The following is a 57376-nucleotide window of genomic DNA, read 5'->3' as shown; positions in this document are numbered from 1 at the left end:
TGTTCGGCGCGGTCATCGCGCAGGGGCGTGACTACCGCGAGACGTTCCAGGAGTTCCGGCCCGGTTTCGACCTGGCCGAGGAGCGGGAGAGGCGCGCGGCGGCCGGGAAGGCGGAGTGGGTCGGCGAGGACGACCTCTATCCGGATGTGCGGCCGACGCTGGCGGCGCTGCGGGAGTCCGGCTTCTGGGTGGGTATCGCGGGGAATCAGACGGTACGGGCCGGCGGTCTGCTGCGCGGGTTGGACCTGCCCACAGAGCTGATCGCAACCAGCGACGACTGGGGTGCTTCGAAGCCCGACGTTGCGTTCTTCGAGCGGGTCATTGAGGCAACGCCGGCCGAGCCGAGCGAGATCCTTTACGTCGGCGACCGCCTCGACAACGACATCCGCCCGGCTGTGCAGGCTGGGCTCCTGACCGCTCTGATCCGACGCGGCCCCTGGGGCACCATCCAGCAGCGCGACCTGGACGCGGACGCGATCACGACGATGCGCATCGACTCACTGGCGGAGCTGCCTGAGAAGATCGCCAAGTTCAACGCTGAAGGGCGCTGACGGTCGTGCCTCAGTCATAGAGGCGGTCATCCACAGGTCCCGCACGCACTGTTCGTTCTGCCAGGGGGCGAGCGTGCGGCGAACCTAGCGGACGTGATCCATACCAGTGGCGTACCAGGTGATCGCCAGCTGGTCGAGCGCCTGGGCGGCGTACCTGCATGCCTCCTCCGGCCTTCCGTCGGCAGCCTCGACCGCGGCGAGATCGCCGAGGATGACGGTGCGCTGTTTGTCCGACTCGGGCGGTAGGTCGTCGAGTACTTCCTGGAGTGTCTGCCGGGCTTGCGGCAGGTGGCCGGCCTTCAGCTGCGTGTTGTCTTTGAACGCTGCCAGGCGGACCGGGCTGAACCAGTCGCTGACAGCTCGAATTCTTCTTAGCTGGCTGTTGCCGAACGAGCGGCGGCGGTTACGGCTGCTGCTCCACTGCGTTCCGGAAGTCTGGCGCGCCATGGTCGTCGAGTAGACGCTGCTCACGGCCCGCCCCAGCCACGGGCGTGTGGGACCTTGTCGCAGAGGCCCTACTCCTCTGCTGCGGCTCCACTCAGCCTCACTTCCTGTTGGATTCCGATCGTCCATGGATACGCATCGACCTTCTTTTGGCAATGGCGGGGCGCTGGGAGGAACAGACCTGGCTGAATAGACACATGGAGATTGGTGAGCACTGGGCCTACCGCGCCAGGCCGAAGGAGCTGGGCGCCGCGGTTCGCCGCGTCGAGATCGTTCGGGTGGGTGGGAGCGGCAGGTCTGGATGGCTCCACGTGCGGTTTCTGGAAGGTGATGACGCGGAACTGCAGGAGTGGGTCAACCCGAATTCTCTCGTGGCGCGTTGGGAGGACGTCGAGGCGTTCCGCGCGGACGATGCGCGCGAGCTCGCACTGGCCGAAGCGTCGCGGAGCGTTCGAGGAAGCGCCGAATTCGAGGCGGCGCGGTTCGTACTTGGATTTGTCCGCCCGAAGAGCAAGCTGCGTCTGCGGCGCGGCGCTGCTGACGCCGGGATCTTGGAGATGAGCTGCCTCGACGAAGGCGCCAGGCTTGTCGGGATGGAACCCGCAGAGCTTCGGGGCGATCCGATGGTCCACGAGAATCGCGAGGGGCAGTGTCTGGCTGGATGGGCGGTCACTGAGCGGCTCGCGCGTCACGTGGCCGGCCGTCTTGCCGACGGCATCCTCCCCGAGGTAGACCGCAGGCAGCAGGCCGTCGATCAGGAGCGTACCCAGTCCTCCTGGTACTCCTACAGCTGCCGGGACGACCGCAAGCTGGACGAGGAAGCGGCCGTCCTGCGGACCGTCCGGGAGTGGTGCGGCCAGGACAAGGCGGATCGCTACGACGAGCTGGTCGCCCTGCGCGACGAGGTCGTCCGGCTCGGGAAGCTCGTGGAGAAGTCGGTGAAGGCCCTACGCGACCGCGGGCACGGTGTCATCGCCTCCACCATTGAGCGCGACCTCGGGATCCATATCGCCAGCCTTGATCCAGACGTTCGTCGGTGAAGCTGTGCCACCGCTCCGGCTCCGGCTTGGGCTGAGCGGCTTCCACCTTGGGTTCCTCCTCCTTCGGAGGCTTCTCTTTCTCCGGCCGCTGGGGATGCCATCCACGGAGGAAGGGCCGTAGCTGGTCGCCCGTGGGGTCCGCGTGGAGGCTGTGGGCGGTGAGACCCCTTCCGGCCACGGTCGGGTCCAGCCGGTCGGCTTCCGCGTTCCCCCACGCTGACCACTCGCGTAGCCGCCCGGCTTCGTGGGGGTCGTCCGAGACGGAGGCGGCCTCATCGAGCGTGGCGCAGAAGGCCCGCATCTCCCCTGCAGCCCGCCACTGCGCCAGGGCGGTGCCGAACCGGTCGACCCGTACAGCATCCATTGCCTTGATCGTCGCGACGCTGACCGCCGCTTCCCACTCCCGCCGCGTACGCTTCTCCGCCTCAGCCTCCCGCCGACGGCGCTCCTCCTGCTCCTCGGCCTCTCGCAGGCGGCGTTCCTCCTCCTGCCACTCGCGCTCCTCGTGCAGACGCTGCTGCTCCGCCTCCCGCGCCAGCCGAGCCTGCTCCTCTTCCTCCGCGCGGGCCTTCAGTGCCCGGAAGATCGAGCCGATCTGGTCCTCCAACGGCTTCTTGGCTGTGTCGCCCCACTCCTTCTTCCAGCCGTAGTGGTAGCCGCTGCTGTAGCTCGATCCCTGGCTCACGACCAGTTCCAGTTCGCCGGACGGGACGAACCGCTGCGCCGGGGTGACCCGCTGCCAGTCGTACGTTCGTTTCCCCGGCTGCTTGGGCACGTACCGGACCTGCTGCTGCCGCTCACTGAAACTGATCTCGTACGTCCTGCCATGGACCGTGAGCAGCGGCCTCGGCTGCCTGCGCTTCTTCGACACCGCGATCTCGCCATGCCGTGCGAGGGCCTGCTCGGCGAGGAGCCGAAGGAGGGAGATCACTCGTGGGAGTACCTCATCCGAGATCTCGAAGGCGCTGTGGTCCGCGGTGACCGCCGCGATCACGTCCTCGACGTCGATGATCACTCGGCTCCGTGCCAGGCGGATCCGGTTCCACTCGGTGTCGTCCTCGCCCGTCACTCGGAGGAGGCCGAGGAAGAAGTCTCCCTTCGCCCGTCCGCTGTACTTCAGGTGGTAGCCCTCCGGCGCATACTGCCGCGCTGCGTCGAACGCCCGGCGATAGCGAGCCCGCTCCTCGGCGCTCGGGTCCGGGACCCGAAGGAATCGACCGGCCTCCTGCACCTGAGCGATTAAGGCCGCGCCGACCTCCGCCGGCGACTGCCGTGGCGGCCTCGCGGTACGCGTTGCTGTCGGCTTCGGCTCATGTGGGGGTGCCGTCCGCCGACGGGGAGGTGCCGCACCCTTCGGCTTCGGCTCGGCGGCTGCCGGTCGTTGCTTGCTCGGGTCGGGCTGTTCTGGGTGGTGGCCGTGTTCCAGGTAGAAGTGCCCGTCATCGGTGATCTCCGCCTGCCACTTCCCACCATGCTTGGGCATGGTGATGAGGCCCCGGTTCTTGAGGGCACGGGCGGTGAGGGCGGGTTCCGGGCTCCCAGAGGTAACAGGATCTGTTCCCTCTCCGATGCGGGTGAGTAAGGCCAGCTGTCGATCGTTGAGCGGCGACCATCGGTACATGGTGACCGTCGTACCGGTCCCGTCGAGCGCCTACAAGCAGAATGGTGATGTTCTCGCATTCTGTTGTCCGAGCGTCGCCACGACCGGACAGGCAGACCCGGCGCCCCGTGCTCGCGACAACACTGGAGGGGCTTGCCCCGCGTCTCCCATTTCAGCTCAGTCGGCAGAGCGCATCCAAGTGTGCTGAGAAGTTCGATCGCAGCCCTTCCAAGATTGCCTTCCCCCTCTCTGGGGCGGCGAGTGGTTACGGTGACCTTGTGACCTTGTTCAGTTACGCCAGCGACCTTCGCACTGCATCAACCAGCGACGATGCACGCACGTCGTCAGGGCCCCCGATGATGTGGTTCATCGCGTAGCCGAACGCGATGCCGTGCTCCCGGTCGGCAAATCCGAGTGATCCGCCGCGGCCGGTGTGGCCAAAGGAGTTAGGGCCGATCATGGGGTTGGTCTCAGTGGACAGCATGTATCCGGAGCTGAACCGGCTCGGTGCCACCAACACCTTGTCCGTGCCGCTGGCCTGCTCCCTGGTCGCTGATGCGAGGGTCTCTGGAGTGAGCAGCCGTACGCTGCCCACCGTGCCGATCACAGAGGCGTACATGCGCGCCAGGCTGCGTGCGGTGCTGACCCCGTTGGAGGCCGGGAGTTCCGCGGCCAGCACTTCGGGGGAGTTGAAGTCGATGGCGGCTGGCTCGGTGACCTGATACGCCCTGTTACTGAAGGAGTTCGGGTCGCGCCAGGCCGTGACCTGTTCGCGGAGCTCCTCCGGGATCGACTCCATGGGCACGGTGGTGAGGTCGACCTCGGGCTGCTGGTACACCATCTGGGTGACACGGTCGAGTTCACTCGTCGGCAACCCGATGAAGAAGTCCAGGCCCAGAGGGGCAGCGATCTCGTCGGCGAAGAAGCGGCCCGGCGTACGGCCAGATACTCGGTGGATAACCTCGCCGACCAACCAGCCCCAGGTCCGACCGTGATACCCGTGAGCCGTGCCTGGGGTCCACAGGGGACGTTGAACGGCCAGCGCGTCCGCCATCGGCTGCCAGGCCAGCGCATCGTTCAGCGGCACTGGTTGGTCCAGTGCAACCAGGCCAGCCTGGTGGGACAGCAGCCATCGCACCGGAATTTCCGCTTTGCCGTTCGCCGCGAACTCCGGCCAATACTTGGCCACCGGGGCGTCCAAGTCGAGCGCGCCTCGCTGGGCGAGCAGATGAACTGCGGTGGCGGTCGCGCCCTTCGTAGCCGAGTAGACCAGCTGCAGGGTGTCGCGCTGCCACGGGCGACCGGCGTCGGGGCCCGCTATCCCACCCCACAGGTCCACCACCGGCCGGCCATCTTGGTACACGCATACGGCAGCGCCGATGTCCCCGCGTTGATCGAAGTTCGCCGCGAACGCTTCGCGTACTGGCTCGAACCCGGCTGCGACCTCACCGTTGATCGTTGTCATGCGATCCATCCTGGCATTTCAGCCGCCTGCGCCGAGAGGGCTCTTTCGGAGCGCGCAACCCGAAACCAATCAAGCTGCACCGGGCAGTGACTGGAGACGCTCGCGGAATTCACGGACGGCCGGGACGGACTTGTGGGGTAGGAGCTGCTCGGTGAACTCCTTCAGACGATCCATGGCTCGCACGGAGCTGACTGTGTCTTCGAGGAGCTCGGCGCCGTAGTTGGCGGCGTCGAGGGCTCCGTCCAGGTCGTTGCCAGCGAGGCGAGCTTCGGCCAAACGGGCGGACCGTACAGCCTTGTCGCGAGGCGCGGCCTCCTTGACGGAGGTCTCTAGGGAGACCGTCGCGCGATCCAACTGACCGGAGCGCAACAGGACTTTTCCCTCGGTCGACTTCAGTTGTGCCTCGCCGAACCAGTCGAGCCAGTCCGGGTTGTCCTCCACTGTGTGGCGCTCCCATAGGGAAGCAGCGCGGTTGAGCGCCGTACCTGCCCTCTGGTGATCGCCGTCGCGAGAATGCGCCTCTGCTTTGTGCAGGTAGAGGAAGGACTGGGTGTCGGGCGACAACGTTCGCGGTGCGTTGTCGATGGCCGTCGAGATGAGATCGACTCGCTCGGCGGTCAGTCCGGCCTCAGAGACGTGGACCCCCATCTCCGCCAGGACGAAGGCACCGAAGGCGTCGTCGCCGGCAGTGCGGGCGCTGCGCATGGCCCCGATGTAGTACCGCTGCCCTGCGGAGCGCAGCCCTGCGTCATAGGCCATCCAGCCGGTCAGATGCGATACCCGAGCAGCCAGCGCGTATAGACGGGTGCGGATCTTGTCCGTGTATCGGCCGGCACTCAGGAGACTGGTGATCAGGGCGAGGTCGCCTCGTGCCTGTTCCAGGAGTCGGGCGCCTCCGAGTTGGTCGTCGAGTGTGCGGAGCGTGCTGATGCGCTGCTCGATCGTAGAGACCATCGTGTCGGTGACTTGATCTCCGTTGAGGGCGGACGCGAAGGCGGAGGGCGCCTCGGCCCAGCTCGCTGCCAGCCCCGTCAGGGCGGCGCCGGTGATGGTGAGGAAACCTCGACGGTCCATGCGGCCACTCCCCACCAGGTCAGCCAGTGCCTCGACGGTACCGGCCTCTGTCCAGGGAGCAGTGAGCCCGGTGACTTCCCATACGGGAAGCCATCGTGGCCATCCCTCCGTCTGGGCCCGCTCGTAAGGAACGCACAGCAGGTCAGCGAGGACGCGCTGAGCGTCGGCGTCCGGTTCCTGGCCCTGCTCCCACTTCCACACGGTGGTGCGGTTGGTCGCCAGAGGGATGCCCAGCTCCTCCCCCCGCGCCTGCATGAGTCGGGCGAGCTCGGCCTTCCCCCATCCGCTCGACTGGCGGACGAAGGTCAGTGGGTGCATTGCTAACGACTCACCAGCCACGACATGCCTCCCGTCAACTCCGTGCAGTAGTGGGGAGATTACCCACACCGAGTGAGCAAGGGAGCCCTCGGCGCCGAGAGAAACCCCCTAGAAACGTTCCAGCCCGATCTCCAGACGGCTTCACTCGTCATCAGCCGCTCAGCCGTCGACCTTGAGATGGGAGCACGTTCATGCCCCGTACGAGCACGACCTTCGGCAACAGCCACTTGGTGATCGAAACCGGTGCAGCCCGACCGGAAGCGACCACGATCGTCGAGCGCAAGGGCCTCGGTCACCCCGACACCCTCGCCGACCACCTGGCCGAGAGACTGTCCCGGGCCTACAGCCGGTACACCGTCCGCCACTTCGGCGCTGTCCTCCACCACAACTTCGACAAGCTCGCCCTGCTCGGCGGCGCCAGCGAGGTCCGGTACGGCGGTGGGGGTATGACTGCGCCCGTCCGGGTTCTGGTCAACGGCAGGGCCGCGCCGATGTGTGGCGATGTGCGCATCCCCGTCACCGAGATCGTCGAGACCGAGATCCGGGCGTTCTTCGCCGAGCGGCTCCCCGAGGTCTCGGACCACCTCGACATCGTCTTCAACATCACCAGCAACTCCAGCCCCGGAGCCGTACTCACCGGCGACGCAGTCCCCGACCGCACGCGGTGGTTCAACCCGCGCTCGATCGAAGACCTGCGCGAGCGGCGGATACGGCTGTCGAACGACACGTCGCTGGGGACGGGCTGGGCACCCGAGAACTCCTTCGAGTCGTTCGTACGGGAGGTCGTGGACCACTTCTCCGGCAGCAGCGACTTCACCCGCGCCCACTCATGGTGCGGCTCCGATGTCAAACTCATGGGCTACTGGGACGGTGAGCAGGCCGACGTCGTGCTGTGCGTCCCCCAGAAGTCCAGTCATGTTGCAAGCCGGGCGGAATACGTCCGCAACGCCGAGACCGTGCTCGACGAGTGCCACCGCATGGCCGCGCTCCGGCTGCCTGGTGTCACGGTCGGCTTTCGGCTCAACGCCCGTGACGTCCCTGAGAAGGACGAGCTGTACCTCACCTACACCGGCAGCTCGATCGAATCCGGGGACGAGGGAGTCGTCGGCCGGGGGAACCGGGTCAACGGTCTGATCACGCCCCTGCGCCCCATGAACCTGGAGGGCGCCAACGGCAAGAACCCCGTCTACCACGTCGGCAAGCTCTACAACATCGCGGCGCAGCGGCTTGCGCACCGACTGCACGAGGCCACGGGCCAGCACGCCGAGGTCCATCTCGTCAGTACGACCGGGCAGCGGCTCGACCAGCCGTGGCGCATTCTGGTGCGGCTCTCGTCGGCTGATGTGGAGGTCGACAAGGTGCGGGCCCTCGTCAACGAGGCCCTGGACGAGTTCCCTGCTCTGACCGACGAGCTCGTCTCGGACGGGATGGTGCTGAGCTGATGACGGCACGCTCGCTCGGCAGCGTCCTTCCAGGGGCACGGGACCGACTTCTGGCTCACTACGGGCCCGGTGCCGGCAAGTGGCTTGATACCGCCCCGCAGCTCCTGGAGGAGGCTGCCGAGCGGTGGAAGCTGACTCCACGGGGCTACTACGACGCGGGGCACTCCTCGGTCGTCGCCGTGGCCAGAGATATCCACGACACCCCCGTCCTGCTCAAAGCCTGGTACGAGTCCGCCCGCTACCGCGACGAGGTCACCGCGCTACGACTATGGGGCAGCGGCCCGACTGCGGACGTCATCGAGACTGCGGACGACCTGTCGGTTGCCTCGATGGAACTGGTGGGTGGCCGGCCGGGCGGCACGGCCAGGCCCGAGCGGGAAGTCCAGTTGGTGGCAGCAGCGATCCAGGGGCTCCATGCGATTGGCGCGAAGCAGGGCCGACCAGTGCTCCCTCGGCTGGGAGACCATCTCCAGCACACGGTGCTGCCACGCGTGGCGCGACGGGCGGTGACCCTCGATCTCGGGCGGCGAGAGTGTCTCGTACGTGAGGCAATGCCCGAACTTCAGGAGCTCAGGGAGTCGCCCGTCCGTACGACGGTCCTTCATGCCGACCTCTATCGGGAGAACGTGACCTTCGATGGCCGGCGGAACGCTCGGCTCATCGATCCGCATCCGATGGTCGGCGACGCGGCCTACGACTGGGCGTTCTGGAGCGTCTATTACGACTTCGGTCAGGCGACGTTCCAGCGTTTGGCGATCGCGTCGCGGATATCCCGGATCCCAGTTCCGGAGATCTCGGTCTGGTGCCGGGCCGTCGCCTTGGACGGGCTCCTCTACTACATGGAGGTCGGCGATCAGGCTCAGGAACCGGCCGCGGACGTTCTGGCCGCGCTGATGGCATCAGGCTTGGAGGGGTGAGGGGTAGGAATGACGACGCACATCCTGCGCCATGGGGAGACTCACTACAGCCGTCAGTACCTCGTGAACGGGGATCCGACGCGTCCGATCCTGCTCAGCCAGGACGGCGGCCTGTCCTGCGGCCTGGTCTGGCACACGTTGCCCTTGTGGCAGGTGTCCACGTGGCTCTGCAGCGAGTTTCCGCGGGCCCGTCAGACGGCTTCGAGGCTGATGGGCATCCCGGAGCCGCGCCCGGTGGTCGACCCTCGACTCAATGAGCTGGACTACGGCGACTTCGAAGGGGGCCCGTTCTTGAAGTACGCCTCCTGGTTGCAACAGCACGGCGGGCGGCGTCGGCCGCCGGGAGCGCGCGAGTCCCAGCGAGAAGGCATCAAGCGCATGCTCGAAGGGCTTCAGGCAGCTGTGGAGCACCCCAGCCCACGGATGATCGTCTGCCACGGGCTGCTGGTCTCGGTTCTCCACTGGCACCGGGAACGGTCAGCTGGCGATCCCATGCCGCTGTTCTTCCCGGAGGCGCCGTACGTCCAGCCGATCTCGTTCGAAGATGAGGACCTGCTGAGTCGTGTGAGTAGCCTCCTCGCCCACATTGCCGCAGAACCCGAAAGTGATTCGGGGTCGCGAGGTGATGCGGAGAAATCCCGGGCGGTTTCGGAACTGGATGTTGCTACCTTCGATCGGGTAAACCATCCGCACGCACAGAGGGATCTTCCCGATGCATGATGCTCGCGTTCTGATCGACATGGGCGAGGACGCCGTACGCCGCCTGGCCCGCCGTGGCTACACGCTGGACCTCTCCTCTCTGGAGAGCCTCCAGTCCCGTCGGAACAAGAGCATCCAGTCCGGTGGCGAGCTGCGCTCCGAGTCGAAGCGCATCGCGCAGGAGGTCCAGCAGACGGCGAAGGCGGGCGGCGACATCTCCGCCCTCAAGGAGACAGCGCGCAAGCTGAAGGAACAGATTCGGGAGACCGAGGCTGAGCAGGAGCGTATCCAGCAGGAGCTGACCGAACTGCTGCTCACCATCCCCAACCTGCCCGCCGACGAGGCACCCGACGGCGACTCGGAGGAATTCGCCGTCGAGCAGCGTCGTGTCGGCACCCCGCCGGCCTTCTCTTTCGAGCCCAAGGACCACGTCGACCTCGGTGAGGCCATGGGCATCCTGGACTTCGGCCGGGCGACCAAGCTGTCCGGACCACGTTTCAGCGTCCTGCGCGGTGTCGGGGCGGCCCTGGAGCGCGCGCTGGCGACGCTCTTCCTCGACTTGCACACCCGCCGCCACGGCTACGTCGAGCACTCGGTCCCGTTCCTGGTCAGCCGCAAGACGATGACCGGGACAGGCCAGCTGCCGAAGTTCGAGGAGGACCTGTTCAAGACGGGCGTCGCGGACCGGGACCTGTTCTTGATCCCCACGGCTGAGGTCCCGCTCACGAACCTGTACGCGGACGAGATCATCCCGCCGTCCGAGCTCCCGACCGCGCTGACCGCGCACACGCCGTGCTTCCGCTCGGAGGCTGGCTCGTACGGTCGTGACACCCGCGGCCTGATCCGCCAGCACCAGTTCGCCAAGGTCGAGATGGTGCGTATCGCCGCACCGGAGCAGGCCCGTGCCGAGATGGAGAAGATGGTCGGCCACGCCGAGGCGTGCCTGAAAGAACTGGACCTGGCTTACCGAGTGGTCACGCTCGCCGCCGGCGACACCGGCTTCTCCGCCCAGCTCACGTACGACCTCGAAGTCTGGCTGCCCAGCCAGGCCACCTACCGCGAGATCTCCTCGGTCTCCGACTTCGGCACCTTCCAGGGCCGCCGCGCGGGCATCCGCACCCGCGACGAGAACGGCAAGCCCACCCCGGCAGCCACGGTCAACGGCTCCGGACTGCCGATCGGCCGCACTCTCGCGGCCGTCCTTGAACAGCACCAGCAGGCCGACGGCTCGGTACTGCTGCCCGAATCCCTCGTGAAGTACCTCGGCTTCCGCCGGATCAAGGCGGACGGAACCCCCTCGGAGGAATAGGTGCTAGTCGGCGTCTGCGACTTCCCCGGTAGTTACGCATTCCCCCCGGCCGGATACGGCGGGATCGAACGATGGCTCTGGGCAGTCGCCGTAGGAGCCCGCACCGCAGGCGCCGACGTGCACCTCATCGGGCCGGGCTGGCTTGAGGACCTCGAAGACCAGTGGGTCCGCAAGCCGGTCCGCCTTGAGGACATCACCGCAGGCTCCCTCGCCGAGCGGGATCTGAGATCCGCCGGCTACGACCTTCTCGTCGTCGGCCACGAATACCCATCCCGACCGGCATGGGTCCGAACCTGGCGCGAGCTGGACTGCGACGTCGCCACCTTCCAGCATTCGCCGACGTTCCAGCACACTGCCACCACCTTCGACGGCGAGCGGTCACGGCTCTACTGCTATTCGCCCGAGATGGTCGAGCGGTACGCCTCCTGCAACCCGATCGCCGAGCTCGCCGTCCACCTGGGGCTCGACGAAGAGGAGCCCCCAGCCGTGAAGGGCCGGGACCTCGTGTGGCTCGGACGGATAGACGAGGACAAGGCGCCCCACCTCGCCGTACGGGCGGCGCAGATTCTCGGACGCCGGATACGCATCGTCGGCCCCGTTTTCGATGAGGACTACGTTCGCCGCTACCAGACGACCTTCGCCTCGGACCACGTGGAATGGATCGGGGAATTGGGCGGATCGGCCAAGACAGCCGCCATCGCTGAGGGCTCGGTCTTCGTCTACACCTACGCGCGGGACTACGTGGAGGCCGGTGCAGCCGTCTTTGGTGAGTCCCTGCGGGCCGGAACCCCCATCGCGGCCTTGACCTGGCGTGAGGGCACCTGCGCCCAAGCGGCGATCTGCGACCGCACCGGTGCCTCTGTCGTCGCCGATCCCTCGGCCGACGACGAGAGCGCGGTCCGTGCGCTCGCTAAGGCCATCGAGCGTGCCTCCGTCCTCGACCCCTCCGAGGTCCAGACAACCGCCATGGCGCGCTTTGACCCCGCGGGCCACTTCAAGGCCCTGGCGGCGCTCTGATGGAGAGCCACTCGCGAGCCCACCAGGCAGTCGCCGCCTTACGCCACGTGCTCGGCCCTCAATGGGAGTTCTCCCTTCCCGATCCTGCCAACCGCACCTTCGAGATTCGTCACCGCAACCGCGGAACGCTGTACATCCCGCCGCGCTCGACTCCATCGTGGACCGAGCTGCTGACCACCCTCACCACGGCTTTCGCCGCGCGAGACGTCATACGGGATGAGTGCCTACCCTTGCGCTGGGGCCGCGAGACCGAGCTGACGATCTCTGCTGTGCAGGCCCTCGATCCCCTGCTAAAGGGCGGTCGCGCCCTCACGTACCGCAAGGGCTTCCTCCCTCAGCCCGTGGTCCGATTCACTGGAGACCGCGATGAACGCGGAGACCTGCTCGACGGTTTCCTGACGGCCTTCGTCAACGTCTCCCGGGTCCAGCCCATCACCAGCATCGGCGAATATGCCGAGGCGCTGGATGACTGGCTCTTCGTCCTCTCTCGACTTGGTTTCCACGCCAGGCACATAGAGATCCACGGGCGCGTCGAGGTGTGGCATCGCAGGCAGGTCGCGGGAGTGACCCTGATGTTCAACCACCTGGACCTCGCCATCGGTGATCTCGTTCTCCTGTGGAACACGGAGAATCCGGAGAGCATGGGTCTGGACCTCGGTACGGGGCTCGAACGCCTCGCCTGGGCGCGGACCCGTCGGGACTGGAACGGGCTGGTGTTTGGCTCGTTCGCCGAGGCTGCGCCCGCCTGCGTCCTGGACGCGGTCCGGACGGCGACACTTCTACTGGGGAGCGGCATCACACCCTCGGCGAGGGGTGCCGGCGGCGTCGCCCGGCGAGTGATTGCGACCATCCCGCCCAGCCTTGTAAAGCTGGGGGTCAGTGCCATTGTCCGATCGTTCCACCAGCATTGGGCGGTCAGCACGAATCTTCCGGTGCCGTGGCCTGCGATCTGCAGTGCCATGGAGGAGGAGGTCGCCAGCCGATCCGTTCGCAAGTCTCCTCGGCGCCATGTTGGTGGAGAGCTTGTGACGCCGGACGGGGCCTGTCCTCCTGACGACGGCCTGGTGCGGAGTGTTGCTCAGCCTGACACCAGCCACTGACAAAGGAGTTGGGCCTTCCCGGAGCGTGAGTCGCGATCGCCGGAAGCGTTGGGCGAATACAGCTGACGGGCCCGACCGTGGGGTGGTCGGGCCCATCAGCCGACTATCGGTTTGGAACCGCTTTCCCCGAGTGATGCGCGCAGGGGTCTGCGGCGTCAGAGCCGAGGGCGGTGCTTGACCGGTCGGTAGGTCACCGTGACCGGTTCGGGCGGGACGTCGGTGGCGTGACCGTGGGAGGGGGCTGCACGGCCGTCTTCGGAGTGGCCCGGACCTGGGTAGTGGTGCTGCGGGCTTGTGCGGCACGGGCGCGGGGGCTGGGTGCGTGGCGCTCACCGAGACGCTGGATGCGCCAGGTGAGGACTTCGGCCGGTGAACGGGCATCGTCCAGTGGGCGTTGCCCGGCTGCTTGGTGGAGCAGGACGGCGGGGTCGTGGCCCGCGCTTTCTGCGTCCGCGAGCGCGGCCGTCAGTGAGTCCCAGGCGGTCTCGTCAAGGATCTGCTCGGCGTAGGCGGGCACGGCCCTGTTCAGGTACTTGGCGTATCGGCGCTCGGTGTCAGCGGGCGGCTTCCGTTCGGCGAGCCGTGCCAGCGGGGCCTGTGCGGCCTGCCCGTACGCGGCCTGGAGGTGTAGCAGGGTCTGCCGGGCTGCGGCTATCTGCTGGTCGTGGTGGTGCAGCGCGCTCTGGCGGCGCACAGCGATGACAGTGAGGATGGCGGCATCCACGAGCATGGCCACGAGGCCGTCGTCGGCGGGGCGGCTGCGCATGGTCTTCAGCGCGCCGCGCAGCGCGCGAGCGTGCTGGTGGTCTACGCGGGCACGGGTGTTGACCGCGCACTCGAACGTGAAGGCTGCCTGGCGCAGCTCGGCGCGGAGGTGGACGGGGGCGAGGGCGGGCAGGGCATAGAGGATCTCTCCGAATGCCACCAGATGTGCCGAGGCTGCCGCGGGGTCGTCATTGGCGAGGCAGTGGGGGATCCGCTCGATGGCGGCGGTGGCCTGGTGCCACGGGTTCGGCCGTGGCCGGCCTGCCGGCTGCGGGGCGGCGAGTTCGGTGGCGGCGAGGCGTTCTTGGACCTTGGGTAGTGACAGGTCGGTGGCGAGGCTCGAGCCGGAGTACCAGATGGGCTCGCCGTCGGCGTTCGTGTCGCCGGGCAGCGCGACTTTATAGCCCTGCAGATCGCCCGAGGGCAGAGTGCGGGTTTCGACCTGCAGGCCCGCGTCGGCGAGCAGGCCCAGGAACTCGTCCACGTTGTGGGCGTGGGAGAGCGTCGTGCGCACCATGAGGCGCAGCTCCTCGCGCACGGCTCGGCTGCATCCGTTGCGGGCGGCCTTCTCCGTCTCCGCCCTGGCGGGGCGCTTGGCGGCGGGCCAGGAGTCGCGGTCGCGGTTGACCTGATGGAGGCCGAAGTCGTGCTCGATCTGGGTGAGTGCGGTCATGGCGCGGTGGTAGTCGTTCCAGTTGCGCGGTGGGCGCAGGTCCCCGCGCATCTTGGTGGCGACGATGTGGATGTGGTCGTCCGCGTGGCGCACGGCGACCCACCGGCAGCCGTCCGGATCACCGTCGGGGGCGATGCCGGTGGCGTGCAGGACGCGGCGGGCGATGGTGCCCCACTCTGTATCGGTCAGGGTGCGGTCCTCGGGAGCGGCACGCAGCGAGCAGTGCCACACGTGCCCCTCCGGGGCCTTGTCGTCGGCCTGAGCGACCCGCAGGTCGAGGGCCTTGACGAGCTGGCCCATCCGCTCCCTGTGACCGGGACTGTCCTTCGGGCCAGGATCCGGGACGAAGCTGTCCCAGGAGGCGACGATGTGCTGGTCGGTGTGCTCATTGGCACGACCCTTGTCGAACAGGTAGATCAGGACACCGCGGGTGTTGCTGCCCGGCTTGACGATGTTGGCGATCACGCCCGGCCGCCCTTCCCCTCTGCGGCCCGGAACGCGGCCTCGTCCACGGCCCTGACCGTATTCCGGGCGGTGGTGAGCAGGCGCTCGGACCGGTCGAGTATCACCGCGTCCACAGTGTGTGGATCGCCCCCGGAGTTGAGTCGGCGGGCGATCTGGTTGACGTTGTTGCCCATGCGGGCAATCTGGGCTCGCAGGGCGGCCAGCTCGTCGATCGTGTCGTCGTAGACCGTGCGTTGGGCGGGCAAATGCTCCTCACCGTTGACGAAGGCCATGACGACCGCGCCGACCAGGTGCGCGCCGGTGATGTGCAACGACTTCGCCTTGGCCAGGATCCTCGACTTCTCGTCCACGCTGTAGCGGGCGTCGACACGCTTCTTTCGCTGGCCGTCGCTGCTGGCCTCGCGGCGGCGGGCGACACGGTAGAGCGCGGCTTCATCGGCAGCACAGGCAACGGCAGATGATGCCTGCGCGGAGTCGACAGCGTCACCCACCCCCTCCTGCTCCGGCACGCCCTCGTGCCGGAGTTCCTCCTCAGCCACCCCCGGGGCGGAGGAGTCTGCGTTGGACCGGCCAGCGGACCGTCCAACGCCATTGCTTGCTCCGCCTTGGGCTGAGGTGGCGGTTGAGGTGCTGCGAGGGGTGTGGTGGTCGTGGTGCTGATCGTGCACGAGGTGTGTCTCCGTGGGGTGAGGGGGATGTGGCTCTGCCTGTGCCGAGAGAACGGGGGATGGCTGAGCCGAAGGGGGCTCTCCGAAGGCCGAGAGGTTGTTGTCTCGGCGCGGGTGGCTTGGCGGTCGGCGTAGCTCAGGTGAATGGCCGCAGCGTGGGAGTGGGCCTGGCGGCGTTGTCGAGATGGCGGCGCCAGGCGTTGGCGGAACGCCGTCCGCGGTTCGCCAACGCCTGGCGGTTATGCGGCTTGGGTGGTGCCGGCGGCGGATTCGAGTTCCGCCATGACGGCTTCGGCGGCCTCTTTGGCGAGGTCCTTGCGGATCGTGTAGCCCTTGTCCCGGACCGCGTCCTCCAGGTTCGTGCGAGAGACCTTGCCGGTCTGGGCGCCGATGGCGCGGGCTGTTGCCAGCAGCACGTCGTCAGGGACGGTGGTCTTGCGCCCGCCCTTCTTGGGCACTGTCTCGGCCGCCGGCGCCACGGGGATGGTGCCCTTCGCCTCGCGGGCGGATGTGCTGCTCGCCTTGGCAAGGGGAGCTGTGCTGGCGTCGTCCGCTTGTTCCTGGCGGACCTGGCGGACCTGGCGGACCTGGCGGATCGGCTCGGGCGTGGCGGCTTCGGCAGTCGGAGCGGCGGAGGGCGCTACCGCCGCCACGCCGTTGGCGGTGAGGTGGCGGCGGATGACGAGGTAGAGGTGGACGGCCCCGGCGAGGGCGAGCGGGGCGATGGAGGAGAGTCCGCCGACGGTGAGGTCGTCGAGGCGGAGCTTGGTGCGGTGGTTGAGGTGGATGGCGTGCAGCGCGTTGGCCCAGATGCTTGTGGCGGTGGCCAGCCCGACGAGCGCCCACACGTACAGGCGGGAGCGCAAGGGGGCGGTGCGCAGGATGATCAGGGCGCAGATGCCGATGGCGATGAACCCGTCGATCACCAGTGGGAAGGCGTAGGTCAGCAGTCCGCTGATGTGGACGGCGACGGCCATCTGCCGCAGCGCGTCGTAGGAGAGGGCGAAGCCGATGGCACCGAGTAGGGCGATACCGAGGCGGATCGTGGCGGTACCGGATATGACGGCGGGGGTGGCGCCGACGGAGGTGGATGCAGGCAAGTGGAGGCACTCCAGGTGGGGATGGCGGCCTGGCGCCGGGGGAGAGGCTGTGGGGCGAGGACGCAGGGCGCAAGGGCCCGTTAATACGCGGGCTGCCTTCTGCGGTCGGTACCGCCCAGGATGACGCGGGTGGTCATCTCGGCGAGACGGGAAGCGACGCGGTCGCCGACGGCTCCGCGCAGCTCGCCGATGGGCAGGTTGGTGGTGACCAGGGTCGGGAGCATCTCGTTGTAGCGGCGGTTGATCAGCCGGTACGTCAGCCCTTCCGTCCACTCCGACGTCTTGGCTGCGCCGAGGTCATCGAGGATCAGTAGCGGGCAGCGGCCGAGATCCCACAGGGTGCGCTCGGGATCATGGCCTTGCCGGGGGCGAAGACTGGCATAGAGATCGGCTGCGGTCGTGGCGTCCCAGCGGAGCCGGACACCGGCGGCAAGGAGCGAGCGCACCGCGCCGTACGCCTGGTGGGTCTTGCCGGTGCCGGTAGGACCGGCAATCAGCAACGACGGGCCGTCTGAGATCCCAGGTGCCCCGCCAGGGCCGGGGCGGCCGGTGCGGGCGATCTCGTCGACCCAGGCGGTGACCTCCGGGTGGTCGGCGAGAGCGCTGCGGTAGCGGGCCGGGATGCGGGCGTCGGCCAGTTCCGGCGCGGTCACTGGCTCGGCGGGGGGCTCCACAGGGGCCGTGGTGGGGTCTATGCCCCGGTCGGCGAGGATCGCGTCGAGACGGTCGGCCATGCGCCCGACACGCTGTGGCTCACGGGTCGCTGTAGTCACAGCTCACCCCCGTACGCGGCCTCGATGTCGGTGGGATTGGTCCAGGGCCGGTGCGGCGCCGGAGCGACCGGTGCGGCGTTCATGGCCTCGTTGACGAGGCTCGGCAGGACGCTGGGGCTCAGACCCTTGGTGCGCAGGCGCTCCAGCCCGGCACGGAGATGTGCGGGAGCGATGCGCTCGGCGAGAAGCTGGTTGACCTCGCGACCGAGATGGCCGAGGAACTTCTCTGGCGGGCGATGGGCGCACGCTGCGACGTACTCGCCGATCAACTGCTTGGCCGAGACGGCATCCGGCGCGGGGCCGCCTGCGGCCCCCGTAGGTACTGATCCTAGATCCATGATCCTAGGTCCTAGATCCGGACCGTGAGGACTCACGGAGTCCTCCGTGAGTCCTCCCTGCACCGTCATGGAGGGCTCATGGAAACCGCTCTGACCTGGCGCTTCGCACTTCGCTGAGGGTTCGCGAATTTCCCGTGAGCCCTCCGCGAGTGCTCCGCGAGGGCTCACGGAGGGCTCCCTGAGGTCTCCCTGCGGCACCCCTGCGGTCGCGTGGCGTGGCGCTCCATCGTGGTGGGGACAGGCGGGATGGCGGACACCGCTGGGCCGGTTGATCTTCTGGTGCCTGCTGAAGGTGACGACGTGCAGGTACCGCTTGCCGTCCTCGCCCTCGTAGCGGCAGATCAGGTCGGCGCTGGCGAGCTGGGCCAGGTCGTCTTCGACACCCAGGGGGCCGTGCTCGGGCCGTAGGGACCACAGCAGTCCGGCGATAACAGCAGCCTGGTCGCGGAAGCGGCCATGGTCGTCCGCCTGGGTGAGCAGGCCGAAGAAGGTCCGCTCGGCCGTGACGGTGACCTGGGCGAGCGACTCGGAAGCGAAGGCTTCCGGCTTGATGGTGCGTATGCGCGCCATGCCTTATCGCCCCGCCTTCGCGGACGGCTGGCGCAAGGGAGATGCGGGGGCAGTACGTGGGCACGTACTGTGGAGCATAGATCTCCTCACACGGCAGGCCATCGGGGCGGCAACCCCGGCCTTGCCGGTTGTCGTTCAGGGATGGGCGGTTGGTGGGGGTTTCGCTTCGGCCCCGGTGTTCGCGCACCGGGGCTTCTTGCGTTGTCGGGCGCCGTGGCGTCCGGAGATCAATTATACCAGGATTCTGCCTGGCGCAGAAGCGTATTGCGTCACGCAGAACCCATGCTACTCTTTTGGTACTGCAAATCGCAGTGCCCCGATGCCTGACGAAGAGGAGTTGGTTGTGGAAGGTGATGAGGCGCCCGACGAGTCCCTGATGCTCCGGGGCGAGGAGAACGTCGCCGTGCGGATCAAGCTGGAGCGGGAAGCCCGCAGCTGGAGCACCAACGCGGTGTCGGACCAGCTGAACGAAGCGGGCTACGAGATCAACCCGTCCGCCGTGTGGCGCATCGAGAACCACAAGCGGCGGGTCAACCTCGACGAGGCGATCGGCTTCGCCGAGCTCTTCGGCATCTCCCTCGAAAACCTCGTCGGCCCGCCGAGACTGGCCGCGCACACCCGCGCGATGGAACTCATCGAGGACATCCGCCGCCGCTACCGCGAGATGCGCCTGGCCAACCGCGCTGCCGCCGAGGCCCGCGACGCCCTCGACGCCTATCTCGCACAACACCCCGATCTGCGGGAAGAGGCCGACGTCCTCGTCTCGAACGCCATCGCCGAGGACATCATGGCCTCCACGCCACCACCCGGCCTCCTGCAGCAGGCACCACCGACGCAGCCGGAAGCGGACCACCCCGACACCGACTCCGACCGCTGACTCTCCCCGGCGCGGGTGCCGCGAACGCCCATGACCGGAGCACAAAAGCACCAACCGCCCATCCCTGAACGACGACCGGCGAAACCGGGGTTGCCGCCCCGTGCCGGCCAGATGAGGACCCACCCTTGCCCCGAGCTGCAACACCCCCTGCCCTGCCTTCGCCCTCGCACATGGTCGGGGAGGTGAACACCCCCACCGACCGCCTGCTCACCGTGGCTGAGGTCGCCGAGCAGCTGGGCACCGGTGAGCGCTTCCCGCGTCGCCTGATCGCGGAGCGGCGCATCCGCTACGTCAAGGTCGGCCGCCACGTCCGCATCCCGCAGAGCGCTCTCGACGCGTACATCGCGGCCCGGACAGTAGAGCCGGTGCGCCAGGCACGCTCCCGCTTCCGGCTGGCGGCCTGATGGCCCGCAAGCGCAAGCCGCAGCGGCGGCGCTACGGATCCGTGCGCCGGCTTCCCTCGGGACGCTGGCAGGCCCGCTACCCGGATACGAACGGAGACCTGCGCGCAGCGCCGGAGACGTTCGAGACGAAGACCGACGCGGAGGTCTGGCTCAGCCAGACCGAGGCCGACCAGTCGCGCGGCGACTGGATCGACCCGAATGCCGGTGCGGTCAACTTCCTGGTGTACGCCACGAAGTGGATCGACGAGCGAGGAGTCGCCGACACGACGGATGAGCTGTATCGCAGGCTGCTGCGCCTGCACCTGGAGCCCTTCCTCGGCGACCTGGACGTCAACGAGATCAGCACGGCAAGGGTCAGGTCTTGGCGTGCCGAGCGGCTGAAGGCGACGGGCATGACCACCGTCGCCAAGTCCTACCGCCTGCTCAAGGCGATCATGGAGACCGCCCTCGATGACGACATGATCAAGAGGAACCCGTGCCGGATCAGGGGCGCGGGCAAGGAGGAGGCTGACGAGCGCCCCGTTGCCACCGTCGATCAGGTCTTCGACCTCGCCGATGGGATCGGGCTGCGCTGGCGGCTGATGATCCTCCTCGGCGCATTCGCCTCGATGCGCCCGGAGGAGCTGGCGGAGCTGAGGCGTAAGGACGTCAACCTGGCAGAGGGGTCGGTCTGGGTCAAGCGCGCCGCACCGGAGCTGACCACGGGCAAGCGGGTGCTCGGTGACCCGAAGTCCCGTGCCGGTAAACGGGAGATCGTGCTGCCCTCGTCTGTGCTCGTCGACCTGCGGCAGCACCTGGACTGGTTCGCCGAGCAGGGTCCGGAGGGGCTGGTCTTCGTCGGGGAGCGCGGGGCGCCCTTCCGTCGGTCCACCTTCGGACGCAAGTACCGCAAGGCAAGGAAGAAGGTCGGCCTTCCGGACGACTTCCGCTTCTACGACCTGCGGCACACCGGCAACACCCTGGCCGCTGACACCGGCGCCAAGCTCAAGGACCTCATGGTCCGCGCGGGTCAGTCCAGCGAGCGGGCGCAGCTGATCTACCAGCACTCCAAGAGGACGCACCAGCGCAAGATAGCCGCGAGCATGGACGCCGACGTACGCCGTCAGCGCCAAGGTGCCTCCGAGCAGCAGGAGCAAGAAAGTGAGTTGGCCACCGTTCACCGGCTCCGCGCCCGCCCTGGCGCAGCTGCGCCAGGGCCGGAGGAGGGCGATCTGCAGAATGCGGTGTTGCCTGACCCGCGCTGATACGTGAGACGGGCAGGGCCGGCAGTACGCCGGCCCTGCCCCTCTCGTGCTCTTGGATGTGTAACCGGCGCGGCGCGCGTATCGTCCGTCACTCGTCCGGGCGGAGCCTGCGGTTGTTGCCGGAGCTTCCGGTGTCGAGGTCCAGGAGCTTGGGCAGGGGCGTGCCGCCGTTCCAGAAGCCCAGCAGATCGACGTCGATGAGTGCCAGGTGGTGTTTAGCGGCGAAGTCCCGGGCGGGCTTGGTGAAGACGCACGAGGCGACAAAGACCGGGGCGTCGGCTCCATGCTCGGAGCGAGCAGTGCCGTTGAATGTCTGCAGATCCCTGCTGCCGACCGAGCGGTGTTTGGCATACCGCTTGCACTGGATTACCAACTTGCGGCCGTCGGGGAGCCACCCGGTCACATCAGCGCCCAGATCGCCCCTGCCGCCGACGCGGCGGACGTCGGTGCGCCATCACGTCGGCACAGCTCGGCCACGTACTCCTCGAACATTCGGTCGCCCATTACCCAGACCGCGTCCAGAGACCTCCGGGCCTGCACGCGGGCCTGTTCCGCGAGCCGGGCTCGCTCACCTCGCGCCTCGCGTCGCCCGGCGCGCACAAGGCCAACGACCACTCCAGCCCCAGCCAGTGTGGCTAACACCAGCAGTACCGTGCCCATATCCCCCGGCCTTCCCCTGCCTTCGATTGCCTGCCTGTTCCACGCTCCCCAATCTGCCGGGGCCTATCCGGCGATCGATATCGCAAAGAGCGCATTCGCAGCTGCATCGAGACCCCGCCCGCCTTGCGGCGTGACGCACCCCACAGAAGGTCCGTCTCGTGATTCGAGATGACGGCCGGTCAACTTGCTCGGGAAGGGCTGGCGCGTGCCAATACGGTGCGGTGCTCGGTGCGTTATGGCACGTGACTGGCACGCGGCTCAGAAATGGTCTAGACAACGAACGAGCCCCAGGCCGCTGACCTGGGGCTTTCATGTGGAGCGGGTGACGAGAATCGAACTCGCGCTCTGAGCTTGGGAAGCTCATGTTCTACCATTAAACTACACCCGCGAAAGATCACCGTTACGGCGTCTCACCGTTGCACACTGTACCCCATTGCTGGCCCGTGGTGTATCCGGCCATCCGTCGTGAGCACCGTGATCGTCCTGACCTGTCGTGGGGTCTCCCGTCGTTCGGGCTCGCGTTCCGCGTCCACGCGACTTCTCCGCCCCCTCGCCCCTCCGCCTCACCCCTCTTCCGTCATCCCGTGCCCTTCCCGGGGGTTGCTCGCCGCGCCACCGGGCACGCGCCCTCGCAAGGCACGTCGGGGAGGAGCCCCGGGGGTGTCGCGCGGGAGTGTGCGGCGGGTTGTACGGTGCCTGTTCGGGCCCGCGCCCGGAGCGTCTGCCGATCCGTCTCCGGGGTGTCCCGGGTCCGTCGGTGAGCCGCGTTCCGATCCGCCGCCGGCTTCGCGCCGGGGCCCGACCCGGCTCGCCTCCGGAGCGTCCGTGGGGCGCCTGTCGGGGTGTGTCCCGGCAGTGTCCGGAGGGTCGCGGCAGGCCCGCGTCGGGGGTGTTCCGGCGCTGTCGCCCGGACGGGGATGCGGGTGTGGGGTATGGCAGTTGAGGCGTACCGTGGGGGCCGGAGTGCCGCGTACGGAGGCGTCCGGACCATCCCCTAATGTGGCTTTTGTCTTGCACGTTCTTTGGGGAAGGGACTCGATGGAGCGCACCGTCGTTCGTTGTGCCGAAGGGCACGTTTTCAGCACCGCGTCGTTCCCGCTGCAGAACCTCGGTACCGACCGGCTCGGCCCCGGACGGCTCCTGCGCTGTCCCCGGTGCGCCCGGTTGCGCCACTCGGTGCCGGTACCGGTCGCCGTGCCGGCGCCGGCCGCCGCGGCCGGCCCGGAGTGGCGCCGCGCCTGACAGCCGGCAGCCGCCTCGGTGCGCCGCCCCGTCGGCCGGCCGCACAGCAGCCGGCCGCAGGGGGCTCGCCGGGGCGGGACGACCGCTCGCAGCGAAGGGTGGGCCCGGTCCGATTGGGCCGGGCCCAGCCCGTCCGCGTACCCTTCGACCCGTGCTTCTCTCTGACAAGGACATCCGGACCGAGATCGACGCCGGCCGGGTCCGGATCGATCCTTACGACCCCGACATGGTGCAGCCGTCCAGCATCGACGTACGGCTGGACCGCTTCTTCCGGGTGTTCGAGAACCACCGGTACCCCCACATCGACCCCGCCACGGAGCAGAGCGACCTCACCCGGCTCGTGGAGCCCGAGGGGGACGAGGCCTTCATCCTGCACCCCGGCGAGTTCGTGCTGGCCTCCACCTACGAGGTCATCACGCTCCCCGACGACATCGCGTCGCGGCTGGAGGGCAAGTCCAGCCTGGGCCGGCTCGGCCTGCTGACGCACTCCACCGCCGGCTTCATCGACCCCGGCTTCTCGGGCCACGTGACGCTGGAGCTGTCGAACGTCGCCACGCTGCCGATCAAGCTGTGGCCGGGCATGAAGATCGGGCAGCTGTGCATGTTCCGGCTGACCTCGCCCGCCGAGCACCCGTACGGCTCGGCGAAGTACCAGTCCCGGTACCAGGGGCAGCGGGGGCCCACGCCCTCTCGCTCCTTCAAGAATTTCCACCGCACACAGGTCTGAGACAGGGAAGAGACGGGGCGGAACGAAGTGAGTGACGAGCGGGAGAACCTGACCTACCCCCTCTTCGGGCAGGCGATACGCGAGCTGGCCCAGACCGTGGCCGACGACGGGTACGAGCCGGACATCATCCTCTCCATCGCGCGCGGCGGCCTCTTCGTCGCCGGTGGTCTCGGCTACGCGCTGGACGTGAAGAACCTGCACGTCATGAACGTGGAGTTCTATGAGGGTGTCGGGCGGACTTTGGAAGTGCCAGTTATGCTCCCACCCCTGCCCAATGCGGTGGATTTCTCCGAAAAGCGCATCCTAGTAGCCGATGATGTGGCAGATACGGGCAAAACGCTCAAACTGGTCCACGACTTTTGTGCGGAGCATGCGGCCGAAGTTCGCTCCGCGGTGATCTACGAGAAGCCATCTTCCCTGGTCAAGTGCGAGTACGTCTGGAAGCGCACGGACCAGTGGATCAACTTTCCGTGGTCGGTGGAAAGGCCCGTCGTCCGGCGTGAAGGTCAGGTTCTGGACGCCTAAAACGCAGCAAAACAGACAGGGTCGGTGCTCCGCTTTGGGGCACCGACCTTTCAGTTGATTGCCGTAGTTCGCCGGTGATCACAGCTCGTGTGCTGAGCGGGTGCTGACACCGCGCGGAGGCGAGAGGGCTGCTCCGGCTTGGTCGTGCCGGGTACCCATGTGTACTACTCCCTGCGCTGAGTGCGGCGGGCGTCCTGGACCGCGGTGGCCATCGGCTCGGTCGATCGCGCCCAGGAGTCTTCCTTTATGCCGACACCCGGTCCGGGAAAATATTCCGACACTCGGTCCGAAAAAGACGATGCCTGCGGGGCGTAGCATTGATCTAAGTCCTGTCAGACTTCGAGGGTTGGTTGATGTGGCTCAATATTTAGTCGGCTCGCGTGCCAGCAACCTTGCCAAAGTTCAGGTGCGGGAATATCTGCGCCCTCTGCGTGCGCGCTTCTCGGGGGTTGTTTTCACGCACCGCGTAATTCTGGAAGGTGGAGACAGAGACCGTAAGTCGCCACTGTCGGATGTTTCAGCCGTAAGCGGCGGTTCTGCATTCAGTACGGAGCAGGAAGCGGCGTTGTCGCGCGGTGATGTCGATGTGGTCGTCCATTCGCTGAAAGACCTTCCGACGGCGAACCCTCCCGGCCTTGTGTTGCTGCCACCACCGGGGCGAGAGGACGTTCGCGACGCGCTTTGCGGCTCGACCCTTGCGGGGCTGCGGAAGGGTGCGAGGGTCGGTACTGGCGCCCCTCGACGCATCGCACAGCTCCTCGCCGTGCGGCCTGATCTTGAGGTTGTCCCGATCCGGGGGAACGTCCCGCCCCGCCTCAAGAAGATTCAGACGGAGGGCCTGGACGCGGTGGTGCTGGCAGCGGCAGGGCTGCGCCGGCTTGGCCTGGAAGACGCCATTGGTGAATTGCTGCCGCTTGATCTCTTCCCGCCGAGCCCCGGGCAAGGTGCTCTGGGAATTCAGGTCCGTGAGGAAGACTCTGCCCTGCGTGAGCTCCTGGTCACCGTCGGAGACCTGAAGGTTGACGCTGAGGTGAGGGCGGAGCGGGCTTTGCTTGCCGAACTGCACGGTGGATGCAGTGTCCCCGTGGGCGCCTATGCTGAGACGCTTCCGGATGGAAAGCTCAGGGTGTCCGGGCAAGTGACATCGCTAGATGGGCGCCGTCGAGTTTCAGGAATGATCGACGGCCCGTCCACCGAGCCCGAGAAAATCGGAGCGGCCCTGGCCAGGGACCTCATTGACCAGGGCGCGCATTCGATCCTTGATGCCGTGCGGGCTGCTCTCGCCGTTAGTTGAGCTGGCGGGCGATATCCAGTGCCGCATACGTGACACTTGCTGTCGCCCCTGCCCGCTTCAGCATGGTGAACAGCTCGATCAAAAGGCGTACGTCTCGCCTTCCTGTCTCGGGGTCCACCCGGGACAGCGTGGTGTACTCCCCCGAGACCGAGAAGGGGAACAGGGGAGCGCGGGTCGCTCCTCGAAGCGTGGCCAGCACGTCTGCGGTGAACTGTGCGGGCTCCAGTAAGAGCATGTCGGCACCGTTCGACTCCATGCGTAAGGCGGTGTCGATGAATTGATCGGCGCGGCCCGGGTTGATCTGGAACTCCCGGTTGGCTCCTGCCTTCGGGGTGGCACCCATGGTGCGGCGGAAGTTGTCGTACAGGCCGGACCAGAAGATCACGTGTGGCATGACGGAGACTCCGTCGTGTCCGGTGTCGTCCAGTGCCCGTCGTGCGCTCCGGGTGGTGCCGAGCACCATCGAAGCGGGGCCGACGATGTCCGCCCCCGCTTCTGCGTGAGCGATGGCCTGCGCTGCTGTCACTTCGAGGGTTGCGGGTACGTCAGGCCGTCCGTATCGATCGCTGAGATAGCAGGCTCCTTCCGCTGTGTACGAACAGAGACAGGTCTCCGTCATTAGGGCGATCGACGGTTCCGCGTCCTTGGCCGTGCGGACGGCTCGGGCCATCAGAGAATCGGGGGAGAGCGAGATCTCCCCGGTGGTATCCCGGTCGGCTGACTCCGCGAAGAGCTTCACGGACCGAACACCAAGGCGTGCGGCTTCGCGCATAACAGCGGGGATGCCAGCCACAGTGACCGTGGGCATGGGCCGGTCAGCTTCCTCCGCGGTGACCAGCAGCACCATCGAAAGATCGGCTGGGGTGAGCGTCTGCGGCTCCAGCAGGTTCCGGACGGCTGTGCGGCTCCGGAGGGGGCTCGTGGCGCCGGACGAAGTGCGGGGGCGGTGCGTCGTGGGTATGGCCATGGTTCCTCGCTTCGGGTGAGTGGCACTGATGGAGTGGCTTGTCGCCCCGGTGGCGGCGGCTTTCACTGATGGCTTCTACCGAACGGCGTCGGTCTGGTCGGCCTCCTGGGCCCGCTCCTGGCGGTGAGGTTCACAGGCGTCACCGGCTGACTCGGAGCCTCAGCCTGAGCCGGTGGCCGGGGGCGTGACCCGGGCCCCGAGTACCGCGTATGCGGCGGCCCTGCCTCGACGGGGCTCGCCCCACTCGTCGAAACGGTCTGCCAGCCACTTGGGACTGACCCCAAATTCGGAGGCAAGCTTGTTCATGGATTCGAAGTTTCGATATCGCTGAATGATCGTGTTTCTGCTTGAGCGGACGGTCTCCCGTGCTGCCCGTCGTTGATCCGGTGTCCTTGGCATGCTGCAACTCCTAGTGGTCCAGTTGGTCTGACCGGCTCGGGCAGGGCAACCAACGCGGCCTGCCTCGGGGTTTCCTGTGGCGGTTGGGCGAAGGGTGATGCCTTCCGGGCTGCCCGAGAGACTGAGGCGGGCCCTCGGTGGCGGAGGGCAGGCTGAGAGGCCAGACCGCCAGCACGTAGCGGCCGGGCCTGTCGGGGACGACCAGAGAGAACGGAGCCCCCTCCTTGAGCTTGTCGCGGGCAGCCCGTTGTTCTTCGGGGTCCGCGCACCAAGCTCGCAACTCCGAAGGGCAGTCCGGGACGGTCGCTCGCGTCAGTGCCATGGTGGGTTGCACCCACGGGGATGAAGGGCTCGGGTCCAGTCCATCTGCGATGCGGTGAGCCTGTGTGATCAGCCATCGCAACGCGAGCTTCACCGAGATGGTCTGGCAGGTGCCGAGGACGCAGGACACCGTCTGACCGCTGCCGTATACGGGGCCCTCTGCCGTCACCTCGCACCAGTAGCCGAAAGTGCTCGCGGTCATCGGCGGTGATCCCTACGCCTTGCACCGTCCACGGCTACGAGGGCGCGCAAGTGCTCGTACATGCCTGGCGGCGCCACTGCTGCGGGGTCCGCTTCCCACTCGGTGCCTCCGCCGGGGGGCCGGAGCATCCAACGACCGCCCACGGAGCCGCGGAATTCGCCCACCTTGTCGATCGCCGTGTCATGGACCAGTTCTCCAACGACAGGCTCTCGCGGTGCTGCCTCTTCCCTGTCCTTCTCGATCCGAGCTTCTCCCGGGTCCGCATCGTGCCGGGTCATCTTTCACCCCTGGTGTCCGTGACTTCTTGGCTGCCCCGAGTTGTCTTGGCCTTGGGTGCCTATCAGTTTCACCAACTCGGCCAGAGTGTTGGCGAATTCCTGTGCCTCCTCGATCCTGATTTCGCCAAGATTGATTACCACGTTGGGGGCATAGGGGTGGCAACAGCGGCAGGGCTTCTCAATGTCGATGTTGACCAACTCGACATTGATTGCCAGCAACGCGGAGGCAAGTTCGTTGATTGCCTTCTCTGCTCGTAAGCGATCCTCAGATGCCCAGCAAGGGTGGTTGATCACCGAGGAATCACATTCTTCTTGGTGATCACTGCCGACCCTTTCTGCGGCAGATTGAACAGGGGAATGGACAGGGTGGAACCGCGCTGCCGCGCTTCGTGGTGAAGACCTCAACTACCGCTGCCTGTGGGGCCTCCGCCGGCTTGCCCCGGCCAGGCCTCGCCGTGGTCCCCTCGGTCTGGTCGGCTCGGCTGGTGCCTGGCGCTCCTTCGTCTCGTTCGGGGCTGCGTGACATGGGTCAACCTCGTGGTTCAGTGGTCGTGGTGGCAGGTTCGAAGCACCTGACGGGCCGTGAACCGCCGTCTGTGCTGCCAGAGTTGCGGCTGGGCGGTACTGTCGGAAGCCATCGCGTGTTTACACCTGCCGGTAAACAGGAGATTCACTCTCATGGCGTTCGACTCGAAGAAGCTGGATCCGACCGCTAACCCGTTCGCCTTCTTCGGCTCGGAGCTGCGCCGGTGCCGTGAGGAGCGCGGATTGAGCCAGGCTGAGCTCGGGGCCCTCCTCTTTGTCTCCAAGGGGTACATCTCTCAGTTCGAGACAGCCTTTCGGCGCCCGGAAGAGTCGATGGTTGAGCGCATGGACGGTGCGCTTGAGGTGACGGGCCACCTTCTGCGGGTCTACCGGATGGCTGTCAAGGCGGAGCATCAGCGCATTGAGCTTGCAGACTATTTCGCGGCCATCGCTCGGTTGGAACCGCAGGCCACCCGAATCGACTGGTACGGAGCAGCGCTGGTACCCGGTCTGCTTCAGACTCCCGAATACGCTGCTGTCATCACCCGAGCGTCAAACCCATTCCGTCAGCCCGATGAGATCGCGGAGTTGGTAGCGGCCCGGATGAAGCGCGCAGAGATTCTGGACCGAACGCAGGGTGGCCCCAGGCTCCTAGTGATCCTTGACGAGGTGGCGCTCCACCGTCCGATCGGTGGGCCCACGGTGATGAAAGAGCAGTTGGATCACGTGGCGGATGCCGCCAGGGCTGCCAAGGCGGTGGTACAGATTCTCCCGACTCAGGCAGGGGCTCACCCCCTCATCGCGGGTCAACTCATCGTCCTGCACTTCGCGGACACCCCGCCAGTTGCCTACATGGAGGGGCCGCATGGCGGGCAGGTGCTTGACAAGCCGGAACAGGTTGATACGTGCTTGCTGTCCTACCATCTGACCTGCGCCGCCGCCATGTCGCCGGACGCGTCGCTAGAACTCATCGAATCGGTGGCTAGGGAGTACGGAACCAATGAATCGCTCAGCGCCTGACCTGTCGTGTGTTACCTGGCGGAAGTCGACCTACAGCAACGGTGAAGGTGGCGCGTGCGTGGAGGTCGCAGACGGCTTCCCGGGCGCCGTACCGGTGCGAGACAGCAAGGACCCGGGAGGGCCTGCTCTGATGTTCGAGCTGGCGGCTTGGTCGTCCTTCGTGGAGGCCGTGAAGGACGCTGAGTTTCAGCTCCCCGGCTAGCCGTTCGACCAGCACCGGCCCCGTCTGCCTCATCGCGTGAGGGGTGGGCGGGGCTTCTCCAACCGGACACTCATCAGAATAAGTGGTTGCCTAACGAGCGCTCGGTCCTGGACTATGAACACTCGTCAGGACGAGTGGTTGTCAGTCTCTCGCTGCTCGTCGCACTGAGTCGAAAGGACAAGACATGGCATCCATGCGTCAGCGCCTGGTGGCGCTCGCTGTCGTCAGCGCCGTAACCGTGGTCGGCGTGGGGGTTGGGGCCACCGCCGCTTCGGCGGACTCCGTGAATCGCGCGCAGTCCGAGGTGGTGACTACAGATGGTCTGCGATTTCGGACCTGGATTGGTACGGATCAGCCCGTAAAGGGGCTTCTGTACGAGGGGGATGAGGTCGAGATCATTTCGACCAATGGTGATGGGGCTGGTCGATGGGATGAGGTGAGACTTCTCTCGGATAGTCAGGGTGGCCTACCTCGTGGCAGTACGGGGTGGGTCTCGCAGACCTACCTCTCCGCCCCGACCTGTAGTACCGGCAGCCCTGCTCAATGCCTCCTCTATGGCAGCGGCTGATCATTCCTGAATCGACGGCCCCTTCCCGCGTGTCGGGAGGGGGTCGTTGATCATTTCCCGTTGTGCGGGATTCGGGAGGCAAGATCCTTGCGCCCTACAGTGAATACCTGATGTGCTGATGAACTCACGCAGAGGTACGGAGAGCTGAAGCGATGGCGGATGAATCGGGGGATATGGCATGAATGCTGCACCTTGGATGGACGATGCCGACGGGGGCGAAGGTGTGTGGGTGCGGGGCATTGACTACGTAGCAGGCTGGATGGATGCCGCGGATGCAGCCGCGGAGTTCAACACAGCGGTTAAGGCGAGCGGGCTCAACTCCGAACTGCTGCGGGCGACTCCCCACACGGGACCCCACGGGGAAGGGCGGGTTTGGCTGAGCCCGACTGCGGTGCGTTTCCTGTCAGGGATGCTTGGGTCGGAGCCGTAGCGCTGCGTGGATTCGGCGGCGGTTCCTGGATGCCCGGTTCGCGGAGGTGGGGTCCGGAGGAGCCTCCGCGAGTATTCCGCGCGGCGCGAAGCGCCTATCACTGGTGTACGGCGCGGGTACGGCGCAGTAGTGGTCCTCGATGGTGCAGAGCGCGGGAGGCGGCCGGGCGCGGGACTGCCGGATCGTCCTGGAAGGGCGATGCCGTGGATGCCGGGGGAACGTTCGCCGATCGGCTGGCCCATTGCGAGCTTGGTCGGCAGGGCCGGCGACGGGATGAAATCGGGATGAGGCAGGGAGGCAGGATGTTCGGGAGGGGCAGGAACAAGGCGTGGACGACGCGTCAGGGCAGCGAGGTTCGCGTAGAGGAGGATGGCTTGGGGCAACGCTGGGTCGTGTGCTCAGGTTGCCGACGGCGGATGCTCGCTCCGGGGCTGTCCCCGGCGAAGTTCCACGCGGAGAGGCACGCGCGGACATGCCGCCGCTGAGGATGTGGGCTGGCGGCGTCTGGACTGGGTCCGGTCGCTCCGAGGCAGAGAGAAGCCCCCGCTAGCGAGGCTGGCGGGGGCTTCTGGGTGTCAAGGGCAGGCGAGCGGTTCGGGCGGCTGCCGACCGGACGGGACCGGCCGGAGGCCGCACGCCCGGCCGAGGCGGCGGGCGCCCGGCGCGCCGTAGGTGCGCCCTTGAGGAAGTAAGGAAGGTTTACACCGATCCGCCTCGGGACCGGGTGGGCCGCTTGGGTGATGCCTTTTCGGTGGTGATCCGGAATGCCAAGTGTGTCTTGCTGGCGGCCGTGTGGAGCTCTTCACAGATCAGCGGATGGTCATCCGCGTTGTACGTGATGCGGTAGGTAACCAGGATGGGACTGGCATCGGTGAGGCCCAACGCGGCGCGCTCATCCGGGAGCGGCACCCGAGCGGTGACGTATTCGCACCACCACAACTCGTGGCCTGCGGCGGCAAGGTGGGCGTACAACTCGGTGACGGGGGCGTCGGGAGTGTCGGCCAACGGAGGAACCTCCGCGGCAATATGCATGGGGATGATCACCCGGTGAGTGAAGCGAGCACCGGTATTGGGATCGGCCATCGACCAATCGGCACTGAACGCGTCGGCAGCGTCATGGCTGTCTTGGCCCAAGAGTTCGGCAATCGTCCCCGTGAGGTGAGTCCTGGTCACGGCAGGCTGTTCCCGTTCGATCAGTTCGGGCGTGCTGTAACGCTTACCTGTCTTGCTGACGGTCCGGGACAGGGCTGCGGTGGGCGTATTCGTGCTGCGCACCATGGTGCCCTTGCCGTGGTGGCTCTCCACGAGCCCCATGCTGCGTAGTTCCGCGATGGCGGCGCGGACGGTCGGGCGGCTTACCCCGAAACGCTTGATGAGTTCGGTCTCGCTGGGGAGCAGCGAGCCTGGTGCGTAAGCGCCCGATGTGATCTCCTTCGCCAGCCGATCAGCCACCTGCATGTACATGGCGGACGGTCGGATGATCTCTCCTGGCATCCTGCTGCCCCCTGGTTCGTCGTAGGTGTCAGTGGTGTGTGGTACCGGCGTCAGTATGCCACTCGTCAGGATAAGAGGTTGCCCTAGCCGAACCGGATGACTCATTCTTGTCACTCATTAGGACGAGAGGCGGGCATGCCTCTCGTCGTCGTGTGACCGAAAGGAAGTGAATGCCGTGCAAAACATGCCCATCGACGTGGCCCGACTTGGGACCTGCATGTGCGTCGTGCCACCCGAGCCCCGCATCAACCCGGAGACGGACGAGCCTCGGAAGGACCGGGAGGGCCGGATTCTCTATGTCGTTGGAGTGTCGGTGCGTCAGCGGGACCGTCGGCGCGCAGACGTCATCGACGTGGTCGTACCGGGTGAACCGCGGGGCGTATCGGAGGGAGTGCCCGTGTTGCTGGGTGACCTAGTCGCTACGGCATGGGAGATCGACGGCCGCAAGGGTGTCTCGTTCCGGGTCTCGTCAATCACTCCGACTGGTCCCTCTGCGGCGGCGGCAACACCGCGGAACAAGGGCGGGGACGCCTGATGGACAACGTCAAGGCCTCAGACGTCGAACAGCTCATGACACACCTGCGGGTTCTCCGCGGCGTCGAGTCGCTGCTGAGCGTGATTGCCGACCCGGACACACAGCGGTGGCTTCTGAGCCTGGCGAGCCTCAACGGCGAACTGACAGCCGAGTACGGACGGCGTGTGCTGCTCGCCCTCGACGAGACCGGAAAGGAAGAGTCCTAGATGGTGTGGTCGCTGGTCGTATGGATCATTACGGCTCTGCTGATCCTCGGCGTGCTCACCCAGCGTTGGTGGGAACCGCGCTTGGCAGACAAGCGGTTCGACCTGCGGGCATTCCCGTGGCGTTGGTACTTCGCCGGCTTCCCCGCCGTGGCCATCCGGATGCGGTGGCGCTGGAAGCAGGTCTGTTTGATCAACGATCTGTCCATCTCCCGCCAGCCTCGTCGGACGGTGGTCGGCGACATGGTCGTGAAGGGCGACGCACTGCGGCAGGTGATGCCGCGCATTGGCCTGCCGCATGTGACGCCTACCGGGCTCGTGGTGCGGATCCGACTGAACCAGGGGCAGACACCGGCGCCGTTCTTGGCTGCTGCTGAGGCACTGGAGCATGCCTGGGAGGTTCACCGGGTGCGCGTGACGTCACCTCGTCGTCGTGAGGTGCTGGTCACGGTCACGGCGCGTGACCCGCTCGCGGAGGAGCCCATGTCCGAGGTGGCGCACCGTCCCAAGGTCCTGTTGGCTCGGGTCGGGCGTATCGAGGACGGCGGCGCTTGGGTCCTGGACTTCAAGAAGGTGCCTCACTGGCTCGTGGTCGGTGCCACGCGTTCGGGTAAGTCCACGCTTCTCGCCGCCCTCGTCCGGGAGCTGGCACCACAGCCGGTCGCCCTGGTGGGCATCGACTGCAAGGGCGGAATGGAGCTGGGCCTGTTCGGGCGGCGGCTCTCGGCCTTGGCCAGCACCCGCAAGGAAGCCGGTGCCCTGCTGGTCGCGCTGGTCGATGAGATCTCCAAACGCATGGCGCAGTGCCGTTCGGCTCAGGTGCGTTCGGTCTGGGAGCTGCCGGATGCCGAACGACCTGTACCCGTCGTGGTCCTGGTGGACGAGCTCGCGGAGCTGTACCTCACAGACGGTTCACGTGAGTCCCGGGATGAGGCGGCACGGTGCTCGACACACCTGCTGAGGCTGGCACAGATCGGCGCGGCCCTTGGGCTGCACCTGGTGGTCTCGGGGCAGCGCGTCGGCTCGGATCTCGGGCCGGGAGTCACCGCTCTGCGTGCTCAGCTCGGCGGGCGTATCGCTCACCGGGTCAACGACCCCACCACGGCAGAGATGGCGCTCGGTGACCTGTCGCCGGAGGCCGTGGACGTCGCCCAGCTCATCACGGAAGAGGAGCAGGGGGTTGCTGTCACCACGATCGGTGGCCGGTGGATGCGGGCCCGCTCGGTGCTGACCACGACCGAGGAAGCTCGGCAGACGGCAGCTGAGAGCGCCCACCTGGCGCCGGAGCTGCCTGTGCTGGTGGAAGCCATCAACAAGGAAGGGGGAAACGCATGACACAGGGAGAGGTCTACGTATTCGTCATCCTCCTGAGCATCGTTGTGGTGATGCTCGTGAGGAGCGGCGAGATCCGTGCATGGCAAATGATCGTCCTCGGGCTCTGGGGCTTCTATCTCGCCATGACGCCGCTGGCCAACTTCATTGCCTGGGCGGTCAACGAGCTCTCGGACCCATTCACATGAGCATCGCGATGACGGACACGCTGGCCATGACGATGGGCCCCGTCAAGTGCCCCGTCTGTGGGGGATCAGGCGGCCCGAGGGTCTGCACGGGGCACCTACGCCGACGGTGTCGATGCTGTCGGGGGCGCGGCTGGATCCGCTGACTCCGGGGCCGCGGGCCAGAGGTGCCGGCGCGACCCTGATCCCAACGAACACCCATCTCAACGAGGTGATTGCCCATGCCAACCGACCACATCCCACTTCCCCCGGCGGCCCTTCGCAGGGCTGCCCCCACAGAAAGGGCTCCTCCATGGAGTACGTGACCCCACGCCCAGACCCGATGACCAACGCGGACGCACGGCGCTCGGCTCTGGCTGCGGCCGAGCGCCTTCGCACTCTCTCCGAGACAGAGCGCGACATGATCCGTCTCGCCAATTCCCCCGGATTCCGTCGCTGGCTGGCACAGATCCACAACATCGGAGGCTGTGCGCACCCGATCTACCTGGCTGGGCGAACCACCGTCCATGACAGAGAGTCCGGGGAGATCCTTCGGCACTACGACACGGCGAATGAGCCAGGTGGGCGACTGGCCGTGCGGTGCCGCAACCGGCGGGAGACGCGGTGCCAGCCGTGCTCCTACCTGCACGCGGGAGACACCTTCCAACTTGTGCGGGCCGGGCTAGCAGGTGGGAAGGGAACACCCGGCCGGGTACGGGGCCACCCACGGCTCTTCGTCACTCTCACGGCACCTTCGTTCGGTGCGGTACACCGGGCGACGACCAACGGTGAGCGGTGCCAGCCTCGGCGTGACGGTGGAGACTGCGAGCACGGGAGGCGCATCGGTTGCGGCGCGGCTCACGGTGATGGCGACGCGTTGGTGGGTCAGCCCCTGTGCGTCGACTGCTACGACTACACCGGGCACGTTCTCTGGCACGCGTACGCCGGACGGCTGTGGAACCGCTTCTGTGACATGGTCCGCCGCAACCTGGCCACCTCGGCTGGCATCGCACAGTCCAAGTTCGCTGAACACGCACGGCTGTCGTTCGCCAAGGTCGCGGAGTACCAGCAGCGCGGCGCAGTGCACTTCCACTCCGTGATCCGCCTCGATGGCCCCTCCGGACCCGACGCGGCGCCACCCGCTTGGGGCACTGGGAAGCTCCTGGACGGCGTCGTCAGGGAGGCTGCGGCCACCGTCACGGTTCCAGTGCCGTACTCGGCGGCCTTCGGTGAGAGGTCCGTTCGCTGGGGCCGACAGGTGGACGTGCATGCAATTCGGGCCTTTGGTGGACCATCTCCAGTAAAGGACGATGCAGTAGCGGCCTATGTCGCCAAGTATGTCGGCAAGTCTGTTTCGGATGCCGGGGGAATCGACTATCGAATATCCTCCGTAGGTGAGATTCCGCGGTTCTCGATAAATTCCCACCTGCGGGCCCTCATGGGCACTTGCTGGCGTTTGGGTGGCCTTCGTGAATTGGAACCGCTCCGGCTGCGTGCTTGGGCGCACACCCTCGGATATCGGGGGCACGTCCTGACGAAATCCCGAGCCTACTCGACCACCTATGCCGAACTGCGGGCTGCTCGTGCTGAGTACCACGGGGTTGCTGGCGGTGAAGCGGTAGGGGGTGCTGACACCGTTACCGAGTCTGGATGGCGGTATGTCGGCTCAGGGCACACGCCGGCGGAGGCAGAGCTAGCGGCTGGCATCGCAGAGGACCTTGCCGTGCTGCGCGAAATCAGGCACGACCGGACGGTGAAGGGAGGTCGCCGTGAGGGGAGGGTCCAACAGGCTGCTGACACCGACTCAGACCGCTGACTACCTGGCCATCTCCCTGTCCACGCTCTACAGCCAGTGGCGGAATTGGGGTATCCCCGCATGCCGCGTTGGGCGCCATCTGCGCTTCCGTGAAAGGGACTTGGAGAACTGGATCGATCGACACACCGTCAGCTAGATGTGTAGAATCCTGGTGCTGAGTCCGAACGATGAGTGGAGGCTAGATGGGTGCCATCATCAAGCGGTGCGACTGCGAGGTGACGGCCTGGGAGCGGTGTGCCCATCCGTGGGTGGTCCGCTGGCGTGAGCCTGGGGGGCGCTCCGGGCGTCAGCGAGAGAAGACCTTCGAGAAGGGGGCCGCTGGGAAGAAGATCGCTGAGCGGTTCGAACGGAAAGTGGAGCGTGAGAAAGACACAGGCTCCTACATCGACCCCAAGCAATCGAAGCGAACCTTCGCCGCTGTCTGGCAGGAGTGGTTAAGCGCGGGTTCGGACGAGAATGCGCTAGCGCAGTCCTCGCGCGTGCAGTACCAGAGCATTTACAAGAATCACTTCGAGGGGTTCTTCGGGCGGCGCCCGATGGGGGCAATCACTGCGAGTGACATTGCGCAGTGGGAAACGGCCCAAAAGGAGAAGGGGTACAAGGCCTACGGAATTCATACGCGCAAGGTCGTTCTTGCGTCCGTGTTCAAGTATGCCTGGGAAGCGGAAATCATTCCCAAGAATCCATGCAAGAAGGCGGATCCCCGAAAGCGTAAGGATCCCGTGTATCGGCCGATCGATCCATCCGAAGTTCCGACAACGAGTGAAGTGGAAGCGATCTACGAGAACTTCCGTTCCTACTACCGCTCAACGGTCTGGTCCATGGCTGGGTGCGGGCTCCGCGTGGGGGAAGCGTTGGCCCTGTGCGAGACCAAATGGAACCAGGGGACCGGGTTCTTTACGGTCAACGCTCAGCTCTCGACCTTCGGTGAGAACGAGGGTGCAGGGCGGACGACCGCCATTCGGCCCGAAGTGAAGTGGTCGCGGAACGGTCGTCGGGTCCCCGTCCCCGATATCACGCGGGGTGAGTGGGGAAGTCACCTCAGCACGTACGGGACCTGGGGTGATGAGGGATGGTTCTATGAGTCGGAGACCTATGCGGGCCGGTTCCCTGCGCGCACAACCTTCCAGACCCGTTGGAACAAGGCGGTCGAGAAAGCCGGTCTTGAAGATCGAAAGCTGACTCCGAAGTCCTTGCGTCACTACTTCGCCTCAGTCGCCATCGGTGCGGGAGTGCCCCTGGTGGAACTGGCGCAGTGGATGGGGCACGCCAGCAGCAAGACCACGGAGCAGGTCTACGTACACCTGCTTCCTGGCGCGGAGGAACGGATCAAGGGCGCGGTGGCTCTGGCTGTCGCGCAGGATCTGTCGGAAGCGCTCACCCGGGTTCGGGTCGCGTAGCTCGTGCTGACCCCCAGCGTGGCACCGTACTGAGCTGGTGCTGACTTGAGGTGCAGTGATCAGGCATCGTGCCTGGTTACTGCGCCTCTGGTCTTTAACGTGGAGTTCTACACCGGGGTCGGCACCACCCTCGACCTGCCCGTGATGCTGCCGCCCGTGCCGAACGTGGTGGACCTCAGCGAGAAGAAGGTGCTCGTCGCGGACGACGTCGCCGACACCGGCAAGACGCTCAAGTTGGTGCACGACTTCTGCGCCGGGCACGTCGCGGACGTGCGGTGCGCGGTGATCTACGAGAAGCCGCAGTCGCTGGTGAAGTGCGAGTACGTCTGGAAGAAGACCGATCAGTGGATCAATTTCCCCTGGTCGGTCGAGCCGCCCGTCGTCCGGCGCGAGGGCCAGATCCTGGACGCCTGAGCCGGATCCCGGCCGCCCGCGGGCGGCCGGACAGCGCACGGGAAGGCTGCAGCGCGCAGGAAAGCCACAGCGCACAAGCAAGCCACAGCGCAGGGAAAAGCCCGGGCCGGACCTGTTCTCACAGGTCCCGGCACCGGGCTTCTGCGCGATGTAGCGCGGGCGGGCTGCCCCGCTCCTGCCGCCCGTCCAGCCTCCGCCGCCCCGGCGGCAGAAGCTGTGCGGAGTGTGTCCTACAGCGTGCCCAGCTTGATCAGTGCCAGCAGCGCGACCAGCTGGATCGCGGAGGCGCCCAGCGCCTTCGGCCACGGCAGGTCGTGCGACTTGCTCACCATCGCGGTGAACAGCGCGCCCGCGGCGAACCAGGTCGCCCAGCCCAGGACCTGCACCAGCGAGCTGTCGCCGCCGAGGAACATCGCGAAGAGCAGCCGCGGCGTGTCGGTCAGCGCCATGATCAGCATCGACAGGCCGATGGTGGGCTGCCAGGCGCCGTCGCCGCCCAGCTGGCGGGCGAGCGTGTGCGTCACCGCGCCCAGCAGCAGACCACTGATCACCACGGCGATGCCGGTGCTGACCACCCACGGGATGCTGTTGGAGAGTGTGGCGTTCAGCACGTCCTCGCGGGCCTGGTCGAAGCCGAACACGGCGACCAGGCCGTACACGAAGGTGACGATGAGCGCCGGGCCCCAGACCGGGTAGTCGCGCATCTGGAAGAACGTGGCGCCCGGCCGCAGCACGATTCCGCTCAGCAGCTCCTTCCAGGGCAGGCGCGGGCCCGCCACCGGGGCGCCGGACCCGCCGGCGCGGTAGGTGCTGCCCTGCGGGCCGTCGTCGTACGGGGCGTAGCCCTGGTCCGGGCCGTAGGCGTCCGGGCTCTCGCCGATGCTGAACGCCTGGGTGTGCCCGGGGTTGTTGGCATGAGCATCCGGTCCCGGGCCGCCCTGGCCCTGGCCCTGGTACGGCGCATAGCCCTGGTCCGGGCCGCCGAAGTACTCCGGCTCGTCACGGTGCCCGCCGCCCGGGCCGGGGCCGTATCCGGCGCTCGGGCCGGGGCCCGGCGCGTAGGCGTTCGGACCTCCCGGTCCCGCGCCCTGCCACTGCTGCCCGGCGTGCGGCGGCACGGGCTGACCGCCGTACGGCTGCCCGCCGTTCCCGTACGGTTGCTGCTGCCCCTGTTGACCCTGCCGCGCCGAGCGGGAGTCCCGTCCGCGTCCCATCCTGAATCCAGCCACCCTTCGAACGTACCTGCTTGTGCAGACGTGCATGCCGCGCTCATGGGTTCAGTCCGGGGTTTGCTGCCGAGCTGTGACATCCCCTACGGGCTCCCCCGAGGGGTGCGCCCGAGGCTCCGGGGCGGGTGTGCGGCACCGCCACGCAGCCCCGGGCCGCGCGAGGGCTCAGTTCGGGAACCCCGAGCCCATGCGGGTGAGGAGGTACGAACCGGCGGCGGAGGGGCCGGACGCGGTGCCCGGCAGGACGTATCCCACATCGTCGCCCGGGGCGCTGACGACCAGTTCGGCCCGGCCGTCGCGGTTCAGGTCCCGCAGCCGCACGTTGTTGCCGAAGGTGTCGTCCGACGCGGGAGTGCCCACGATCCCGGGGGAGTTCTCGGCGAACCAGCTCGAACGGGTGCCCTTCAGGCCGCCGGAACCGCCGCGGAAGACGGTGACCCCGCCCGCGTACTCCTCGGAGCCCACGGATTCGCCCGGGACGCCGACGGCGAGGTCCGCGTAGCCGTCGCCATCGGTGTCCCCCGCGCTCAGGGCATCGCCGAAGCGGTCCTCACGTTCCCGGGCGCCGGTGACACCTGCGGTGCCCTGGGTGAGCCGGACGGTGCGGCGGCTGCTGCTCGGTCCGCCCGAGGCGCCGTACCAGAGGGTCACGGAGCCCTTGCCGGCGTCCTCGTCGGGGTCGCCCAGGGCGATGTCGCCGTAGCCGTCCCGGTCGAAGTCCCCGATGGCGGCGTTCGGGCCATGGTCGATCGCCCGACGGGCGTCGATGGTCTTCTTGCGGCCCGGGACGAGTCCGGCGGCGGAACCCTTGAAGAACCACGCCTCGGTGCGGTTCGTGCGAAGGCGGACGCCGAGGACGACCAGGTCGGTCCGGCGGTCGGCGGTGACCTTGCCGGCGGCCAGGGAGCCGGGGGCGAAGTCGCTGCTGCCGACCTCGCTGACCCGCCCGGCGCGGCCGGACCGGGTGAACGGACCGCGGTGCAGCCAGGTGTCCACGCCGCCGATGGCCGCGATGTCGGGGGAGCCGTCGCCGTTGAAGTCACCGGTCGCGAGATCGGTGCCGAAGCCGTACGGGGTGTCCGTCCGGTCGCGGAGGGGGGTGCCGCCGGACAGGCCGCGGGCGCTGCCCCAGACGATGACGACGGATCCCTTGCCCCGGTTCTCGGCGGGGTTGCCGACGACGAGGTCGGCGTAACCGTCCTTGTTCAGGTCGGCGTTGGCGAGCTCTTGGCCGAACGAGTCGTCCTCCTCACCCGATCCGGGGATGCCGGGGCTGTCCTGGTGGATCAGCTGGTGCCTGTTGTCGTCCAGGCGGCCCGAGGCGGTGCCGTAGACCACGACGACGGCTCCGCCGGTGAAGCCTTCTGTCGTGCTGCCTCTCAGGTCGTAGGAGTAAGCCAGGTCGCGGTGGCCGTCGCCGTTGAAGTCGTCGTAGTGCTTGGCCGGGGCGGCGGAGGCCGGGGCGGCCAGGGGGAGCGCCGGGGCGAGCATCAGGGTGGCTGCGAGCGCGGCGGTGCGTAAGCGCGGAAGCATGAGGTCCTCGGGGTCGGGTGTCGGTGACGGAGTGGTACGGGGTGTGCGCGTGCGGACGGGGGCGTCAGCCGGAGCCTCAGCCGGAGATGAAGCTCTCGTACCGGGGCAGGCCGGCGGGGACCGCGCTCGTGTCCAGCGGGGAGCGCAGCAGGGCGCCCGCCCCCGCCGTGGTGACCGACGTGCCGTCGGAGAGCAGGGTCACCAGTGAACCGACGCCCTCCTCCGCGGAGTCGGCGCCGACGGTCAGGTCGGCCCGCCCGTCCCCCGTGAGGTCGGAGAGGACGACCGTGCCGCCGAACACCTCCGGTAGGTCGGGGGAGCCGGGGACGCCCGGGGTGCCCTGGTGGAAGGACTGCACGTGGCCGGTGTTCAGGCCCGTGGAGGAGCCGTAGACGACGGTGACGGAGCCGGTGCCGGCGGTCGCGGGCAGCTTCTCGTGCGGGGTACCGACGGCCAGGTCCTGGAAGCCGTCGCCGTTGATGTCACCGAGAGTCACGGCGCGGCCGAACCCGTCGCCGGCCTCGGAGCCGCCCGGAAGGGCGCCGGACTCCTGGGTGATGGTGTCCCTGCGGCGGGTGGGGCCGAAGGGGGAGCCGTAGACGACGTCGACCCTGCCGCCCCGGGCACCGGTGCCCTCGGGCAGTCCGCCGACGAGGTCGCCGTAGGTGTCGCCGTTGACGTCGCCGATCGCCGTGAACGCACCGGCGGGGAGCTGCTTCGCCCTGGACGCGTCCGGACCCGAAGCGCTGCCGGGCAGAAAGGAGTTGGCGTGGCGGGCGTGGGCGCCCGCGGTGCCCGATGCGCCGCCCACGACCAGGTCGGTGCGCTCGTCGGCGGTCACCTCGCCCGCGGTGAGCCGGACGATGCCGCGGCCCGTGCCGCCCCGTACCGGGGTCCGGACGTCCTGCCGGGCGCCCGCGGTGCCGGTCCGCGCGATGCCGCGCTTGAAGATCCGCAGGGTGGCCGAGGCCGTTCCCACCGCGAGGTCGGTCCGCCGGTCGCCGTCGAAGTCCCCGGCGGCCAGGGCCTGTCCGAAGCGGCTCCGCGCCGTCGGGGCCGGGCCGGCGAGGGTCGTGCCACCGGTGAGGCCCGCCGCCGAGCCCCAGAGGATCTGCACGCTGCCGGCGGCCCGGATTCCGGGGCTGCCCTCGGAACGTTCCCCGGAGCCGCTCGCGGAGCCTTCCCCGGAGGTGCCTTGGGGACTGTCCCCGGGGGTGCCTTGGGAACGGTCTCCCGAGGTGCCTTGGGAACGGTCCTCCGCCGTGTCCTCGGACAGGCCCCCCGACGCGGCTGCGTGGGGCACGCCCACGGCCAGGTCGGCGTAGCCGTCGTTGTCGAAGTCGCCCACGGCCGTGGCGTGGCCGAAGCGCTCGCCCCGCTCCGCGGTTCCCGGTACGCCGGGGGTGTTCCGGCTGACCGTGGTGCGGCGGGCGGCCCCGGCGCCGGACGGTGACCCGTGGAGCACGGTGACCGCGCCCGCGTTCCGCCGGCCGGCGACGGTGGCGTCCGGCGTGGGGACGACGAGGTCCCGGAAGCCGTCCCGGTCGAAGTCGGCCTCGGCGACGCTGCCTTCCGCGCCCGGGGAGGCGGTTGCGGGGGTGCCGGCGAGGGCGAGCAGTCCGCCGGTCAGCGTCGCGGCCACCGCTGCGGCCAGGACGGTACGGAAACGCTGGTGCACGCGGAGATCTCCTGTGCCTGCGGGGGATGCGCTGCGGCATCCGCAGAGGGGGTGGCGGGCCGGCCCGCCGTGCGGTTCCCGGCGGACGGGCTCGGGCCGCACGACGGTCGGCGATCGCAAGACCTCGCTCAACGGCCAAGGGTTGTACGGAAAGTGAGACTTTTTATTCGTGGCGTGTCTGAACTGCGTCCGTCGGCTGGGGCGTTATCCCCTGCCGAAGCCCCTTCGGCGCGCACCCGGCGTACGCAACTCCCGTACGCCCCCTCCGCACGCACCCGCCGTACGCCCCTCCCGCACGCCCTCCCGCATATGCCTGCCACGGCAGGCCCGCTGCCGTCCCGCCGCCGTCCCACGGGCGTTGGGCGCCGGGCGCCGCTCCCGTCAGCGGTCCCCCGCGAACACCGCCGTGCTGAAGGTGCGGGTCGGCTTCGCCCGCAGGCCGTCGCGGGTGCCGGGGTGGATCGTGATCAGGTCACGTTCGTCGCCCCGGCGGGTACGGACCACCAGGTCGGCCCGCCGGTCGCCGTCGAGGTCGGTCAGGGCCAGCACCGTCGTCTCCGCGGAGCCGCTGCCCGGGAGCCCGGCCACGGGGACCGTACGCGCGGTACCCGCCCCCGCCCCGGAACCCGCCCCGGCCCCGGAACCCGCACCCGCTCCGCCCCCGGCACCACCGGCGCGCTCCAGCACCTTCACCCGCCGACCGGTGCCGTCCGCCACCAGCTCCGCCGTTCCGTCGCCGTCCACGTCCCCCGCGTCGCGCCAAGCGCGCGCCACCGTGTAGGCGCCGCCGGGGCGCACCGGGCCGAGCGGGCCGCCGAGCAGCAGACTGCTTCGCTTGCCCCGCACCACGAGGTCGTCGGCCCCGTCGCCGTTGGCATCCGCGGCCGGGAGGGGGCGCGAGAGCAGCGTCCCGGGGACCGGGCGCGGGGCACCGGCGGCGTGCGGCGCCCCGGCGCGGGTGAACGGACCCCGCAGCAGGCTGATCCGCGAGCCGCTCGCCGTCAGCACCAGGTCCTGGCTGCCGTCGCCGTCGAAGTCGCCGCAGACCGGCTGGTCCGGCCACTCGTTCCCGGCCCGCGCCCGGCCGGGGACGCGCAGCTTCACGGCCTTGCCGGCGAGCCCGTGCGGCCCGCCGAACAGGATCTGGTGCGGCACCGGAGGCCGCCCGATGCCGTCGTACGGGGGGTCGGTGCCGATGAGCAGATCGGTGAAACCGTCGTCGTCGAGGTCGCAGGTGGTCTCGGCGTCGAACGCGGCGGGCAGGGTGCCGCCGGACGGAGCGGCGTACCGCCCGGGGGAGACGAGTTGCCGCGTCGCCGGGTCCGGGCCGTGGGCCGACCCGTAGACGACGCCGATGCCCGCGTCGTCGCCGTGGCTCTCCCGGTGGCGCTTGACCAGCTCGTCGAGGACCAGGTCCGGGTGGCCGTCGCCGTTGAAGTCGTCCTCGGCGCGGCTGCCGTCACCGCGCGGTACGGGCCGCAGGGGCGCCGCCGAGGGGCGGTGGGCCCGGGACGTGCGCCCCGCGCCGTCCGCCCCGCCGCCCGGTGCGGCGCAGCCCGCCAGCATCAGCGCGGCGCAGCCCAGACCCGCCGCAGTGACCCGTATCCGCACAACCCACCCCATCCGCCCCGCCGGACCGCCCGGCACCCGCGGCTGACACTCTCGCTCCGCGGGGGCCCGGCGGCAAGACGCCGGGGAGTGGGCTTCGTCGCAGGCCGGAGCGGGTGTGACGCCGTCCGGCAGGCGAGTGGATGCGGGGCCCGAGCGGACAGCCCGCGGGTATCACTGCTCCCCGGCGCCCGAGCGGACGGTCCGGGGTGTCAGCGCACCCCGGCGCCCGGGGTGTACTGCGGCCAGGCGTGCTGGTTGGGCAGATAGGCGAGCATCTCGTCGGGGATGGTGGACGGGGCCTCCCAGCCGGAGGCCGGCAGCGGCCCGCCGTACGGGTCGTAGCCGAGCGTCGTCGTTCCGGAGTCCCGCCGGTGCCGGCCGGCCCGGTCCTCGGGAGCCGGGCAGGGGAGCGGCTGCCCGGTGAGGCGCCCCTCGGCGGAGAGCTGCTGGACCCGGGCGACCAGCCGGGCCAGGTCGAGGCCGAACTCGTCGGCCAGGACGCTCAGGTCGATCCCGGACTGCCAGCTGTCGATGAGGACCACGTCCATCGCCGAGGTCCACGCCGTCTCCCGGGCCATCGGGTTCTCGACGCCGGTCGTCATCGGCATCTCGACGCCGGTCTGCGGGACGTCGAAGTACTGCGGGGTGGGCTGGTGGAGGTACTGCTGCTGCGCGGCGTGCGGGGCGGCGTGCTGCGGGACGTGCGGCTGCTGCGGAACGTAACTCTGCTGGGCCGGGGCCGCCTGGACGGGCGCGGGGGCCGGGGCCTGTGGGACGGGCGCGGGCTCGGGCAGCGGCTCCTCCTCCGGCTCCGCGGCCGGCGGGGTCGCGCCGATGACGTTCTCGGCCACCCGGCGGGCGTCGTCCTTGCCCACGGTGCGCCGGGCGACGCGCACCTCGCGCTCGCTCAGCCCGAGCAGGTCGGCGACGGAGCTGTCGCTGCCCACGGTGACCGCGAACGCGGCCAGCAGGCGTGACCTGTGCGCCTGTGTCTCGTCCAGGGCGCTCTGCGCCGACTTCACGTGCTCGTCGCTGAGGCAGAAGGCCTCCGCCAGCACCGTATTCCGGTTCCACAACTGCCGGGGGTCCATGCCGCGTCCAACGCCCCAGCCGCACCTGGGGAATCGTTCCTGGGGCAGGCTGCACCCGAACAGAGGATTCGTCGCACCTATACCAAGAGCGGTTAGTAGGCCGTGCGGGGCGCCGACGGGGCCGGTCCCCCGGCCGTCCGGTGGCACCCCCCTCGGGCCGCGGCGGACGTGCCGGGGTGTGGGCACCCGCAGTGAGCCGCCGCGAGCCGCCCGAGGCCGCCGGGCCCGCCACCCGCCGCGCCCCCCTCGGGAGTCCGAGGCCACCGGACCCGCGCCGACCGGACCCGCGCCGACCGGACCCGCGCCGACCGGACCCGCGCCGACCGGACCCGCGCCGACCGGACCCGCGCCGACCGGCCCGGCGGCGAGGAGCGGGTGGTGGCGGCCCACCGACCCCGACCGCACCCCCGCCGGACCTGACCCCCCGCTCAGTCGTCGATCGCCGCCCCGAAGCGGGCGTCCGCGGCGGGAGCACCCAGCGAGCCGCCGTCGAAGGTCCAGGAGCCCGTGGCGGTCACGCCCGCGGTGCCGGACGGGAGGAACCACAGCACGCCGTCGCCGGTGTTCTCGCCGGGGGCCGCGGCCAGGAGGCCGAAGGTGCCGTTGCGGTCCGGGTCGGCCAGCCGGACCTGGCCGCCGAAGCGGTCCTGCTTCTCGGGGGCGCCCGGGACGCCCGCCGTGTCCTGGTTGAAGTCCTTGACGCGGGTCGTGGTCAGCCCCGCCTTCGAGCCGCGGAGCACCCAGACGGCGCCCGCGTCCGCCACCGTGCCGAGGTCCTCGCCGGGGGCGCCGATCGCGAGGTCCGTGTACCCGTCGGCGTCGGTGTCGCCGAGGGAGAGGTCGGCGCCCCAGCCGTCGCCGCGCTCGGCGCCTCCGGGGACGCCCGGCGAGTCCTGGGTCCACCACTGCGGCGGGGTGCCCGGGCCCTCGGTCCCGGCGGGGCCGTCGGGGCTGCCGTAGTACACGCCGACGGTGCCGCCGGTGGTGGTCGCCCCGCCGTCGTCCGGGCTGTTCGGTTCGCCGGTGACCAGGTCGTCGTAGCCGTCGCCGTTGAGGTCCCCGGAGGCGGCGACGGGGCCGCCGCGCAGGTCGCGCCCGTACTCCAGGCCGTCCTCCCGGCCGGAGAACTGGACCGACCAGCCGTGGCCGGGCTCCTCGCCGGTGCTCAGGCCGGAGACCACCAGGTCGGCGAAGCCGTTGTGGTCGTAGTCGCCGGTGGTGAGGGTCTGCGGGCGGATCACCCGGGGCCCGTCGGCCGCCGCGGTGCCGCTGCCGTTCTTCGCACGGGTCCCGGTGTCCCGGGCCGCGCGGCCGGTGAGCAGCGATCCGGTGCGCTCACGGACCGCGCGCTCCGCCGTACCGCCCGCGTCCGCCCGGCCGCCCGTATCCCCCCGGCTGTCCGCGTCCGCCCGGCCGTCCGCCCGGCCGTCCGTCCGGCCGTCCGTCCGGCGCTCCCGGGCGCCCGGCTGCCCGGCGGGCTCGAAGGTGTAGAGCTCCAGGTCGTCGCGGTCCAGGACGGCCAGCAGGTCGCCCGGGGTGCCGGCGGTGAAGCGGGCCGCGGCCAGGCCCGCGCCGAAGGACTCCCCGGCTCTGGGCGCGGAGGACTCCAACCACTGGCTCGACGCCCCGCTCAGCCCCGTGGCGGACCCCCAGAGGATGACGAGGCCGCCCGCGTCGGCGGCGGTGCCGAGGTCCTCGCCGGGGATGCCCACGATCGCGTCGTCGTAGCCGTCCGCGTCCAGGTCCCCCGAGGCGAGGGCCCTGCCGAAGGCGTCGCCCGGTTCGGCGGCGCCGGGCACGCCCGCGGTGCCCTGGTGGATCACGGCCCGGTTCCCGGTGGTGATGCCCCGGGAGGAGCCGTACTGCACGGTGACGTACCCGGCGCCGCGGTCGCCGCCGACGGTGCCGCCGGGCGCGCCGGTCAGGACGTCCTCGCGGCCGTCGCCGTTGAAGTCGGTGTTGCGGTCGGAGGCCTGGGTCCCGCCGGGTGTCCCGGCGTGGGCGGCCGGGGCGGCGACGATCGCGGCACCGGTCAGCAGCAGGAACGAGGCCGCGGCGACGGCGGTCGAGCGGTACATGCGCACGAAACGGCTCCTTGTGATGAGGAAGGCCGGGCTGGTGCGGGGGTGGGCGGAAAGGGCCCGTCCTTTCCGGCGCCTGTATGACGGCGGATGCGGGGGAAGGGTTGTACGGCTCCGGTGGGCCGGGGACGGCGGAGGGCCGGGCTCCGGGGCGCGGGCCGCGGTGCGGCGGACGGCGCCCGGCCAACGGAAGGTTGTGAACAGGGGAAACGCCTCCGGTGCCGGCCGGGACGGGGCCGGTCCACGCGGGCCACGTTCCGCAACGCCGTTACGGGGTAGGCCTGTTGACGGACAGGACCGGCCGCCGGGCCCGGACCGGGGACGCGGGGCCCGCCGCGGAGGCGGCGCGCGGACGCCGCCCCGGGTGCGGGGCGCGGCCGCGGCGCCTCGGAGAACGCGGGAGGCAGACGGCGCCGTACGGGCCTGTTGTCGGCCGAGGGCCCGTGGGCCCACCGTTCGCCCACCGGACGTGGGCAGTGCTAGAAATAAGGATATGGCCGGACTTTTCGGCCGATCTTGGGAGCAGTCGGTTCTCTCGCCGGCCAACTGGCTCCCACGCAGTCGGCGCGAGCGCCCGCGTTCGGGACGAGAAGAGCGAGAAGGGCACGAACCGAAGGTCCCGCCGTCGTCCCCGGGGCGGCACTGGCGCTCGATGATGGATGTGCGCAGCGTCGCCGGGCAGGTGTTCGTCCTGCAGGTGGCGCTCGTGGTGCTGCTCGTCGTCGCCGCCGTCGTCGCCCTGGTGCTCCAGTCCCGGCACGACACCGGACGGGAGGCCCGCAACCGCTCGGTCGCCGTGGCCCAGTCCTACGCCAACGCCCCCGGCATCAAGGCCGCCCTGGCCCGGCGCGACCCGTCGGCCGTGCTGCAGCCCCTGACCGAGGTCGGGCGGAAGGCGGCGGGCGTCGACTTCATCGTGATCATGGATACCAACGGGATCCGCTACACCCATCCGATCCCGGACCGGATCGGGAAGCGGTTCGTCGGCACCATCGAACCGTCGCTGAACGGGCAGGTCTTCACCGAGCGGGTGCACGGCCCCCTCGGCTACGAGGAGCAGGCCGTGGTGCCGGTCAAGGGGAACGACGGCAAGGTGCTCGGGCTGGTCTCCGCCGGGCTCAAGGTCAACAACGTCACCAGCGTCGTCGACCGGCAGCTGCCGATCATCTTCGGCACCGGCGCGGCGGCGCTGCTGGTGGCGACGGGGGGTACGGCGCTGGTCACCCGGCGGCTGCGCCGCCAGACGCACGGCCTCGACCCGGCCGAGATGGCCCGCATGTACGAGCACCACGACGCGGTGCTGCACGCCGTGCGGGAAGGCGTCCTGATCGTCGCGGCGGACCACCGGCTGCTGCTCGCCAACGACGAGGCGCGCCGGCTGCTGAGCCTGCCGGCGGACGCCGAGGGCCGCGCGGTCTCCGAGCTCGGCCTGCCGCACCGCATGGCCGAGCTGCTGGTCTCCGGGCGGGCCGCCAGCGACGAGGTGCACCTGGTGGGGGAGCGGCTGATCGCCGTCAACCACCAGCCGACGGACCGCGACGGCGGACCGCCGGGCAGCGTGGCCACCCTCCGGGACACCACCGAGCTGCGGGCGCTCACCGGCAAGGCCGACAGCGCCCGGAAGCGGCTCAAGCTGCTGTACGACGCGGGGGTGCGGATCGGCACCAGCCTGGACGTGGTGCGCACCTGCGAGGAGCTGGCGGAGTTCGCGGTGCCCCGGTTCGCCGACTTCGTCACCATCGACCTGGTGGACCCCGTGCTGCACGGCGAGGAGCCGACCGGCAGCGGCGCGGACATGCGCCGCACGGCGACCAGCGGCATCCGGGAGGACCACCCGCTCTACCCGCTGGGCCGGCTCATCCACTTCGTCCCCTCCACCCCGCAGGCCTGGGGGTTCTCCAGCGGGCAGGCGGTCATGGAGCCGGACCTCACCGCGTTCGGGGGCTGGCAGGAGCAGGACCCCGATCGGGCCCGGCGGATCGTCGACTTCGGCATCCACTCGATGATCACCGTCCCGCTGCGGGCCCGGGGCGTGGTGCTGGGGATGGCCAGCTTCTGGCGTGCCGAGAAGCCCGAGCCGTTCGAGGAGGACGACCTGTCGCTGGCGGAGGAGCTGGTGGCGCGGGCGGCGGTCAGCGTCGACAACGCCCGCCGGTACACCCGCGAGCACACCATGGCCGTGACCCTCCAGCGCAGCCTGCTGCCGCGCACCCTGCCCGACCAGACCGCGCTCGACGTCGCCTACCGCTACCTCCCGGCGCAGGCCGGGGTGGGCGGCGACTGGTTCGACGTCATACCGCTGCCGGGGGCGCGGGTGGCGCTGGTCGTCGGGGACGTCGTCGGGCACGGACTGCACGCCACCGCGACGATGGGCCGGCTGCGCACCGCGATCAACAACTTCTGCACCCTCGACATGCCGCCCGACGAGCTCCTCTTCCACCTCGACGAGCTCGTGGCCCGGATCGACCAGGACGAGGCCCAGGAGGGCGGCGGCGAGGCGATCACCGGGGCCACCTGCCTGTACGCGATCTACGACCCGGTCTCGCGGACCTGCACCGCGGCCCGGGCCGGGCACCCCCCGCCCGCCGTGGTCCACCCCGACGGCAGTGTGGACTTCCCGGAGCTGCCCAGCGGGCCGCCGCTGGGCCTGGGCGGCATGCCGTTCGAGACCGGCGAGCTGCGGCTGCCGGAGGACTCCCGGCTGGTGCTCTACACCGACGGGCTCATCGAGGACCGCGACCGGGACATCGACGAGGGCCTGGAGCTGCTGCGCACCGCCCTGTCCGGCCATCCGGAGCGGACCCCGGAGGACACCTGTGACGCGGTGCTCGAAGCGCTGATGCCGGACCGGCCGGTGGACGACATCGCGCTGATCGTCGCCCGGACGCACATCGTCCCGGAGCACCAGGTCGCCGAGTGGGACGTCCCGTCCGACCCGTCCGCGGTCGCCCGGGTGCGGGCGGACGTGACCCGGAAGCTGGGCGAGTGGGAGGTGGACGAGGACATGGTGTTCACCACCGAGCTGATCCTCAGCGAGCTGATCACCAACGCCATCCGCTACGCCACCGGCCCGATCCGGGTGCGGCTGCTCCGCGACCGCAGCCTGATCTGCGAGGTCTCGGACACCAGCAACACCTCGCCGCACCTGCGGCGGGCGGCCACCACGGACGAGGGCGGCCGGGGGCTCTTCCTCGTCGCCCAGTTCGCCGAGCGGTGGGGCACGCGCTACATCGCCGAGGGCAAGATCATCTGGACCGAGCTGCCCCTCCAGGGCGGCGTCCGGCAGATCATGCCGTTCGACCTGGAGGCGGAGGAGCTGTAGGGCCCCTTGGGCCGAGCGGGTCGGGGCCGTGGCGTCGCGGAGCCGCTGACAGGCCGGCAGGTCCCGGGGCGGTTGTGGGGGCGTCCAGGGGCCGTTGCGGGGGCGCTCTCGCTCCCGGGGGCGCCGGGGTGGGCCCGTATGCGCCCGGGTCCGTGCCGTGCCGGCGGGACCGTCGCCGTCCCGGCAGAGCCGACCGTCGGCCCGGCAAGCCGACGGCCCCCGGCACTCGGACGGCTCCCGGCAACCCCGACGGCCTCCGGCACCCCCGTTCCCCCGCCCCGGAAAACGCCGACGGCCGGCCCCGCGCGATGCGGGACCGGCCGTCGGCGTTTCCGGGGGAGGAGGCGCGATGCCGTCGGGCCCTCGGGCCCTGCCGGCGCCTCCTCGGCTACTTCACCGGCTCGGGCTCCGGCTCGTCCGCCGGCTCGGCGTCGCCCGCCGGGTCGGACGGCGGGGTCTTCACCGAGTCCAGGAGCAGCTGGGCCACATCCACGACCTGGAGCGACTCCTTGGCCTTGCCGTCGTTCTTCTTGCCGTTGACCGAGTCGGTCAGCATGACGAGGCAGAACGGGCAGGCGGTGGAGACGATGTCCGGGTTGAGGGACAGCGCCTCGTCCACGCGCTCGGTGTTGATGCGCTTGCCGATCCGCTCCTCCATCCACATGCGCGCACCGCCGGCGCCGCAGCAGAAGCCCCGCTCCTTGTGGCGGTGCATCTCCTCGTTGCGCAGGCCCGGCACCTTGGCGATGATCTCGCGCGGCGGCGTGTAGACCTTGTTGTGGCGGCCCAGGTAGCAGGGGTCGTGGTAGGTGATCAGACCCTCGACCGGGGTGACCGGGATCAGCTTGCCCTCGTCCACCAGGTGCTGGAGCAGCTGGGTGTGGTGGATGACCTCGTACTCGCCGCCGAGCTGCGGGTACTCGTTGGCGATGGTGTTGAAGCAGTGCGGGCAGGTCGCGACGATCTTCTTCTTGGACTTCTCGACCGTCACGCCCTCGTCGCCCGCGGCGGAGCCGCTGTCGGACGGAGTCTCGCCGAAGGCCATGTTCAGCATCTCGACGTTCTGCTGGCCGAGCTGCTGGAACAGGAACTCGTTGCCCAGACGGCGGGCGGAGTCACCGGTGCACGCCTCGTCGCCGCCCATGATCGCGAACTTGACGCCCGCGATGTGCAGCAGCTCCGCGAAGGCCTTGGTGGTCTTCTTGGCGCGGTCCTCCAGGGCGCCGGCGCAGCCGACCCAGTAGAGGTAGTCGACCTCGGTGAGGTCCTCGATGTCCTTGCCGACGACCGGGACCTCGAAGTCGACCTCCTTGGTCCACTCCAGCCGCTGCTTCTTGGCCAGGCCCCAGGGGTTGCCCTTCTTCTCCAGGTTCTTGAGCATCGTCCCGGCCTCGCTCGGGAAGGACGACTCGATCATCACCTGGTAGCGGCGCATGTCGACGATGTGGTCGATGTGCTCGATGTCCACCGGGCACTGCTCGACGCAGGCGCCGCAGGTGGTGCAGGACCAGAGGACGTCCGGGTCGATGACGCCGTTCTCCTCCAGGGTCCCGATCAGCGGGCGCTCGGCCTCGGCCAGGGCCGCCGCCGGAACGTCCTTGAGCTGCTCCTCGGTGGCCTTCTCCTCGCCCTCGGCGTCCTTGCCGCCGCCCGCGAGCAGGTACGGCGCCTTGGCGTGCGCGTGGTCGCGCAGCGACATGATGAGGAGCTTCGGGGAGAGCGGCTTGCCGGTGTTCCAGGCGGGGCACTGCGACTGGCAGCGGCCGCACTCGGTGCAGGTGGAGAAGTCGAGGATGCCCTTCCAGGAGAAGTGCTCGACCTGGGAGACGCCGAACTGGTCGTCCTCGCCCGGGTCCTCGAAGTCGATCGGCTTGCCGCCGGAGACCATCGGCTGCAGCGCGCCGAGCGCCACGTCGCCGTCCGCCTCGCGCTTGAACCAGATGTTGGGGAAGGCCAGGAAGCGGTGCCAGGCCACACCCATGTCGGTCTTGAGCGAGACCGTGATCATCCAGATGAAGGATGTCGCGATCTTGACCAGCGCGAAGAAGTAGGTGAGGTTCTGCAGGGTGCCCAGGCTCAGGCCCTTGAAGAACGCGACCAGCGGGTACGAGATGAAGAACGCGGGCTCGTAGTGCTCCACGCCGTGCTGGGCGCCCTCCAGGGCGTGCAGCGTGACGATGCAGATGCCGACGATGAGGATGACGGCCTCGACGAAGTAGGCCTGGCCGGTGTTGGAGCCCGCGAACCGGGACTTGCGGCCGGCCCCGCCGGGCCTGCTCATCTGCCGGATGACGATCAGGGTCACGATGCCGACCGTCGTCAGGGTGCCGATCAGCTCGACGAACATCTCCCACGGCAGCCAGTCGCCGATGAACGGGATCAGCCAGTCGGCCTGGAAGAGCTGGCCGATGGCGTTGACGATCGTCAGCAGCAGCGAGAAGAAGCCCACCGCCACGAACCAGTGCGCCACGCCGACGACGCCCCAGCGGTTCATCCGGGTGTGGCCGAGGAACTCCTTGACCACGGTGATGGTGCGCTGCGTGGGGTCGTCCGTGCGGGAACCGGCGGGTACGGGCTGGCCGAGCCGTACGAAGCGGTAGATCTGCAGGATGGCACGGCCGAACAGCGCGACGCCGACCGCGATTAGGACCAGCGACACAATGATCGCGGCGAGTTGCATTAGGGGGCTCCTCGGGCCTGCGAGAGCTGTCTGGGAGGCTGTGTCCCCCTGCGGGCGGGCACCGGGACCCCAGACTTACTAAGCGGTAACTTTTCCAGTCTTGCTGACATTACCCAGGATCGCAGGCCGCATGAAGCCGCCCGGCCGGTGATCTGCGTCGCCCAGGCAACCCTTCGCTGTCGCCGCCGCCCCGGCCGCCCCGCCCCGCGGACCCCTTCCTTCCGGCCGTGACATGCCATCCCGCATAAGACTTGAGTAAGGGTGACTCAGGTCTGTTGACAGGGAAAAGTGGATCATGCACGCTTGAGTCTGTTCCGCTCAAGTCCTCTGGAGGAAGCGATCATGGCACGTGCGGTCGGCATCGACCTGGGTACGACGAACTCCGTCGTCAGTGTTCTCGAAGGCGGTGAGCCCACCGTCATCACCAACGCCGAGGGCGCCAGGACCACGCCGTCTGTTGTGGCCTTCGCCAAGAACGGCGAGGTGCTCGTGGGCGAGGTCGCGAAGCGCCAGGCGGTCACCAACGTCGACAGGACCATCCGGTCGGTCAAGCGCCACATGGGCACCGACTGGAAGATCGACCTGGACGGCAAGGACTTCAACCCGCAGCAGATGTCTGCGTTCATTCTGCAGAAGCTGAAGCGGGACGCCGAGTCCTACCTCGGGGAGAAGGTCGCGGACGCGGTCATCACCGTCCCGGCCTACTTCAACGACTCCGAGCGCCAGGCCACCAAGGAGGCCGGCGAGATCGCGGGTCTCAACGTTCTGCGCATTGTCAACGAGCCGACCGCGGCCGCCCTCGCCTACGGGCTGGAGAAGGACGACCAGACCATTCTGGTCTTCGACCTCGGCGGCGGCACCTTCGACGTCTCGCTGCTCGAGATCGGCGACGGCGTGGTGGAGGTCAAGGCCACCAACGGTGACAACCACCTCGGTGGTGACGACTGGGACCAGCGCGTCGTCGACTACCTGGTCGAGCAGTTCAAGAACGGCCACGGCGTCGACCTGGCCAAGGACAAGATGGCCCTCCAGCGCCTCCGCGAGGCCGCGGAGAAGGCGAAGATCGAGCTGTCCTCGTCCACCGAGACCACGATCAACCTGCCGTACATCACGGCGTCCGCCGAGGGCCCGCTGCACCTGGACGAGAAGCTCACCCGGGCCCAGTTCCAGCAGCTCACCTCGGACCTGCTCGAGCGCTGCAAGACCCCGTTCCACAACGTCATCAAGGACGCCGGCATCCAGCTGTCCGAGATCGACCACGTGGTCCTCGTCGGTGGCTCCACCCGGATGCCCGCCGTCGCCGAGCTGGTCCGTGACCTGACCGGCGGCAAGGACGCCAACAAGGGCGTCAACCCGGACGAGGTCGTCGCCATCGGCGCCGCCCTGCAGGCCGGTGTGCTCAAGGGCGAGGTCAAGGACGTCCTGCTGCTCGACGTCACCCCGCTGTCCCTCGGTATCGAGACCAAGGGCGGCATCATGACGAAGCTCATCGAGCGCAACACCACGATCCCGACCAAGCGCTCCGAGATCTTCACGACGGCCGAGGACAACCAGCCGTCCGTGCAGATCCAGGTCTACCAGGGCGAGCGCGAGATCGCGGCGTACAACAAGAAGCTCGGGATGTTCGAGCTCACCGGCCTCCCGCCGGCCCCGCGCGGCGTCCCGCAGGTCGAGGTCACCTTCGACATCGACGCCAACGGCATCATGCACGTCGCCGCGAAGGACCTCGGCACGGGCAAGGAGCAGAGGATGACCGTCACCGGTGGCTCCGCGCTGCCGAAGGACGACATCGACCGCATGATGCGCGAGGCCGAGCAGTACGCGGAGGAGGACCACAAGCGCCGCGAGGCCGCCGAGACCCGCAACCAGGCCGAGCAGCTCGTCTACCAGACGGACAAGTTCCTCAAGGACAACGAGGAGAAGGTCCCGGGCGACGTCAAGACCGAGGTCGAGACCGCGCTCACCGAGCTGAAGGAGAAGCTCGAGGGCGACGACACCGCCGAGATCCGCACCGCGACCGAGAAGGTCGCCGCGGTGAGCCAGAAGCTGGGCCAGGCGATGTACGCCAACGCCCCGGCGGACGGCGCGGGCGCGGCCGGTGCCGGCGCCGAGGGCGACGGTGAGGCGAAGGCCGACGACGACGTCGTCGACGCCGAGATCGTCGACGAGGAGAAGCCGAAGGGCGGTGCCGCGTGACGGAGGAGACCCCGGGCTTCGACGAGCAGCCCGACGGCTCTCCCTCCTCGCCTCCCTTCGAGGAGGGGTCCGCCGCCGCGCAGGGTCCGCACGCCGCGGGCCGGGACGGCGCAAAGGCCGACGGGTCCGCCGAGCAGGCGGGCCCGGCGGCCCCGGCGGGGGACGAGCTGCAGACCGTGGGCCTGCAGGCGCAGCTGGACCAGGTGCGGACGGCGCTCAACGAGCGCACGGCCGACCTCCAGCGCCTCCAGGCCGAGTACCAGAACTACCGCCGCCGGGTGGAGCGGGACCGGATAACGGTCAAGGAGATCGCCGCGGCGAACCTCCTGACCGAGCTGCTTCCGGTGCTCGACGACATCGGCCGGGCGCGGGAGCACGGTGAGCTGGTCGGCGGCTTCAAGTCGGTCGCCGAATCGGTGGAGGGCACGGCCGCCAAGATGGGGCTGCAGCAGTTCGGCAAGGAGGGCGAGCCCTTCGACCCGCTGATCCACGAGGCCCTGATGCACAGTTATGCGCCCGACGTCACCGAGACGACGTGCGTGTCGATCCTCCAGCCGGGGTATCGCATCGGCGAGCGGACGATCCGTCCCGCACGGGTCGCCGTGGCCGAGCCGCAGCCCGGAGCCCAGCCCAAGGGCGACGGGGGCGACGGGCCGGACGAGGAGAGCGGTGGCCCGGACGAGGGCTGACGCAGCAACAGGGACAGCAGGAGAGGAGGGGCGTCGGGAATGAGCCTGAGCAGGGACTTGCTGGAAAAGGACCTCTACAAGGTTCTCGGCGTCCCCAAGGACGCCACCGAGGCGGAGATCAAGAAGGCGTACCGGAAGCTCGCCCGCGAGTACCACCCGGACGCCAACAAGAACGACGCCAAGGCCGAGGAGCGCTTCAAGGAGATCTCCGAGGCCAACGACGTCCTGGCCGACGCCAAACGCCGCAAGGAGTACGACGAGGCGCGCGCGCTCTTCGGCAACGGAGGATTCCGTGCCGGTCCGGGCGCGGGCGGCTCCGGCAACTTCAACTTCGACCTGGGCGACCTCTTCGGAGGCGCCCAGGGCGGGGGCGGAGCGGGCGCGGGCGGCTTCGGCGGCGGCGGAATCGGTGACGTCTTCGGGGGTCTGTTCAACCGCGGGGGCCCCGGCACCCGCACCCAGCCGCGCCGCGGCCAGGACATCGAGTCCGAGGTGACGCTGAGCTTCACCGAGGCGGTCGACGGGGCCACGGTCCCGCTGAGGATGTCCAGCTCGGCCGCGTGCAAGGCCTGTTCGGGCACCGGCGACAGAAACGGTACTCCTCGGGTGTGCCCGACCTGTGTCGGCACCGGTCAGGTCAGCCGCGGCGGCGGTGGCGGCTTCTCCCTCACCGATCCGTGCGTGGAGTGCCGCGGCCGCGGTCTGATCGCCCAGGATCCGTGCGAGACCTGCAAGGGCAGCGGGCGCGCCACCAGCTCCCGCACCATGCAGGTGCGGATCCCGGCGGGGGTCGCCGACGGCCAGCGCATCCGGCTGCGCGGCAAGGGCGCGCCGGGCGAGCGCGGCGGACCCAACGGCGACCTGTACGTCGTGGTGAACGTCGATCCGCACCCGGTCTTCGGCCGCAAGGGCGACAACCTCACCGTCACCGTGCCCGTCACCTACCCGGAGGCGGCGCTCGGCGGCGAGGTCAAGGTGCCCACCCTCGGCGGCCCGCCGGTCACGCTCAAGCTGCCGGCCGGGACGCCCAACGGGCGCACCATGCGTGCCCGCGGCAAGGGCGCGGTCCGCAAGGACGGCACCCGCGGCGACCTGCTGGTCACCGTGGAGGTCAGCGTCCCCAAGGACCTCGGCGACGAGGCGAAGGAAGCGCTGGAGGCCTTCGCCGAGGTCACCGCGGGGGAGGACCCGCGGGCCGAGCTGTTCCAGGCCGCGAAGGGAGCATGAGATGGACGGCCGAGGATTGCCCGGAGGCAGGGGCGGCAGGAGCCGCAACCCCTACGAGCTGACCGACGAATCGCCCGTCTACGTCATCTCGGTCGCCGCTCAGCTCTCGGGTCTGCACCCGCAGACCCTGCGGCAGTACGACCGGCTGGGCCTGGTCTCCCCGGACCGCACGGCGGGCCGGGGCCGGCGCTACTCGGCCCGGGACATCGAGCTGCTCCGGCAGGTGCAGCAGCTGTCCCAGGACGAGGGCATCAACCTCGCCGGCATCAAGCGCATCATCGAACTGGAGAACCAGGTGACGGCGCTCCAGCAGCGGGTCGCCGAGCTCCAGCAGGCGGTCGAGGGCGCGGCGGCGGCCATCCAGCAGCGCGAGGCCGCGGTGCACGCCTCGTACCGCCGGGACCTGGTGCCGTACCAGGACGTCCAGCAGACCAGCGCGCTGGTGGTCTGGCGGCCGAAGCCGAAGCG

Annotated in this window: 48 protein-coding genes, 1 tRNA gene and 2 pseudogenes (1 of these 51 cut by a window edge); 30 read left to right on the top strand and 21 right to left on the bottom strand. The window is 69.0% G+C overall.

The window, feature by feature from the left end; translation table 11 throughout:
• Positions 1-551, top strand: partial view of an HAD family hydrolase gene (locus AC3EQ1_RS23620; RefSeq protein ID WP_432096335.1) — the 3' portion only. Its footprint begins 109 nt before the window's first position; only the last 551 of its 660 coding nucleotides appear in the window; its start codon lies off the left edge, out of view; its stop codon occupies positions 549-551.
• A 10-nt stretch (positions 552-561) separates the two neighbouring features.
• On the opposite strand, the pseudogene AC3EQ1_RS23615 reads toward AC3EQ1_RS23620, so the two are convergent.
• Positions 562-902, bottom strand: a pseudogene (locus AC3EQ1_RS23615) (NsdA family TPR-like regulatory protein); the annotation flags it as partial.
• Between the two features lie 290 nt (positions 903-1192).
• Here AC3EQ1_RS23615 and AC3EQ1_RS23610 point away from each other — a divergent pair.
• The gene (locus AC3EQ1_RS23610) at positions 1193-2035 is read left to right on the top strand and encodes a PE-PGRS family protein (RefSeq protein WP_432096334.1); all 843 of its coding nucleotides are present in this window, start codon (positions 1193-1195) and stop codon (positions 2033-2035) included.
• On the opposite strand, the gene AC3EQ1_RS23605 is transcribed toward AC3EQ1_RS23610, so the two are convergent.
• The 3 genes from AC3EQ1_RS23605 to AC3EQ1_RS23595 all read right to left on the bottom strand — a co-directional run bounded on the left by AC3EQ1_RS23605 (position 1965) and on the right by AC3EQ1_RS23595 (position 6492).
• The gene (locus AC3EQ1_RS23605) at positions 1965-3656 is read right to left on the bottom strand and encodes a PE-PGRS family protein (protein WP_488187171.1); all 1692 of its coding nucleotides are present in this window, start codon (positions 3654-3656) and stop codon (positions 1965-1967) included. The genes AC3EQ1_RS23610 and AC3EQ1_RS23605 overlap by 71 nt on opposite strands.
• Positions 3657-3927: 271 nt before the next feature.
• The gene (locus AC3EQ1_RS23600; RefSeq protein ID WP_432096332.1) at positions 3928-5100 is read right to left on the bottom strand and encodes a serine hydrolase domain-containing protein; all 1173 of its coding nucleotides are present in this window, start codon (positions 5098-5100) and stop codon (positions 3928-3930) included.
• Positions 5101-5169: 69 nt separating this feature from the next.
• Positions 5170-6492, bottom strand: a complete 1323-nt coding sequence (locus tag AC3EQ1_RS23595) for an NsdA family TPR-like regulatory protein (protein ID WP_432096331.1) — start codon at positions 6490-6492, stop codon at positions 5170-5172.
• A 191-nt stretch (positions 6493-6683) separates the two neighbouring features.
• On the opposite strand from AC3EQ1_RS23595, the gene AC3EQ1_RS23590 reads away from it, so the two are divergent.
• Genes AC3EQ1_RS23590 through AC3EQ1_RS23565 form a run of 6 tightly spaced genes read left to right on the top strand, consistent with a single transcriptional unit; the run spans position 6684 to position 12976 of the window.
• On the top strand, positions 6684-7934 hold the full coding sequence (locus AC3EQ1_RS23590; protein ID WP_432096330.1) for a methionine adenosyltransferase: 1251 nt from the start codon (positions 6684-6686) through the stop codon (positions 7932-7934).
• Complete coding sequence (locus AC3EQ1_RS23585; RefSeq protein WP_432096329.1) at positions 7934-8851, top strand: aminoglycoside phosphotransferase family protein; 918 nt, start codon at positions 7934-7936, stop codon at positions 8849-8851. The genes AC3EQ1_RS23590 and AC3EQ1_RS23585 overlap by 1 nt, the downstream gene beginning before the upstream one ends.
• Before the next feature lie 9 nt (positions 8852-8860).
• Positions 8861-9571, top strand: a complete 711-nt coding sequence (locus AC3EQ1_RS23580; protein WP_432096328.1) for a histidine phosphatase family protein — start codon at positions 8861-8863, stop codon at positions 9569-9571.
• Positions 9564-10859 (top strand): serine--tRNA ligase, encoded by a 1296-nt coding sequence (gene serS, locus AC3EQ1_RS23575; RefSeq protein ID WP_432096327.1) that lies wholly within the window; start codon positions 9564-9566, stop codon positions 10857-10859. The genes AC3EQ1_RS23580 and serS overlap by 8 nt, the downstream gene beginning before the upstream one ends.
• Positions 10860-11876, top strand: a complete 1017-nt coding sequence (locus AC3EQ1_RS23570) for a glycosyltransferase (protein WP_432096326.1) — start codon at positions 10860-10862, stop codon at positions 11874-11876. It begins immediately after the preceding gene.
• Positions 11876-12976 carry a hypothetical protein gene (locus tag AC3EQ1_RS23565; RefSeq protein ID WP_432096325.1) on the top strand — a complete coding sequence of 367 codons (1101 nt, stop codon included), beginning with the start codon at positions 11876-11878 and terminating at the stop codon, positions 12974-12976. Before AC3EQ1_RS23570 ends, AC3EQ1_RS23565 begins: the two co-directional genes overlap by 1 nt.
• 190 nt (positions 12977-13166) lie before the next feature.
• Here the strand turns inward: AC3EQ1_RS23565 and AC3EQ1_RS23560 are convergent, their stop codons facing one another.
• The 5 genes from AC3EQ1_RS23560 to AC3EQ1_RS23540 form a co-directional block, all read right to left on the bottom strand.
• Positions 13167-14879, bottom strand: a complete 1713-nt coding sequence (locus AC3EQ1_RS23560) for a relaxase/mobilization nuclease domain-containing protein (RefSeq protein WP_432096324.1) — start codon at positions 14877-14879, stop codon at positions 13167-13169.
• Positions 14876-15547: a MobC family plasmid mobilization relaxosome protein gene (locus tag AC3EQ1_RS23555; protein ID WP_432096323.1), complete on the bottom strand. Its 672-nt coding sequence runs from the start codon at positions 15545-15547 to the stop codon at positions 14876-14878. Before AC3EQ1_RS23555 ends, AC3EQ1_RS23560 begins: the two co-directional genes overlap by 4 nt.
• Positions 15548-15786: 239 nt before the next feature.
• Positions 15787-16647 carry a DUF2637 domain-containing protein gene (locus AC3EQ1_RS23550; RefSeq protein WP_432096322.1) on the bottom strand — a complete coding sequence of 287 codons (861 nt, stop codon included), beginning with the start codon at positions 16645-16647 and terminating at the stop codon, positions 15787-15789.
• Positions 16648-16727: 80 nt separating this feature from the next.
• Complete coding sequence (locus tag AC3EQ1_RS23545) at positions 16728-17381, bottom strand: ATP-binding protein (RefSeq protein ID WP_432096321.1); 654 nt, start codon at positions 17379-17381, stop codon at positions 16728-16730.
• 35 nt (positions 17382-17416) lie between these two features.
• Positions 17417-18328: a hypothetical protein gene (locus AC3EQ1_RS23540; RefSeq protein ID WP_432096320.1), complete on the bottom strand. Its 912-nt coding sequence runs from the start codon at positions 18326-18328 to the stop codon at positions 17417-17419.
• A 319-nt stretch (positions 18329-18647) separates the two neighbouring features.
• Here AC3EQ1_RS23540 and AC3EQ1_RS23535 point away from each other — a divergent pair, with 319 nt between their 5' ends.
• The 3 genes from AC3EQ1_RS23535 to AC3EQ1_RS23525 all read left to right on the top strand — a co-directional run bounded on the left by AC3EQ1_RS23535 (position 18648) and on the right by AC3EQ1_RS23525 (position 20853).
• Positions 18648-19205: a helix-turn-helix domain-containing protein gene (locus AC3EQ1_RS23535; RefSeq protein WP_432096319.1), complete on the top strand. Its 558-nt coding sequence runs from the start codon at positions 18648-18650 to the stop codon at positions 19203-19205.
• Positions 19206-19387: 182 nt separating this feature from the next.
• On the top strand, positions 19388-19609 hold the full coding sequence (locus tag AC3EQ1_RS23530; RefSeq protein ID WP_432096318.1) for a helix-turn-helix domain-containing protein: 222 nt from the start codon (positions 19388-19390) through the stop codon (positions 19607-19609).
• The gene (locus AC3EQ1_RS23525) at positions 19609-20853 is read left to right on the top strand and encodes a site-specific integrase (RefSeq protein WP_432096317.1); all 1245 of its coding nucleotides are present in this window, start codon (positions 19609-19611) and stop codon (positions 20851-20853) included. Before AC3EQ1_RS23530 ends, AC3EQ1_RS23525 begins: the two co-directional genes overlap by 1 nt.
• 88 nt (positions 20854-20941) lie before the next feature.
• Here the strand turns inward: AC3EQ1_RS23525 and AC3EQ1_RS23520 are convergent, their stop codons facing one another.
• Complete coding sequence (locus tag AC3EQ1_RS23520; RefSeq protein ID WP_432096316.1) at positions 20942-21256, bottom strand: restriction endonuclease; 315 nt, start codon at positions 21254-21256, stop codon at positions 20942-20944.
• Between the two features lie 571 nt (positions 21257-21827).
• Positions 21828-21901, bottom strand: a tRNA-Gly gene (locus AC3EQ1_RS23515).
• Between the two features lie 650 nt (positions 21902-22551).
• Here AC3EQ1_RS23515 and AC3EQ1_RS23510 point away from each other — a divergent pair.
• From AC3EQ1_RS23510 to hemC, 4 genes are all read left to right on the top strand, one after another.
• On the top strand, positions 22552-22755 hold the full coding sequence (locus AC3EQ1_RS23510; protein ID WP_351506771.1) for a hypothetical protein: 204 nt from the start codon (positions 22552-22554) through the stop codon (positions 22753-22755).
• A 151-nt stretch (positions 22756-22906) separates the two neighbouring features.
• Entirely contained in the window at positions 22907-23482 is a 576-nt protein-coding gene (gene dcd / locus AC3EQ1_RS23505) for a dCTP deaminase (protein WP_351506772.1), read from the top strand.
• 27 nt (positions 23483-23509) lie between these two features.
• Positions 23510-24007, top strand: coding sequence for a phosphoribosyltransferase (locus tag AC3EQ1_RS23500; protein ID WP_432096315.1), 498 nt, complete (start codon positions 23510-23512; stop codon positions 24005-24007).
• Between the two features lie 355 nt (positions 24008-24362).
• The gene (hemC, locus tag AC3EQ1_RS23495; protein WP_432096343.1) at positions 24363-25301 is read left to right on the top strand and encodes a hydroxymethylbilane synthase; all 939 of its coding nucleotides are present in this window, start codon (positions 24363-24365) and stop codon (positions 25299-25301) included.
• On the opposite strand, the gene AC3EQ1_RS23490 is transcribed toward hemC, so the two are convergent.
• Entirely contained in the window at positions 25294-26268 is a 975-nt protein-coding gene (locus AC3EQ1_RS23490) for a hypothetical protein (protein ID WP_432096314.1), read from the bottom strand. The genes hemC and AC3EQ1_RS23490 overlap by 8 nt on opposite strands.
• Before the next feature lie 1203 nt (positions 26269-27471).
• Entirely contained in the window at positions 27472-27762 is a 291-nt protein-coding gene (locus tag AC3EQ1_RS23485) for a hypothetical protein (protein ID WP_432096313.1), read from the bottom strand.
• A gap of 384 nt (positions 27763-28146) precedes the next feature.
• Here AC3EQ1_RS23485 and AC3EQ1_RS23480 point away from each other — a divergent pair, with 384 nt between their 5' ends.
• A complete protein-coding gene (locus AC3EQ1_RS23480) occupies positions 28147-29013 on the top strand; it encodes a helix-turn-helix domain-containing protein (RefSeq protein WP_432096312.1) in 867 nt (288 codons plus the stop codon).
• Positions 28994-29215, top strand: coding sequence for a DUF397 domain-containing protein (locus tag AC3EQ1_RS23475; protein ID WP_432096311.1), 222 nt, complete (start codon positions 28994-28996; stop codon positions 29213-29215). Before AC3EQ1_RS23480 ends, AC3EQ1_RS23475 begins: the two co-directional genes overlap by 20 nt.
• A gap of 1697 nt (positions 29216-30912) precedes the next feature.
• Here AC3EQ1_RS23475 and AC3EQ1_RS23470 read toward each other — a convergent pair.
• Positions 30913-31677 carry a GntR family transcriptional regulator gene (locus AC3EQ1_RS23470; protein ID WP_432096310.1) on the bottom strand — a complete coding sequence of 255 codons (765 nt, stop codon included), beginning with the start codon at positions 31675-31677 and terminating at the stop codon, positions 30913-30915.
• A 214-nt stretch (positions 31678-31891) separates the two neighbouring features.
• Between AC3EQ1_RS23470 and AC3EQ1_RS23465 the strand changes: the two genes are divergently transcribed.
• From AC3EQ1_RS23465 to AC3EQ1_RS23430, 8 genes and pseudogenes are all read left to right on the top strand, one after another.
• Positions 31892-32242 (top strand): SCO3933 family regulatory protein, encoded by a 351-nt coding sequence (locus AC3EQ1_RS23465; protein ID WP_488187170.1) that lies wholly within the window; start codon positions 31892-31894, stop codon positions 32240-32242.
• Positions 32242-32448, top strand: coding sequence for a hypothetical protein (locus tag AC3EQ1_RS23460; RefSeq protein ID WP_432096309.1), 207 nt, complete (start codon positions 32242-32244; stop codon positions 32446-32448). Before AC3EQ1_RS23465 ends, AC3EQ1_RS23460 begins: the two co-directional genes overlap by 1 nt.
• Positions 32449-33780: an FtsK/SpoIIIE domain-containing protein gene (locus AC3EQ1_RS23455; RefSeq protein WP_432096308.1), complete on the top strand. Its 1332-nt coding sequence runs from the start codon at positions 32449-32451 to the stop codon at positions 33778-33780. It begins immediately after the preceding gene.
• Positions 33777-33965, top strand: coding sequence for a hypothetical protein (locus AC3EQ1_RS23450; RefSeq protein ID WP_432096307.1), 189 nt, complete (start codon positions 33777-33779; stop codon positions 33963-33965). Before AC3EQ1_RS23455 ends, AC3EQ1_RS23450 begins: the two co-directional genes overlap by 4 nt.
• Positions 33966-34077: 112 nt before the next feature.
• Positions 34078-35757 carry a replication initiator gene (locus AC3EQ1_RS23445; RefSeq protein WP_432096342.1) on the top strand — a complete coding sequence of 560 codons (1680 nt, stop codon included), beginning with the start codon at positions 34078-34080 and terminating at the stop codon, positions 35755-35757.
• Entirely contained in the window at positions 35711-35893 is a 183-nt protein-coding gene (locus AC3EQ1_RS23440) for a helix-turn-helix domain-containing protein (RefSeq protein ID WP_432096306.1), read from the top strand. The genes AC3EQ1_RS23445 and AC3EQ1_RS23440 overlap by 47 nt, the downstream gene beginning before the upstream one ends.
• Before the next feature lie 46 nt (positions 35894-35939).
• Positions 35940-37157, top strand: coding sequence for a tyrosine-type recombinase/integrase (locus AC3EQ1_RS23435; protein ID WP_432096305.1), 1218 nt, complete (start codon positions 35940-35942; stop codon positions 37155-37157).
• A 96-nt stretch (positions 37158-37253) separates the two neighbouring features.
• Positions 37254-37571, top strand: a pseudogene (locus tag AC3EQ1_RS23430) (phosphoribosyltransferase); the annotation flags it as partial.
• A 230-nt stretch (positions 37572-37801) separates the two neighbouring features.
• Here AC3EQ1_RS23430 and AC3EQ1_RS23425 read toward each other — a convergent pair.
• The 6 genes from AC3EQ1_RS23425 to AC3EQ1_RS23400 form a co-directional block, all read right to left on the bottom strand.
• Complete coding sequence (locus AC3EQ1_RS23425) at positions 37802-38800, bottom strand: Yip1 family protein (RefSeq protein ID WP_488187169.1); 999 nt, start codon at positions 38798-38800, stop codon at positions 37802-37804.
• 165 nt (positions 38801-38965) lie between these two features.
• Positions 38966-40333 (bottom strand): FG-GAP and VCBS repeat-containing protein, encoded by a 1368-nt coding sequence (locus AC3EQ1_RS23420; RefSeq protein WP_432096303.1) that lies wholly within the window; start codon positions 40331-40333, stop codon positions 38966-38968.
• 76 nt (positions 40334-40409) lie between these two features.
• Entirely contained in the window at positions 40410-42011 is a 1602-nt protein-coding gene (locus AC3EQ1_RS23415) for an FG-GAP and VCBS repeat-containing protein (RefSeq protein WP_432096302.1), read from the bottom strand.
• A gap of 381 nt (positions 42012-42392) precedes the next feature.
• Positions 42393-43634: an FG-GAP repeat domain-containing protein gene (locus AC3EQ1_RS23410; protein WP_432096301.1), complete on the bottom strand. Its 1242-nt coding sequence runs from the start codon at positions 43632-43634 to the stop codon at positions 42393-42395.
• Between the two features lie 197 nt (positions 43635-43831).
• Positions 43832-44713 carry a hypothetical protein gene (locus AC3EQ1_RS23405; RefSeq protein ID WP_432096300.1) on the bottom strand — a complete coding sequence of 294 codons (882 nt, stop codon included), beginning with the start codon at positions 44711-44713 and terminating at the stop codon, positions 43832-43834.
• Positions 44714-45141: 428 nt separating this feature from the next.
• A complete protein-coding gene (locus AC3EQ1_RS23400; RefSeq protein ID WP_432096299.1) occupies positions 45142-46797 on the bottom strand; it encodes an FG-GAP repeat protein in 1656 nt (551 codons plus the stop codon).
• Positions 46798-47449: 652 nt separating this feature from the next.
• Between AC3EQ1_RS23400 and AC3EQ1_RS23395 the strand changes: the two genes are divergently transcribed.
• Positions 47450-50116, top strand: coding sequence for a SpoIIE family protein phosphatase (locus AC3EQ1_RS23395; protein WP_488187168.1), 2667 nt, complete (start codon positions 47450-47452; stop codon positions 50114-50116).
• Positions 50117-50504: 388 nt separating this feature from the next.
• Here the strand turns inward: AC3EQ1_RS23395 and AC3EQ1_RS23390 are convergent, their stop codons facing one another.
• On the bottom strand, positions 50505-52796 hold the full coding sequence (locus AC3EQ1_RS23390; protein WP_432096297.1) for a (Fe-S)-binding protein: 2292 nt from the start codon (positions 52794-52796) through the stop codon (positions 50505-50507).
• A gap of 342 nt (positions 52797-53138) precedes the next feature.
• On the opposite strand from AC3EQ1_RS23390, the gene dnaK reads away from it, so the two are divergent.
• From dnaK to AC3EQ1_RS23370, 4 genes are all read left to right on the top strand, one after another.
• Positions 53139-54992 carry a molecular chaperone DnaK gene (dnaK, locus tag AC3EQ1_RS23385; RefSeq protein WP_351506787.1) on the top strand — a complete coding sequence of 618 codons (1854 nt, stop codon included), beginning with the start codon at positions 53139-53141 and terminating at the stop codon, positions 54990-54992.
• Positions 54989-55681 (top strand): nucleotide exchange factor GrpE, encoded by a 693-nt coding sequence (gene grpE, locus AC3EQ1_RS23380; RefSeq protein ID WP_388854170.1) that lies wholly within the window; start codon positions 54989-54991, stop codon positions 55679-55681. The genes dnaK and grpE overlap by 4 nt, the downstream gene beginning before the upstream one ends.
• A gap of 39 nt (positions 55682-55720) precedes the next feature.
• Positions 55721-56908, top strand: a complete 1188-nt coding sequence (dnaJ, locus tag AC3EQ1_RS23375) for a molecular chaperone DnaJ (RefSeq protein WP_432096296.1) — start codon at positions 55721-55723, stop codon at positions 56906-56908.
• Between the two features lies 1 nt (position 56909).
• Positions 56910-57376: heat shock protein transcriptional repressor HspR (locus AC3EQ1_RS23370; RefSeq protein ID WP_432096295.1), on the top strand; the 467-nt coding region annotated here is incomplete at its 3' end.

This window comes from Streptomyces sp. bgisy100, from assembly GCF_057709105.1.
Note: the sequence above shows the minus strand (reverse complement) of the source record. Positions and strands in the feature narration are given on the sequence as shown.

Bases quoted from the DNA above. Each gene is read 5' to 3' on its own strand.
- AC3EQ1_RS23595 (WP_432096331.1), bottom strand. From the start codon at position 6,492: ATGCACCCACTGACCTTCGTCCGCCAGTCGAGCGGATGGGGGAAGGCC.
- dnaJ (WP_432096296.1), top strand. From the start codon at position 55,721: ATGAGCCTGAGCAGGGACTTGCTGGAAAAGGACCTCTACAAGGTTCTC.
- AC3EQ1_RS23470 (WP_432096310.1), bottom strand. From the start codon at position 31,677: ATGTACATGCAGGTGGCTGATCGGCTGGCGAAGGAGATCACATCGGGC.
- AC3EQ1_RS23540 (WP_432096320.1), bottom strand. From the start codon at position 18,328: ATGGCGCGCATACGCACCATCAAGCCGGAAGCCTTCGCTTCCGAGTCG.
- serS (WP_432096327.1), top strand. From the start codon at position 9,564: ATGCATGATGCTCGCGTTCTGATCGACATGGGCGAGGACGCCGTACGC.
- AC3EQ1_RS23465 (WP_488187170.1), top strand. From the start codon at position 31,892: ATGCCCATCGACGTGGCCCGACTTGGGACCTGCATGTGCGTCGTGCCA.
- AC3EQ1_RS23435 (WP_432096305.1), top strand. From the start codon at position 35,940: ATGGGTGCCATCATCAAGCGGTGCGACTGCGAGGTGACGGCCTGGGAG.
- AC3EQ1_RS23610 (WP_432096334.1), top strand. From the start codon at position 1,193: ATGGAGATTGGTGAGCACTGGGCCTACCGCGCCAGGCCGAAGGAGCTG.
- AC3EQ1_RS23420 (WP_432096303.1), bottom strand. From the start codon at position 40,333: ATGCTTCCGCGCTTACGCACCGCCGCGCTCGCAGCCACCCTGATGCTC.
- AC3EQ1_RS23490 (WP_432096314.1), bottom strand. From the start codon at position 26,268: ATGGCCATACCCACGACGCACCGCCCCCGCACTTCGTCCGGCGCCACG.
- AC3EQ1_RS23450 (WP_432096307.1), top strand. From the start codon at position 33,777: ATGACACAGGGAGAGGTCTACGTATTCGTCATCCTCCTGAGCATCGTT.
- AC3EQ1_RS23565 (WP_432096325.1), top strand. From the start codon at position 11,876: ATGGAGAGCCACTCGCGAGCCCACCAGGCAGTCGCCGCCTTACGCCAC.
- AC3EQ1_RS23460 (WP_432096309.1), top strand. From the start codon at position 32,242: ATGGACAACGTCAAGGCCTCAGACGTCGAACAGCTCATGACACACCTG.
- AC3EQ1_RS23585 (WP_432096329.1), top strand. From the start codon at position 7,934: ATGACGGCACGCTCGCTCGGCAGCGTCCTTCCAGGGGCACGGGACCGA.
- AC3EQ1_RS23580 (WP_432096328.1), top strand. From the start codon at position 8,861: ATGACGACGCACATCCTGCGCCATGGGGAGACTCACTACAGCCGTCAG.
- AC3EQ1_RS23475 (WP_432096311.1), top strand. From the start codon at position 28,994: ATGAATCGCTCAGCGCCTGACCTGTCGTGTGTTACCTGGCGGAAGTCG.
- dnaK (WP_351506787.1), top strand. From the start codon at position 53,139: ATGGCACGTGCGGTCGGCATCGACCTGGGTACGACGAACTCCGTCGTC.
- AC3EQ1_RS23410 (WP_432096301.1), bottom strand. From the start codon at position 43,634: ATGGGGTGGGTTGTGCGGATACGGGTCACTGCGGCGGGTCTGGGCTGC.
- AC3EQ1_RS23510 (WP_351506771.1), top strand. From the start codon at position 22,552: ATGGAGCGCACCGTCGTTCGTTGTGCCGAAGGGCACGTTTTCAGCACC.
- AC3EQ1_RS23600 (WP_432096332.1), bottom strand. From the start codon at position 5,100: ATGACAACGATCAACGGTGAGGTCGCAGCCGGGTTCGAGCCAGTACGC.
- AC3EQ1_RS23395 (WP_488187168.1), top strand. From the start codon at position 47,450: ATGGATGTGCGCAGCGTCGCCGGGCAGGTGTTCGTCCTGCAGGTGGCG.
- AC3EQ1_RS23535 (WP_432096319.1), top strand. From the start codon at position 18,648: ATGCCTGACGAAGAGGAGTTGGTTGTGGAAGGTGATGAGGCGCCCGAC.
- AC3EQ1_RS23445 (WP_432096342.1), top strand. From the start codon at position 34,078: ATGCTGTCGGGGGCGCGGCTGGATCCGCTGACTCCGGGGCCGCGGGCC.
- AC3EQ1_RS23605 (WP_488187171.1), bottom strand. From the start codon at position 3,656: ATGTACCGATGGTCGCCGCTCAACGATCGACAGCTGGCCTTACTCACC.
- AC3EQ1_RS23390 (WP_432096297.1), bottom strand. From the start codon at position 52,796: ATGCAACTCGCCGCGATCATTGTGTCGCTGGTCCTAATCGCGGTCGGC.
- AC3EQ1_RS23455 (WP_432096308.1), top strand. From the start codon at position 32,449: ATGGTGTGGTCGCTGGTCGTATGGATCATTACGGCTCTGCTGATCCTC.
- AC3EQ1_RS23525 (WP_432096317.1), top strand. From the start codon at position 19,609: ATGGCCCGCAAGCGCAAGCCGCAGCGGCGGCGCTACGGATCCGTGCGC.
- AC3EQ1_RS23405 (WP_432096300.1), bottom strand. From the start codon at position 44,713: ATGGACCCCCGGCAGTTGTGGAACCGGAATACGGTGCTGGCGGAGGCC.
- AC3EQ1_RS23545 (WP_432096321.1), bottom strand. From the start codon at position 17,381: ATGGCCGACCGTCTCGACGCGATCCTCGCCGACCGGGGCATAGACCCC.
- AC3EQ1_RS23480 (WP_432096312.1), top strand. From the start codon at position 28,147: ATGGCGTTCGACTCGAAGAAGCTGGATCCGACCGCTAACCCGTTCGCC.
- AC3EQ1_RS23590 (WP_432096330.1), top strand. From the start codon at position 6,684: ATGCCCCGTACGAGCACGACCTTCGGCAACAGCCACTTGGTGATCGAA.